General features: G+C 69.5%; 50 protein-coding genes and 1 tRNA gene (1 of these 51 cut by a window edge). 30 read left to right on the top strand and 21 right to left on the bottom strand.

The features are described 5' to 3' along the window. Positions 1-185 precede the first annotated feature (185 nt). The 7 genes from NS3_RS02760 to NS3_RS02730 all read left to right on the top strand — a co-directional run bounded on the left by NS3_RS02760 (position 186) and on the right by NS3_RS02730 (position 9,826). Positions 186-2,300, top strand: a complete 2,115-nt coding sequence (locus NS3_RS02760; protein WP_084494990.1) for an acyltransferase family protein — start codon at positions 186-188, stop codon at positions 2,298-2,300. A 248-nt stretch (positions 2,301-2,548) separates the two neighbouring features. After that, positions 2,549-2,992, top strand: coding sequence for a GyrI-like domain-containing protein (locus NS3_RS02755; protein WP_067852989.1), 444 nt, complete (start codon positions 2,549-2,551; stop codon positions 2,990-2,992). After that, positions 2,989-3,423: an effector binding domain-containing protein gene (locus tag NS3_RS02750; protein ID WP_067852986.1), complete on the top strand. Its 435-nt coding sequence runs from the start codon at positions 2,989-2,991 to the stop codon at positions 3,421-3,423. The genes NS3_RS02755 and NS3_RS02750 overlap by 4 nt, the downstream gene beginning before the upstream one ends. Before the next feature lie 248 nt (positions 3,424-3,671). After that, entirely contained in the window at positions 3,672-4,406 is a 735-nt protein-coding gene (locus tag NS3_RS02745) for a hypothetical protein (protein WP_174550428.1), read from the top strand. Continuing rightward, positions 4,403-6,724 carry an Rv1355c family protein gene (locus tag NS3_RS02740; protein ID WP_084494989.1) on the top strand — a complete coding sequence of 774 codons (2,322 nt, stop codon included), beginning with the start codon at positions 4,403-4,405 and terminating at the stop codon, positions 6,722-6,724. The genes NS3_RS02745 and NS3_RS02740 overlap by 4 nt, the downstream gene beginning before the upstream one ends. 43 nt (positions 6,725-6,767) lie before the next feature. Next, on the top strand, positions 6,768-8,609 hold the full coding sequence (locus NS3_RS02735; protein ID WP_157101153.1) for a putative bifunctional diguanylate cyclase/phosphodiesterase: 1,842 nt from the start codon (positions 6,768-6,770) through the stop codon (positions 8,607-8,609). An 89-nt stretch (positions 8,610-8,698) separates the two neighbouring features. Beyond that, the gene (locus NS3_RS02730; RefSeq protein WP_067852983.1) at positions 8,699-9,826 is read left to right on the top strand and encodes a glycosyltransferase; all 1,128 of its coding nucleotides are present in this window, start codon (positions 8,699-8,701) and stop codon (positions 9,824-9,826) included. 36 nt (positions 9,827-9,862) lie between these two features. On the opposite strand, the gene NS3_RS02725 is transcribed toward NS3_RS02730, so the two are convergent. Genes NS3_RS02725 through rsmI form a run of 3 tightly spaced genes read right to left on the bottom strand, consistent with a single transcriptional unit; the run spans position 9,863 to position 11,458 of the window. After that, positions 9,863-10,261, bottom strand: coding sequence for a type II toxin-antitoxin system VapC family toxin (locus NS3_RS02725; RefSeq protein ID WP_067852975.1), 399 nt, complete (start codon positions 10,259-10,261; stop codon positions 9,863-9,865). Then, positions 10,258-10,536, bottom strand: a complete 279-nt coding sequence (locus NS3_RS02720) for a hypothetical protein (protein ID WP_067852973.1) — start codon at positions 10,534-10,536, stop codon at positions 10,258-10,260. Before NS3_RS02720 ends, NS3_RS02725 begins: the two co-directional genes overlap by 4 nt. A gap of 55 nt (positions 10,537-10,591) precedes the next feature. After that, positions 10,592-11,458: a 16S rRNA (cytidine(1402)-2'-O)-methyltransferase gene (rsmI, locus tag NS3_RS02715; RefSeq protein ID WP_084494988.1), complete on the bottom strand. Its 867-nt coding sequence runs from the start codon at positions 11,456-11,458 to the stop codon at positions 10,592-10,594. A 223-nt stretch (positions 11,459-11,681) separates the two neighbouring features. Between rsmI and NS3_RS02710 the strand changes: the two genes are divergently transcribed. Continuing rightward, entirely contained in the window at positions 11,682-13,274 is a 1,593-nt protein-coding gene (locus NS3_RS02710; RefSeq protein ID WP_067852971.1) for a dolichyl-phosphate-mannose--protein mannosyltransferase, read from the top strand. 3 nt (positions 13,275-13,277) lie between these two features. On the opposite strand, the gene NS3_RS02705 is transcribed toward NS3_RS02710, so the two are convergent. Together NS3_RS02705 and NS3_RS02700 are read right to left on the bottom strand one after the other, a co-directional pair. Next, a complete protein-coding gene (locus NS3_RS02705; RefSeq protein WP_067852968.1) occupies positions 13,278-13,634 on the bottom strand; it encodes a GntR family transcriptional regulator in 357 nt (118 codons plus the stop codon). A gap of 8 nt (positions 13,635-13,642) precedes the next feature. Continuing rightward, positions 13,643-14,905 (bottom strand): arginine deiminase, encoded by a 1,263-nt coding sequence (locus NS3_RS02700; protein WP_067852966.1) that lies wholly within the window; start codon positions 14,903-14,905, stop codon positions 13,643-13,645. A 156-nt stretch (positions 14,906-15,061) separates the two neighbouring features. On the opposite strand from NS3_RS02700, the gene soxR reads away from it, so the two are divergent. Both soxR and NS3_RS02690 read left to right on the top strand, forming a co-directional pair. Continuing rightward, entirely contained in the window at positions 15,062-15,553 is a 492-nt protein-coding gene (gene soxR / locus NS3_RS02695) for a redox-sensitive transcriptional activator SoxR (RefSeq protein WP_067852964.1), read from the top strand. Positions 15,554-15,623: 70 nt separating this feature from the next. After that, positions 15,624-16,376 carry an isocitrate lyase/PEP mutase family protein gene (locus NS3_RS02690; protein ID WP_067853528.1) on the top strand — a complete coding sequence of 251 codons (753 nt, stop codon included), beginning with the start codon at positions 15,624-15,626 and terminating at the stop codon, positions 16,374-16,376. A 50-nt stretch (positions 16,377-16,426) separates the two neighbouring features. Here NS3_RS02690 and metG read toward each other — a convergent pair whose 3' ends face one another. Beyond that, on the bottom strand, positions 16,427-18,004 hold the full coding sequence (gene metG, locus NS3_RS02685) for a methionine--tRNA ligase (protein WP_067852962.1): 1,578 nt from the start codon (positions 18,002-18,004) through the stop codon (positions 16,427-16,429). Between the two features lie 115 nt (positions 18,005-18,119). On the opposite strand from metG, the gene NS3_RS02680 reads away from it, so the two are divergent. From NS3_RS02680 to rsmA, 3 genes are all read left to right on the top strand, one after another. Beyond that, entirely contained in the window at positions 18,120-18,947 is an 828-nt protein-coding gene (locus tag NS3_RS02680) for a TatD family hydrolase (RefSeq protein WP_067852960.1), read from the top strand. 188 nt (positions 18,948-19,135) lie between these two features. Then, positions 19,136-20,260: a resuscitation-promoting factor gene (locus NS3_RS02675; RefSeq protein WP_067853525.1), complete on the top strand. Its 1,125-nt coding sequence runs from the start codon at positions 19,136-19,138 to the stop codon at positions 20,258-20,260. 415 nt (positions 20,261-20,675) lie between these two features. Continuing rightward, positions 20,676-21,518, top strand: a complete 843-nt coding sequence (rsmA, locus tag NS3_RS02670) for a 16S rRNA (adenine(1518)-N(6)/adenine(1519)-N(6))-dimethyltransferase RsmA (protein ID WP_067853522.1) — start codon at positions 20,676-20,678, stop codon at positions 21,516-21,518. Between the two features lie 47 nt (positions 21,519-21,565). Here the strand turns inward: rsmA and NS3_RS02665 are convergent, their stop codons facing one another. Then, positions 21,566-21,772, bottom strand: coding sequence for a heavy-metal-associated domain-containing protein (locus NS3_RS02665; protein WP_067852958.1), 207 nt, complete (start codon positions 21,770-21,772; stop codon positions 21,566-21,568). Between the two features lie 147 nt (positions 21,773-21,919). On the opposite strand from NS3_RS02665, the gene NS3_RS02660 reads away from it, so the two are divergent. Next, positions 21,920-22,843, top strand: coding sequence for a 4-(cytidine 5'-diphospho)-2-C-methyl-D-erythritol kinase (locus NS3_RS02660; RefSeq protein ID WP_067852954.1), 924 nt, complete (start codon positions 21,920-21,922; stop codon positions 22,841-22,843). Between the two features lie 124 nt (positions 22,844-22,967). Continuing rightward, positions 22,968-24,770 (top strand): ABC-F family ATP-binding cassette domain-containing protein, encoded by a 1,803-nt coding sequence (locus tag NS3_RS02655; protein ID WP_067852952.1) that lies wholly within the window; start codon positions 22,968-22,970, stop codon positions 24,768-24,770. An 88-nt stretch (positions 24,771-24,858) separates the two neighbouring features. On the opposite strand, the gene NS3_RS02650 is transcribed toward NS3_RS02655, so the two are convergent. After that, positions 24,859-25,746, bottom strand: a complete 888-nt coding sequence (locus NS3_RS02650) for an Abi-alpha family protein (protein ID WP_067852950.1) — start codon at positions 25,744-25,746, stop codon at positions 24,859-24,861. Then, complete coding sequence (locus NS3_RS02645) at positions 25,743-27,017, bottom strand: DUF445 domain-containing protein (RefSeq protein WP_245649442.1); 1,275 nt, start codon at positions 27,015-27,017, stop codon at positions 25,743-25,745. The genes NS3_RS02650 and NS3_RS02645 overlap by 4 nt, the downstream gene beginning before the upstream one ends. A gap of 299 nt (positions 27,018-27,316) precedes the next feature. On the opposite strand from NS3_RS02645, the gene NS3_RS29890 reads away from it, so the two are divergent. After that, on the top strand, positions 27,317-28,192 hold the full coding sequence (locus tag NS3_RS29890) for an Abi-alpha family protein (protein WP_084494987.1): 876 nt from the start codon (positions 27,317-27,319) through the stop codon (positions 28,190-28,192). Between the two features lie 381 nt (positions 28,193-28,573). Further along, entirely contained in the window at positions 28,574-29,197 is a 624-nt protein-coding gene (locus NS3_RS02635) for a nuclear transport factor 2 family protein (RefSeq protein ID WP_507762077.1), read from the top strand. 22 nt (positions 29,198-29,219) lie between these two features. On the opposite strand, the gene NS3_RS02630 is transcribed toward NS3_RS02635, so the two are convergent. Beyond that, positions 29,220-30,863 (bottom strand): peptide chain release factor 3, encoded by a 1,644-nt coding sequence (locus NS3_RS02630; protein WP_174550427.1) that lies wholly within the window; start codon positions 30,861-30,863, stop codon positions 29,220-29,222. A 365-nt stretch (positions 30,864-31,228) separates the two neighbouring features. Here NS3_RS02630 and NS3_RS02625 point away from each other — a divergent pair, with 365 nt between their 5' ends. Beyond that, entirely contained in the window at positions 31,229-31,816 is a 588-nt protein-coding gene (locus NS3_RS02625) for a 50S ribosomal protein L25/general stress protein Ctc (RefSeq protein WP_067852944.1), read from the top strand. Positions 31,817-31,840: 24 nt separating this feature from the next. Further along, positions 31,841-32,422, top strand: coding sequence for an aminoacyl-tRNA hydrolase (gene pth / locus NS3_RS02620; RefSeq protein WP_067852943.1), 582 nt, complete (start codon positions 31,841-31,843; stop codon positions 32,420-32,422). Between the two features lie 15 nt (positions 32,423-32,437). Here pth and NS3_RS02615 read toward each other — a convergent pair whose 3' ends face one another. The 4 genes from NS3_RS02615 to NS3_RS02600 all read right to left on the bottom strand — a co-directional run bounded on the left by NS3_RS02615 (position 32,438) and on the right by NS3_RS02600 (position 36,949). Beyond that, a complete protein-coding gene (locus NS3_RS02615) occupies positions 32,438-34,081 on the bottom strand; it encodes a fatty acyl-AMP ligase (protein ID WP_067852937.1) in 1,644 nt (547 codons plus the stop codon). A gap of 198 nt (positions 34,082-34,279) precedes the next feature. Further along, positions 34,280-34,729 (bottom strand): SRPBCC family protein, encoded by a 450-nt coding sequence (locus NS3_RS02610; RefSeq protein ID WP_067852936.1) that lies wholly within the window; start codon positions 34,727-34,729, stop codon positions 34,280-34,282. A 123-nt stretch (positions 34,730-34,852) separates the two neighbouring features. Continuing rightward, a complete protein-coding gene (locus NS3_RS02605; RefSeq protein ID WP_067852935.1) occupies positions 34,853-35,770 on the bottom strand; it encodes a ribonuclease Z in 918 nt (305 codons plus the stop codon). After that, complete coding sequence (locus tag NS3_RS02600) at positions 35,771-36,949, bottom strand: aminotransferase class V-fold PLP-dependent enzyme (protein WP_067852934.1); 1,179 nt, start codon at positions 36,947-36,949, stop codon at positions 35,771-35,773. A gap of 121 nt (positions 36,950-37,070) precedes the next feature. On the opposite strand from NS3_RS02600, the gene egtA reads away from it, so the two are divergent. The 4 genes from egtA to egtD all read left to right on the top strand — a co-directional run bounded on the left by egtA (position 37,071) and on the right by egtD (position 41,932). Further along, entirely contained in the window at positions 37,071-38,384 is a 1,314-nt protein-coding gene (gene egtA, locus NS3_RS02595) for an ergothioneine biosynthesis glutamate--cysteine ligase EgtA (protein ID WP_067852932.1), read from the top strand. A 361-nt stretch (positions 38,385-38,745) separates the two neighbouring features. Continuing rightward, positions 38,746-40,044, top strand: coding sequence for an ergothioneine biosynthesis protein EgtB (gene egtB / locus NS3_RS02590; RefSeq protein ID WP_067853513.1), 1,299 nt, complete (start codon positions 38,746-38,748; stop codon positions 40,042-40,044). Continuing rightward, positions 40,044-40,964 carry an ergothioneine biosynthesis protein EgtC gene (egtC, locus tag NS3_RS02585; protein ID WP_084494986.1) on the top strand — a complete coding sequence of 307 codons (921 nt, stop codon included), beginning with the start codon at positions 40,044-40,046 and terminating at the stop codon, positions 40,962-40,964. The genes egtB and egtC overlap by 1 nt, the downstream gene beginning before the upstream one ends. After that, entirely contained in the window at positions 40,961-41,932 is a 972-nt protein-coding gene (egtD, locus tag NS3_RS02580; protein WP_067852930.1) for an L-histidine N(alpha)-methyltransferase, read from the top strand. Before egtC ends, egtD begins: the two co-directional genes overlap by 4 nt. Before the next feature lie 130 nt (positions 41,933-42,062). Here egtD and NS3_RS02575 read toward each other — a convergent pair whose 3' ends face one another. The 3 genes from NS3_RS02575 to NS3_RS29675 form a co-directional block, all read right to left on the bottom strand. Then, positions 42,063-42,707: a DUF2461 domain-containing protein gene (locus NS3_RS02575; protein WP_067852928.1), complete on the bottom strand. Its 645-nt coding sequence runs from the start codon at positions 42,705-42,707 to the stop codon at positions 42,063-42,065. 101 nt (positions 42,708-42,808) lie between these two features. Then, on the bottom strand, positions 42,809-43,363 hold the full coding sequence (locus tag NS3_RS28820; RefSeq protein WP_157101132.1) for a hypothetical protein: 555 nt from the start codon (positions 43,361-43,363) through the stop codon (positions 42,809-42,811). A 490-nt stretch (positions 43,364-43,853) separates the two neighbouring features. Next, a complete protein-coding gene (locus NS3_RS29675) occupies positions 43,854-44,597 on the bottom strand; it encodes a hypothetical protein (RefSeq protein ID WP_067852924.1) in 744 nt (247 codons plus the stop codon). A 225-nt stretch (positions 44,598-44,822) separates the two neighbouring features. On the opposite strand from NS3_RS29675, the gene NS3_RS02560 reads away from it, so the two are divergent. After that, a complete protein-coding gene (locus NS3_RS02560) occupies positions 44,823-45,131 on the top strand; it encodes a hypothetical protein (protein ID WP_157101131.1) in 309 nt (102 codons plus the stop codon). Between the two features lie 87 nt (positions 45,132-45,218). On the opposite strand, the gene NS3_RS02555 is transcribed toward NS3_RS02560, so the two are convergent. The 3 genes from NS3_RS02555 to NS3_RS02545 all read right to left on the bottom strand — a co-directional run bounded on the left by NS3_RS02555 (position 45,219) and on the right by NS3_RS02545 (position 47,847). Continuing rightward, positions 45,219-46,199 (bottom strand): ribose-phosphate diphosphokinase, encoded by a 981-nt coding sequence (locus NS3_RS02555; protein WP_067852922.1) that lies wholly within the window; start codon positions 46,197-46,199, stop codon positions 45,219-45,221. Next, positions 46,199-47,686, bottom strand: coding sequence for a bifunctional UDP-N-acetylglucosamine diphosphorylase/glucosamine-1-phosphate N-acetyltransferase GlmU (glmU, locus tag NS3_RS02550; protein ID WP_067852921.1), 1,488 nt, complete (start codon positions 47,684-47,686; stop codon positions 46,199-46,201). Before glmU ends, NS3_RS02555 begins: the two co-directional genes overlap by 1 nt. A 90-nt stretch (positions 47,687-47,776) precedes the next feature. After that, positions 47,777-47,847: transfer RNA gene (locus NS3_RS02545), tRNA-Gln, on the bottom strand. Positions 47,848-48,135: 288 nt separating this feature from the next. Here NS3_RS02545 and NS3_RS02540 point away from each other — a divergent pair. The 5 genes from NS3_RS02540 (at position 48,136) to NS3_RS02520 (ending at position 55,447) form a co-directional block, all read left to right on the top strand. Further along, a complete protein-coding gene (locus NS3_RS02540; protein ID WP_067852920.1) occupies positions 48,136-48,759 on the top strand; it encodes a TetR/AcrR family transcriptional regulator in 624 nt (207 codons plus the stop codon). A 185-nt stretch (positions 48,760-48,944) separates the two neighbouring features. Further along, entirely contained in the window at positions 48,945-49,592 is a 648-nt protein-coding gene (locus NS3_RS02535; protein ID WP_067852918.1) for a TetR family transcriptional regulator, read from the top strand. Positions 49,593-49,866: 274 nt separating this feature from the next. Then, a complete protein-coding gene (mfd, locus tag NS3_RS02530) occupies positions 49,867-53,478 on the top strand; it encodes a transcription-repair coupling factor (RefSeq protein ID WP_067852914.1) in 3,612 nt (1,203 codons plus the stop codon). Positions 53,479-53,675: 197 nt separating this feature from the next. After that, on the top strand, positions 53,676-54,308 hold the full coding sequence (locus NS3_RS02525; protein WP_084495006.1) for a nucleoside triphosphate pyrophosphohydrolase: 633 nt from the start codon (positions 53,676-53,678) through the stop codon (positions 54,306-54,308). A gap of 185 nt (positions 54,309-54,493) precedes the next feature. Continuing rightward, positions 54,494-55,447, top strand: coding sequence for a phosphodiesterase (locus NS3_RS02520; protein WP_157101130.1), 954 nt, complete (start codon positions 54,494-54,496; stop codon positions 55,445-55,447). Here the strand turns inward: NS3_RS02520 and NS3_RS02515 are convergent. Next, positions 55,395-56,846, bottom strand: a complete 1,452-nt coding sequence (locus NS3_RS02515; protein WP_084494985.1) for a stealth family protein — start codon at positions 56,844-56,846, stop codon at positions 55,395-55,397. The genes NS3_RS02520 and NS3_RS02515 overlap by 53 nt on opposite strands. A 377-nt stretch (positions 56,847-57,223) precedes the next feature. On the opposite strand from NS3_RS02515, the gene NS3_RS02510 reads away from it, so the two are divergent. Continuing rightward, on the top strand, positions 57,224-57,671 hold the 5' portion of the coding sequence (locus NS3_RS02510; protein ID WP_067852913.1) for a hypothetical protein. It continues 8 nt past the right edge of the window; only the first 448 of its 456 coding nucleotides appear in the window; its start codon is at positions 57,224-57,226; the stop codon falls past the right edge of the window.

Below are 57,671 nucleotides of genomic sequence, written 5' to 3'. Positions count from 1 at the left end.
GAATCTGATTCGGAGCTGCGGACCGGGCGGATGACACCTTCGGCGTGTCGGGCGGGATCGCGGGTTGGACCTGTCTCCGCCCGCCGTGATAAGAGGTTGGTCATGTCTCGTTCACCGTTCGTCCTCTCCGGCGACAGCGTCGCCGCGCACCCGGGCTCCACGGCCGGGTGTCGTCCGGCAGCACGATGACGGCGGCACGAGAATCGGGCGTGGCGCCCGCGACCGCCACTTCGGCTCCGGCCGTCCCCGTGGCCGCCGCGACGCGAGCGGTCGAGAAGCGGGCACGGGGATATCGCACGGACTTGGACGGATTGCGTGGCGTCGCGATCGCGCTGGTCGTCGTCTTCCATATCTGGATGGGCCGGGTCTCCGGCGGGGTCGACGTCTTCCTGGTGCTCGCGGGCTTCTTCTTCACCGCCTCGCTGTTGCGCCGCGCCGAGTCCGGCACCGGGATCTCGGTCCGGGAAACCGCCGCCCGGCTGGCCAGGCGCCTGCTGCCCGCGCTGGTGCTGGTGCTCGCGGTGGTCGCGCTGTTCACGGTGCTGACCAAGCCCTACACCCAGTGGACCGAACTGGCGTCGCAGACGCTGGCCTCGCTGCTGTACTACCAGAACTGGTACCTGGCGTTCTCCTGGGCGGACTACCTCGCCGCCGATCCGTCGGTGAGCCCGCTGCAGCACCTGTGGTCGATGTCGTTGCAGGGGCAGTTCTATCTGGCCGCGCTGCTGGGCATCGCGGCGCTGGTATGGGCCTGCCGGACGCTGGGCATACCGGCCGCGATCCGGCCGGTCGTCGCCTTCGTGCTGGCCGCGCTGACCGCGGCCTCGTTCGGCTACGCCACGCGCGGGGTCGAACTGCATCAGGGGTGGAACTACTACGACAGCTTCGCCCGGGCCTGGGAACTGCTGGCGGGCGCGCTCGTCGCGGTGGTGCTGCCCGCCCTGAATCTGCATCGGGTGCTGCGGGCGTTGCTCGCGCTGGTGGGGGCGACGCTGGTGCTCGCCTGCGGCTGGATCGTCGACGGCGGCTCGATGTTCCCCGGTCCGGCCGCGCTGCTCCCGGTCGGGGCAACCATCGCCCTCATCCTGGCCGGTCAGAACCTGTCGGCCGAACAATTGCCGCTGCCCAACCGGCTGTTGGCCTCCGCCGCGACGGTCCGGCTCGGCGAGATGGCCTATGCGCTGTATCTGTGGCACTGGCCGCTGCTGATCTTCGTGCTCGCTCATCTCGGTGACGCCCGGATCGACCTGCGTGCCGGGCTCGCCGTGCTGGCCGCGTCGCTGGTACTGGCGTATCTGACACATCGATTCGTCGAGGAGCCGTTGCGCGCACCCGCCGCCGCCCGCGCCCCTCGGGTGGAGGTCGGACATCGGATGATGCTGGCCCTCGGCGTGACGGTGCTGGCGCTGACGGTCACCTCCCAGGTGGTCAGCAACGTGTCACCACCGCGGCCGGTGTACGACCTCGACGCGATCCGCTATCCCGGGGCCGAGGCGTTGGTCGGCGGCGCGGACACCCCCCAGGCGGATATCCGGCCCAGCGTGTTTGATGCGCCCGCCGACGCGGCCTACCCCACCCGCGACGGGTGTATCTCCGACTGGGACACCCGCGAGGTGATCACCTGTTCGTACGGCGATGCCGACGCCGACCGCACCATCGCGGTGGTCGGCAATTCGCATTCCGAGCACTGGGTGCCCGCGCTGGATCTCCTCGGCCGGGAGTACGGGTTCCACATCGCCGTCTACTTGAAGATGGGCTGCCCGCTGACCGTGGCCGAGGAGACCTCGTACAAGGGGCAGTCGATCCCGGACTGCCGCGACTGGTCGCTGGAGGTGATCGACCGGCTCGGCGTGGACCGCCCGGATTGGGTCTTCACCACCGGGACCAGGCCCAGAGATCTGATCGGCGACGAGACTCCCGACGACTATGTGCAGGTCTGGTCTCGGCTGTCCGAGCACGGCCTCAACATCCTGGCGATCCGCGACACACCGTGGCTGCGGCGCGACGGGGTGCGCTATCGGGCCATCGACTGCCTGGCCGGGAACGGCGACCGGCTCAGCTGCGGCATCCGCCGGGCGGACGCCTTCGATCCGGTGAATCCGGCCGAGGAGCCCGCCGCCTCGTTCCCGAACGTGTTCACTCTCGATCTCACCGACGCGGTGTGCGGGACCGACATCTGCCCGGTGGTGGAGGGCAACGTCCTCGTCTACCACGATGAACACCATCTCACGGCCAGCTACTCGCGCTCGATGGCGCCGGAACTCGGCCGCAGACTCGGCCCGATCCTCGGTTGGTGGTGAGGCCGCGCGCCCCGTCCGCCGCATCGATAGCCGACCATTCGCCCGGAAATCGAACCGTGCTCGACGCGGGCGGTGGGTGCGCGCCGATCCGGACGCTCTCCAGGACGTTTGTCCAGTTCAGCGCCGGGTTGCCGGCCGAGCGACGTGGTCCGCCGCGCTCGGACTCTTCATGATCGAGTTGATAGCATGGATTTTCCAGCCGACCGGAATGCGGGTGCGCTCGCCGATGCACCTCGAGAGAGTTTTCCATGCAGTTTGAAATCGTCGAGCGGGACGAGACCTGGGTCGCCGGTTTGCCCGTCCGCAGTCCGAAACGCGCTCTCGGGGAACTGCGGGACCATGCTCTGGAGGCGGCCTGGGCGGCGGTGCTGCATCAGGAGCTCGGCGGCCCGCTGGCCAGCGCCTATACCGATTACACCGGCGAGCTCGGCACCTACAACACCCAGATCGTCGGCTACCGTTGCCAGTCCTTCGATCAGGTGACGCGCGGTCATCTGGTGGCCCGGCTGCCGCGCGGCTATTACGCGAAGTTCTCCTCGGTCGGTGATTTCCCGCAGGTGATGACCGACCTGTGGACGCAGATCTCCTACGCCGAAGAGCACAACCAGATCAAGCGCACCTATTCCGGCGATTTCGAGTGTTACCCGCACGCCTACAAGATCGAGCTCTACCTGGCGGTGGACCCCCGATGACGTACACGATCGCAGTCCGCAACGAGGCGGTCTACGGCGGGCTGGTGGTGCCGAGGGTGACTCCGAGTTTCAAGGTCAGCAACAGCGAGCTGATCGAGTTCCTCAAAGATCGCCTGCGTGACCGCGAGGGCGGGGATCGGCCGATGTACACGGTCTACGTGCCCGATCCCGCGGGTAATCACAACGCGATGGTGTGCTTCGAATACCTCGATCCGTCGGCGGTGCCGGTCGGTGATCTGCTCGTCCGGGTGCCCAAGGGCGTCTACGCGCGATTCGAGCCGAACGGCGATTATCACGACCCGGTAGAGGACGTCTGGGCGCAGGTCGACGACGCCACGGCGTCGGCGGAGATCACCCGCGCCTACCGCGAGGAGATCGAGGTCTGGCGCGGACCCGAGGACGTGGAACTCTACATTTCCATCCTGGTGTAAATAGCTCTTGATTAACTATTGGCGACCGATCGGTCCCTTTGTCGGCCAGTCGACCGGATAACGCGTTCTCCAACAGCATTTTTGCCAGTTTCCCGGCGAGTTTCGACAGAGTTGCCAGTTTTCTGGTCAATTCCCGTGGGATGACGGATACTTCCGTAGGCGACTCTTCTGGAGGTTTAAGTCTCTCGGGGAGCGGGTACGGCCGCCCCGCGCGGGCGCGGCCTGCGGTGACGACGGAGTAGGAACACATGACTGTCGAGATGGTCACGGTCGGCGCCGAGCGGGTGCTGCGGTTTCGTGACATGCACTCCGGTCACGCCTTCCAGGTGACCACTCCGACGGCCCATCCCGAGCTGTGGCGGCGATACCTGGCCGGCGCTCACCGTGTCTACCGCCGTTTCGGGGTCGAGTCCGCGCTCGAGTACGAGTCCGTGGCCGACGGCGGCTCCACCGCACTGTTCTTCGCCGCGGTCGATCCGGACGGTGAGGTCGTGGCCGGCCTGCGCGCCCAGGGCCCGTACGCCGGCTCGGACGAGGCCCACGGACTGTCCGCCTGGGCGGGCGAGCCCGGTGAGGACGCGTTGCGCGCGATGATCGACGAGCGCGCCCCCGAGGGCATCGTCGAGGTGAAGGCGGTCTGGGTGGATCGAGAAGCCGCGCACCGGTCGGCACTGGGAGCCGCGGTCGCGCGGTGCGTTGTGCACGCGGCCTGGCTGCTCGGCGCCCGATGGGGGTTCGCCACCTCCGCCGGGCACGGCATCGAGCGGTACACCTCCAGCGGTGCGCGGGTCGCCGACGAGGTCGACGCGGTCGCCTATCCGGACCACCGCTACCGCACCGTCCCGCTGTGGTGGGACACCCATGCCCACCTCGCGCACGCCACCCGTACCCAGGGCGCGCTCATCGTCCTCGAACGCGCGGCGCTGCGCGCCTGGGGCGCGACCTGCCCGCGACCGGCGGCGGGAAGGCCGATCGCCCGATGACAGCCTCCGACACCTTCCCGACCGCGCCCGGCACGCGCCCGGCCGCCACGGAGGAGCGCTATCGTCCGCTGATCCTCGACGAGGACGACGCCGACGACTCCGCCGTGCTCACCCGGCTGCGCACCACTCCCACGGTCGGCATCCTCGACATGCGCGATTCGATACGCGCGGAGCTGGCTCGAATCTGTGCCCCGCCGATCGAATCCGCCGACGCCGACGCCGACGCCGACCGCTGGGTGTACTACCCCTGGCGGCGGACGCTGGTCGGCCTGCCCGGCCCGCGCGCGTTCCGCGCCGTCCGGCTGGATCGCAACCGCAACAAGCTGACCGCCGCCGAGCAGGAGCGACTAGCCGGGATGGCGGTCGGCGTGGTCGGGCAGAGCGTCGGGCACGCGATCGCGCACACGATCGCGCTGGAAGGCTCCTGCGGTCTGCTGCGGCTGGCCGACTTCGACGACATCGAGCTGTCCAACCTGAACCGGGTGCCGGGCACGCTCTTCGATCTGGGGCTGAACAAGGCGGTCGTCACCGCGCGGCGCATCGCCGAACTGGACCCCTACCTGCCGGTCGAGGTGTTCACCGGTGGCGTCGACGAGGACTCCATCGACGAATTCCTGAGCGGTCTGTCACTGGTCCTCGAGGAGTGCGACTCGCTGGACGTGAAGTTCGCGGTCCGCGACGGCGCCCGCAGGCACCGGCTGCCGCTGCTGATGGACACCAGCGATCGCGGCCTGTTCGATGTCGAGCGCTTCGACCTGGAACCGGACCGCCCGCCCTTCCACGGGCTGCTCGGCGCGACCGTCGCCGCCGATCTGCGCGGCCTGTCCACCAAGGACAAGGCCCCGCATGTGCTGCGGATTCTCGGTCCGGGTCAACTGTCCGCGCGCATGGCGGCCAGCCTGGCCGAGATCGACCGCACCGTGACGACCTGGCCGCAGCTGGGCGGGGACGTGCAGTTGGGCGCGGCCATCGCCGCCACCGCCGTGCGCCGGATCGGCCTGGGCCACGATCTGCCCTCGGGCCGTACCCGGGTGGATCTCGAACGCGAGCTCGACGGCCTGGTCGAGCCGGTATCCACCGAGGACGAGCGCTGGTCCACCGCGAAACTCGACGACGACCTCGGGGCGCCCGGCCGCGACGGCGCGAGGGCAGGCGAATCCGGGGCTGCCGACAGCGGGCCGCGCGGGGAGAAGTTCGGCTCGAACGGGGCCGGGAGCCGGCAGGACGCCGAACCGGACCTGCTCCCACCCGGGCCGCCGCGGGCCACGGTGGCCGCCGCGGCCCAGCGCGCGCCCTCCGGCGGCAATGCCCAGCCCTGGACGATGCGACTGACCGAGGACGAGCTGCGCATCGACCTGGCACCCGAACGCTCCTCGACCATGGACGTCGCCTACCGTGGCAGCGCCGTGGCGATCGGCGCCGCCCTGCACAACGCCCGGGCCGCCGCGGCCGCGCACGGCATGCTCGGCGAACACCGGCTGATCACGGGGCCCGCTGCCCCGCTCACTGCTGCCCCGCTCACTGCCATCCTGCGCTTCGGCGCCTCCGGCGACCCGCTGCTGGCCCGCGACTACCCGGCGGCACTGACTCGCTGCACCAATCGCCGCAAAGGCAATCGCGCGCCCATCCGCGACGGTGTGCTCGCCGCGCTCGATGCCGCCGCCCGTGCCGAGGGTGCGTTGGTCCGCACGATCACCGATCGCTCGGCTCTGGCCGAGGCCGCCGAGCTGCTCGGCGCCTCCGACCGGGTTCGCATGCTGACCCCGCGCATGCACCGGGAGTTGTTCTCCGAACTGCGCGGCCCCGGCGAGGATCTGCGCGACGGCATCGATCTGCGCAGCATGGAACTCGACGACGCCGATCTGGCCAAGCTGCGCATCGCCTCCCGTCCGGATGTGGTGGAGCTGCTGCGCAATTGGTCCGGCGGTCGCAGTCTCGGTGATTCCACGCGCGACCACCTGCTGTCCGGTTCGGCCCTGATCGCCGTCACCATGCCGTGTCCGGCCGGACGCGCGGGCGCGTCGCTGATCGATTACGCGCGGGCCGGAATGGCCGTCGAACGGGTCTGGCTGGAGGCCGGACGGCGAGGTCTGTCGGTGCAGCCGATGTCGCCGGTGTTCGGCTATGCACATGACCAGGAGGAGCTGGTCGCGATTTCAGAGGATTTCGCGGATACACTGGCCTCACTTCAGGGCCGTTTCCTGGACCTGCTGGGAGTGCCTGGGCATGAGATCATGGCGCTGGTGCTTCGCCTGAGCTACGCGGCAGCAGCCTCGGTCCGCAGCAGGCGGCTTCCAGCGCCGGGCCAGGGCAGCTAGCACGATCGGAGACAGTGTGCCTCGGCGAACGCTCGACTCATTGGTGACGGAAGTCGCCTCCGAGTTGATGGGCGTCGACGCCATCAGCATGGTGGCGGCGAGCGAACGCGTGCTGGCCGCGCTGGTCGAGCATTTCGACATCGACTTCGGTTATCTGCGCCATACCAACCGTGAGGACCGCACCACCGTCCTGATCGCCGAATGGCCGCATCGCACCGACATCCCCGATCCCGACCCGCTGGCCGTGGTGCATTTCGCCGAGGCCGATTCGGTGTTCCGTGAGCTGGAATTCGCGACCGAGCCGGTGATCGTGCGCCCCGGCGCCGAATCCGAGGACTATCAGGAGACCATCCGCAAGTCGTCCGGAATTCCGCAGGTCACGATGGCCTGCGTCCCGCTGGTCTCGCGCGGGGAATCCACCGGTCTGCTCGGTTTCGTCAAATCGGGCGACCGTGCGTGGGACACCGGCGAACTCAACGCGCTCACCGCTATCGCCACCCTGTTCGCCCAGGTCCAGGCCAGGGTGGCCGCCGAGGAGCGACTGCGCTACATCGCCCTGCACGACGATCTCACCGGCCTGGCGAACCGGCGCGCGCTGCTCGAGTACATGGAGGACCGGTTGCGGCCCGGCGCGCCGGGGCCGGTCGCCGCCTTCTTCCTCGACCTCGATCGGCTCAAGGCGCTCAACGATTTCCTCGGTCACACCGCGGGCGACAATTTCATCCGCACGCTGTCCTCGCGGCTGCGGGAAAATCTCGGCCCCGATGCCATGATCGCCCGGCTCGGCGGCGACGAGTTCGTCATCGTCCCGGACAAACCGATGGATGCGGTGGCCGCGGAGCTGGAGGCGACCCGCTTGCAGCAGTTGATCGGCCGGCGGGTGACCGTCGGCGGGGAATCGGTCAGCCGTGGCGCGAGTGTCGGTGTGGCGGTCGGCATTCCGGGACAGACCACGGTCGCCGATGTGTTGCGCCGCGCCGATCACGCGCTGTTGTCGGCGAAGTCCGGCGGCGGCAACGGCGTCGCGGTGTTCACCGACGCCATGCGCGCACAGTTCGAACTCCAGGACGACGTGGAGCTGAATCTCCGCGGCGCGGTGTCCGACGGCTCGCTGCTGCTGCATTACCAGCCCGAGGTGGATCTGCGCACCGGCAGGCTGGTCGCGCTGGAAGCGCTGGTGCGCTGGATGCATCCGACCAGGGGGCTGCTGCCGCCCGCCGCCTTCGTCACCGTCGCCGAGGCCACCAATCTGGCCGGGGAGCTGGGCCGCTGGGTGATCCGCACGGCGTGCAAGCAGTTCGCCGACTGGCGCGCGCGGGGGCTGGCCGCCGATATCGTGATGCGCATCAATGTCTCGCCGGTGCAGCTGGTGAGCCTGGATTTCGTCGAACGCATCGAGGACATCCTGCGCGAGTTCGCCATCGACGGCAGCTCGGTGTGCCTGGAGATCACCGAGCACGTGGTCGTGCAGGATCTGGCCCGGACCCAGGTGACTTTGCGCGGGCTCAAGCGGATGGGGGTGCAGATCGCCATCGACGATTTCGGCACCGGCTACAGCTCGCTGTCGCATCTCAAGGCGCTGCCGGTGGACGCGGTGAAAATCGACCGGGGCTTCGTGCAGCGGCTCGGCGCGAGCACCGACGACCTGGCCATCGTGAAATCCATCATCGGCCTCGCCGGGTCGTTCGGCCTCGGCGTGGTCGGCGAGGGCGTGGAGACCGCAGTCGCGGCGCGCACCTTGGTGGGGCTCGGCTGCTACCGGGCGCAGGGGTTCCTCATCGCCCGCCCGATGCCCGCCGCCGAGGTGGAAAAACATCTCGCGGTCGGCCACATTCCGCTGGACCTGGATCTGCCACGCGCGGTCCGTGGAGTCGCGGGACGCTGACGCCGTCGTCGTCCGATTGTCCGACGCCGTTCACCGTCCGTTGTGTTCCCGGAGGCTCGGTGTAACCCCGCCCGACCACGATCGGCGGAATGCGCATCGTGCAGTTGGCCAACTTCTACGGCCCCCGCTCGGGTGGGTTGCGCACCGCGCTGCACCATCTCGGCGCGGGCTACGCGGCGGCAGGGCACGAAGTGGTGCTGATCGTTCCCGGCCCGCGCCGCGGTGAGGAGGTCCTGCCGGGCGGCGCTCTGCGGATCACGCTGCCCGCCATGGCGATTCCCGGTACCGGCGGCTACCGCGCGGCCGACCCGCGTCGTGTCGCCGATGTGCTGCACGGCCTGAATCCGGACGTGCTCGAAGTCTCCGACCGCCTGACCCTGCGCGGCTTCGGCCGCTGGGCCCGCCGCCGCGACGTGTCGAGCGTGATGATCTCCCACGAACGCCTCGACCGTCTGCTCGGCCAGGTGCTGCCCGGCCCCGCCGCCCGCCGCCTCGCCGACATCGCCAATCGCCGCACCGCCGACGACTACGACATGGTTGTCTGCACCACCGATTTCGCCCGCGCCGAATTCCGCCGTATCGGCGCGACCAATGTCGAACTGGTCCCGCTCGGCGTCGACCTCGACGTGTTCAGCCCACAGCGCCGCGACGGCGATCTCCGCGCCCATCTCGGGGTCCCCGGTCACCCGCTGCTCGTGCACTGCGGCAGGCTCTCGGTGGAGAAGCGCGTCGACCGCAGTATCGAAGCCGCCGCCGAACTCTCCCGCGCGGGCCGCCCCGTCCGCCTCGTCGTCGCGGGCGACGGCCCCCGCCGGGAATCCCTCGAGAAACGCGCCCGCACAGTCCCTTCGCTGTCCGACGGCCGGCCCGCTGTCCACTTCACCGGTTTCGTCGACGATCGCCACCGCGTCGCGGCCCTGCTGGCCACCGCCGATGTCTCCCTGGCCCCCGGACCGCACGAAACCTTCGGCCTGGCCGCCCTCGAAGCCCTCGCCGCGGGCACCCCCGTCGTCGCCAGCCGCTCCTCTGCCCTGGCCGACATCGTCACTCCCGATTGCGGCGCCGTCGCCGCCGACGACCCGTCCGCCTTCGCCACCGCAGTCACCGATATCCTCGCCCGTCCTGCCGCTACCCGCAGAATGGCTGCCCGTCACCGAGCCGAACAGTTCACCTGGCCACGGGCGGTCGAAGGAATGCTCGCCGTTCTCGGGCGCTGACATCGGCCGGCGCGGATGAACCGCGGCAGGATTCGATCAGACCTTCTCGACGGATATCCGAGCGTGTTCGGCAGTCAGCAGGCCGATGTCCTCGGTATCCGAGGTGAGGATGGTGACATCTCCGCGGCACTGGATCGCGGTCGCGCACAGCATCGCATCGATCGCGTACTTGTGGCCGTGTCTGCCTGCCCGGAACAGGAGGTCTGCCGCGGTCTGGGCCACGGACTGCGTCATGGATTCGACTCGCAGCCGGGAAAGAGTCCATCGCAGTGCGGCTTCGTCGATTTTCGGGTGGATCACCTCGACCAGTACAGCGGCTGATGTGATCACAGGTATGTCACCTCGGTGGGCGGCTTCGAGCCACTCCTGGACCTCGCGTCGGCGCATGACGGCTTGGGCCAGACCTTCGCTGTCGAGCACCAGCGTGCTGGTCACGCGGCGCTGCCCGTGCCGGACTTGCCGCGGGTGAGTTCGGCCAGCTTGGCGCTCACTGCCGAAGGATCGGCAGGACCATTCACTTTCTCGAAGTCGGCGAGCAACTCTTGGAGATTGTCACGCTCGATCTGTCGTTGGGCGGCCTTCTCCAGATATGCCGATACTCCGCGTTTGCCGACTCGGTCCCGAATCGCCTGCAAGGTACCCGATGAGAGGGTGACCGAAATCCCGCTCGTAGGTCCCTCGCCGGGCACGAATTCGTCATCTGCGGGCATGGAGCCAGTATGCCATAAGAAATGGCATATTTCCTCGTGTCGGCTGCTCCGATGCTCAGCGACTCGCGCGGGCGGCGAGGACCGCGTCGTAGAGTTCGCGGCGGGAGGCGCCGGTGGCGCCGGCGACCTGGGCGCAGGCGTCCTTCAAGCGCATGCCGTCGTCGACGAGGGCTTGGACTTCGTCGACGAGGGAAGCCGGGTCGGCTTCGGTGGGGGCGGCGCCCTCGAGGACGACGGTGATCTCGCCGCGGGCGCCCTCGACGGCCCAGGCGGCGAGTTCGGCGAGGGTGCCGCGGACGACCTGTTCGTAGGTCTTGGTGAGTTCGCGGCAGACGGCGGCGCGGCGGTCGGGGCCGAGGACCTCGACGGCGTCGGCGAGGCAGTCGGCGAGGCGGTGCGGGGCCTCGAAGAAGACGCAGGCGCGGGGTTCGGTGCGCAGGGTGCGCAGCCACTGCCGGCGAGCGCCGGATTTGCGTGGCGGGAAGCCGTCGAAGCAGAAGCGTTCCACCGGGAGGGCGGACAGGGCCAGGGCGGTGGTGACCGCGGACGGGCCGGGCAGACAGGTGACCGGGAGGTCGCGTTCGACGCAGGCGGCGACCATGCGGTAGCCGGGATCGGAGACCGAGGGCATTCCCGCGTCGGTGACGAGCAGGACGGTCCGGCCCGCGGTGATGTCGTCGAGCAGGGCCGGAATGCGGGCGGTCTCGACGTGGTCGTAGAAGCTGACGACGCGACCGGAGATCTCCAGGCCGAGTGCCTTGGCCAGCGCGCGGGTGCGGCGGGTGTCCTCGGCGGCCACCACGTCGGCGGTGGACAGGGCGTCGCGCAGGCGTTGCGAGGCGTCGCCGATGTCACCCATCGGGGTGGCGGCGAGTACCAGCCTGCCGCCCGCCGAACCGGCCGTGGTCTCCTCGGCTGTCACCGTGCTCCGTCCGGTCGTCTTCGTCGGTGTCGTCGGGTGTGGTTGCGGGTGAACTCACCCGTCCTCGCACCCGACGCGTCCGCGGGGGGCGTGACGTCCCAGCCTAATCGGCGGGTCACCGGCTCGGCCGGGCCGTCCCGATGCCGAGACCCCGGTCGCCGCCGAGAGCCCGCGGCCTCGCCGATTCCCCCTCCGGTCGGGGTGACCGAATACGATCGGGTCCGTGACCCAGGTGACCGACCGCGCGACCGCACCCGGGGCCGTGGCCACCACCTGGTCGAGCCCCGCCCCGCTTCGCCCTTCCCCGGATTTCGGGCCGGTCGACACCCTGCGTGGCTGGCTGGTGACCGCGGTGCTCACCGCCCTGGCCGCCGTCACCCGGTTCAGCGCCCTGAACTACCCGACCGACGGCGGCACCCCGGTCTTCGACGAGAAGCACTACGCCCCGCAGGCCTGGCAGATGCTGACCGGCGGCGGGGTCGAGGACAATCCCGGCTACGGCCTGGTCGTGCACCCGCCGGTCGGCAAACAGATGATCGCGATCGGCGAACTGCTGTTCGGCTACAACGGCTGGGGCTGGCGCTTCACCGCCGCGCTGGCGGGCACGATCCTGGTGCTGCTGGTGATCCGCATCGTGCGGCGGATGGCGCGTTCCACGCTGGTCGGCGCGATCGCCGGCATCCTGATGCTCGCCGACGGCGTGCTCTATGTGTCCTCGCGCATCGGCATGCTCGACATCTTCATGGCCCTGTTCGTCACCGCCGCGTTCGGCTGCTTGATCGTCGATCGAGACGACGTGCGACAACGCCTGGCGCGCGCCGACGCCGAAGGCCGGATCGCGATGACCCGATGGGGTCCGCGACTGGGCGTGCGCTGGTGGCGGTTCGGCGCGGGCGTGCTGCTCGGGCTGGCGTGTGGCACCAAGTGGTCGGGCCTGTACTTCATCGCCGCGTTCGGCCTGCTCAGCGTCTTCTTCGATCTGACCGCGCGCCGCGCCTACGGTGTGCCGAGCCCGTGGCGTGGCACCGTCCTGCGCGATGTCGGCCCGGCGTTGTACGCGCTGGTGCTGGTGTCGCTCGGGGTGTACCTGTCGTCCTACTGGGCGTGGTTCACCAGCGAGACCGCTGTCTATCGGCACGCGGTCGGCAACCAGCTCGGCACCGAGGGGACCTGGTCGTTCCTGCCCGAGGCGCTGCGCTCGTTGTGGTTCTACAGCGGCGAATCCCTGCACTTCCACGAGGGCCTGACGAATTCGGCGGGCAATATCCATCCGTGGGAGTCCAAGCCGTGGACCTGGCCGATGGGTCTGCGGCCGATGCTGTACTACTACGCCGACAATGTCGCCAGCTGTGAGCCCGGTCAGTGCGTCAAGGCGGTCATGCTGATCGGCACGCCCGCCATCTGGTGGATCTCGCTGCCGGTGCTGGCCTGGGGGCTGTGGCGCTGGGCGGTGCGCAGGGATTGGCGCTACGGCGCGGTGCTCGTCGGTTACGGCGCGGCGCTGCTGCCGTGGTTCCTGACGCTGGATCGGCAGATGTACTTCTTCTACGCGGTACCGCTGGCCCCGTTCCTGATGATGGCGGTCGCGCTGGTGCTCGGTGACATCATCGGCCCGGCGCGCGCGGCCCCGCATCGCACCGCCGACCCGAACGCCTTCCTCGTCCCCGACGAGCGGCGCGGCCTCGGCCTGCTGGCGGTGTGCCTGTACCTGGGCCTGGTGGTGGCCAACTTCATCTGGTTCTGGCCGATCATGTCGGCGATGGCGATCAGCCCGCAGGAGTGGCAGATCCGGCTCTGGCTGCCCAGCTGGCGCTAGCGGTCAGCCCAGCGCGGCGCGCACGAAGTGCAGTGCGGCCTCGTCGTCGAGTCCGAGGCGCCGGATCGCGGTGACATAGGCGACGGCGGCCCGGCCCGCGGCGTCCTGGGTGGGATCGCCGGAGGAGGCGACGAAGGTGCCCAGCCTGCCGCGGGTCTCGAGGACGCCGTCCTCCTCGAGCTCCTTGTAGGCACGGGCGACGGTGTTGGGCGCCAGCCCGAGCCGGGCGGCCAGCGCGCGCACGGTCGGCATCTTCGTGCCTGCGGCCAGTTCGCCGGTGCGGACCCGGGCGAAGACGCCTATCCGCAGCTGCTCGAACGGCGGTTCGGGGGAGTCGTGGTCGATGGTGAGGTTCAGCACGCGGGCTCTCAGACGGTCTCGCGGGACAGCGGACAGGACAGGCAGCGCGGGCCGCCGCGGCCGGAACCCAGCTCCGACCCGGGGATGGTGAGCACCTCGATCCCGGCGTCGGTGAGCCGGGCGTTGGTCACTTCGTTGCGTTCGTAGGCGACGACCACGCCGGGGGCGAGTGCCAGGGTGTTGTTGCCGTCGTCCCATTGCTCGCGTTCGGCGGTCACCACGTCCGAGCCGGTGTCGATGACCCGCAACTTGCCGATGCCCATGGCTTCGGCGGCGGCGGGCAGGAACGGGTCGGGTCCGGCCATGGTGACCCCGGAGGGATCCGCGCGCCCGCCGTGGTCCCGCCCCTCGTAGGCATCGCCGCGCCGGATGGTGAACGCGCGCAGTTCGTCGCGCAGCGCCGGGTACATCACCACCGCGTCGGTGTCGACCATGGTGCACACGGTGTCCAGGTGCATGGTGGCGCGGCTCTGCGCGATCGGCACCACCAGCACGGTGTGCGCGAGATCGTCGTCGAAGAGGCTGCGCGCCAATGCTTCCGCACCCGCCGGGCTGGTCCGCTCGCCGACGCCGACCGCGATCACCCCCGGGGCGAGCAGCAGCACGTCGCCGCCCTCGATGGGGGCGGTGTGGGATTCGTAGGCTCTGCGCACGCCGAGGAAGCGCGGGTGGAACGCGTAGACCAGGTCGGTCAGCGAGGTTTCCCGCATCCGGGCGGGCAGTGCCAGCGACGTGATGGCCACCCGCGGGCCGACCCAGAACGAGGAATCCCTGGTGAACAGCAGATTGGGCAATGGGTCGATGACGAAGTCGCTACCGTGGTGCATCCGGCGCACCAGGGAGGTGCCGTCGGGCGCGAACGGCAGTTCGTCGAAGGTCATGCCCGCCATCAGGATCTCGGCCAGTTCCGGGGCCGCCACGCCGCGCAGGTGGCCGGCCAGCTCGTCGGCCAGGGTGTGCCCGAGCCTGCGCGCGTCGACGGCCGCGCTGATGCCCTGGACACGGGCCGCGCCGCTGACCTCCAGGGTCTCGGCCAGCAGGTCGGCCAGCAGCAGCACTTCCACCCCGCGCTCGCGCAGCACACCGGTGAAGATGTCGTGTTCCTGCTGGGCGCGCTCCACCCACGGGATGCCGTCGAAGAGCAGCTGATCGCTGTTGCGCGGAGTGAGCCTGCGCAGTTCGGCGCCTGGCCGGTGCAGCATCACCGTGCGCAGCACGCCCACCTCCGAGGTGACGCCGTAACCGTGGTGGGTGCTCCAGCCGTGGCTCATGCTCCGACCGTAATGCGCCCGGCCCCGGTGAGCACGCTGATCGCGCCGTGCCGTGCCGGGAATTCGACGCCGGAAAGAAACATTTATGCTCATGTGTCCGAAATGGTCCGGGCCCGGTGAACCTGAAGTATGGTTCACCTCGAGCGAAGGAGCGTGATGTCGACAGCCGATTGGCGATCCAAGGAATTGACCCCCGGTCAACTGTCGCAGCGCAGCGGCGTCGCGGTGTCGGCACTGCACTTCTACGAACGCGAGGGTCTGATCTCGAGCCGTCGCACCAGCGGCAACCAGCGTCGCTACCCGCGCGACATGCTGCGCCGGGTGGCGTTCATCCGCATCTCGCAGCGGGTGGGCATCCCGCTGAGCGAGATCAAGGCCGAACTCGACCGGCTGCCCGAGGGCCGGACCCCCACCAAACGGGACTGGGAGACGGTGTCGACCACCTGGCGCGCCGACCTCGACGATCGCATCGAGCAGTTGACCCGCTTGCGCGACAGCCTGACCGGCTGCATCGGCTGCGGTTGCCTGTCGCTCGGTGTGTGCAAGATCGTCAACGAACGTGACCGCCTCGGCGACGAGGGGCCGGGCGCGCGTGTGCTCGACACGCACGCGTGCCGCACCGAAACCGCCGACCGGAGCTGCGACTGACGGCGGGCGGGGTCGTGCGATCGTGCGTGTCGGCCTGCGGGCGGGGCGCGCGGCGACCATGATCGAGGGCATGACGACTCTGGAGAGCAAAGCCAAGACCCTGCTGGCGCTGCACCGCCCCGGCGACCCCGTCGTGCTGCCGACCGTGTGGGACGCCTGGTCGGCGAATCTCGCGGTGGCGGCGGGATTCCCGGCGCTGACCCTCGGCAGTCACCCGGTCGCCGATTCGGTGGGCCGCGCCGACAACGAGGGCATGACCTACACCGAACTGCTCACCAGAGTGCGGCAGGTGACCGCCGCCGTCGACGTGCCGGTCTCGGTCGACATCGAATCCGGCTACGCGCTCAGCCCGGCCCAGCTCGTCGACGGACTGCTCGAGGCAGGTGCGGTCGGTCTCAATATCGAGGACACCGTGCACAGCGAGGGCGGTCGCCTGCGCGGCGCGGAGGAGCACGCCGAACTCGTGCGCGGGCTACGCGAATTCGCCGACGCCGCGGGCGTGCACGTGGTGGTCAACGCACGCACCGATCTGTTCCTGCGCAAGGACGGCGACGAGGCCGATCGCCTCGATCGCGCCGTGGACCGGCTGACGCTGGCGGCGAAGGCGGGCGCGGATGTGCTGTACCCGGTGGGCAGGCACTCCGCCGAGGACATGCGCGCGCTCACCTCCCGGCTGCCGTTGCCGGTGAACGCCATCGCCGTCCCCGATAACCCGGCCAAAGCCGAGTTGGCCGAGCAGGGCGTGGCCAGGATCAGCTTCGGCCCGTTCCTGCAGGCCGCCCTCGCCGAGGAGGCCGAGCGCCTGCTGGCCCGCTGGCAGTGAGCCGAGAGCGGCGAGAACCGTTGTCGTAGTCCGGTTCTCGCCGTCGGCGGCTACTTCGTCTTGTCGTCCTCGTCGTTCTTGGGCTCGACGTAGCGCGGGAACACCGGCGCGGGGGTGGGCAGCGCGGTGCCCGGCGTCAGCGGCGTCGCGATATCGGCGAACGTGCGCCCCTGCTGCCCCAGCAGATCCAGAATCCGGGCCGCCGCCCCCGGCATGACCGGCTGCACCAGGATGGCGACGATGCGCACCACCTCGAGGGTCACGTAGAGCACCGTCGCCATCCTGGCGAGGTCTTCCTCGGTGCCGGACTTGCGCAGCGCCCACGGGGCCTGCGCGGAGAAGTACCGGTTGGTCTCGCCGAGTGTCAGCCAGATCGCCTCGAGCGCGAGATGCATTTGCTGGTTGTCGAATTCGGCGCGGCAGCGATCGAGCAGACCGCCGGCGCGGTCGAGCAGCGCGCGGTCCTCGTCGGTGAACTCGCCGGGCGTTGGCACCGCCGCGTCGCAATTCTTGTTCACCATGGTCAGGCTGCGCTGCACCAGATTGCCGAATTCGTTGGCCAGATCGGCATTGATGCGAGAGACGATCGCCTCGTGGCTGTAGCTGCCGTCCTGACCGTAGGAGATCTCGCGCAGCAGGAAGAAGCGCACGGCGTCGAGGCCGTATTCGTCGACGAGATCGAGCGGGTCGACGACATTGCCGACCGATTTCGACATCTTCTCGCCCTTATTGTACAGGAAGCCGTGCACGAAAACGCGTTTCGGCAACGCCACGCCCGCCGACATCAGGAAGGCGGGCCAGTACACCGTGTGGAAACGGGTGATGTCCTTGCCGATGATGTGCAGATCGGCCGGCCAGTACTTCTGGAACTCGGGGGAATCCGGGTCGGGGAAACCGATGCCGGTGAGGTAGTTGGTGAGCGCGTCCACCCACACGTACATCACGTGATCGGGGTGATCCGGAACCGGCACACCCCAGTCGAACGTGGTGCGCGAGATGGACAGATCCTTCAGCCCCGCCTTCACATAGCTGACGATCTCGTTGCGCCGCGTCGAGGGCGCGATGAATTCCGGACGCTCCTCGTAGAGCGCGAGCAGTGCGTCCTGGTATTTCGAGAGCCGGAAGAAGAAATTCGACTCCTCGGTCCAGGTGACCGGGGTCTTCGACTCGGTGGAGACGCGGCTGCCGTCGTCGAGCAGCGTGGTCTCCTCCTCGGTGTAGAAGGCCTCGTCGCGCACCGAGTACCAGCCGGAGTAGTTGTCGAGGTAGATGTCGCCGTTGGCCAGCATCCGCTGCCAGATCACCTCGCTGGCGCGCAGGTGGTCGGCGTCGGTGGTGCGGATGAACCGGTCGTAGGAGATGTCGAGGGCCTTGTCGAGCCGTTCGAAGACATCGGAGTTGCGCGCGGCCAGATCCTGGACCGGGATGCCCTCGGCGGCGGCGGTCTGCTGCATCTTCTGGCCGTGCTCGTCGGTGCCGGTCATGAAGAACACGTCGAAGCCGTCGAGGCGCTTGAACCGGGCGATGGCGTCGGAGGAGATGTACTCGTAGGCATGCCCGATGTGCGGTGCGCCGTTCGGGTAGGCGATGGCCGTGGTGACGTAGAAGGCTGGTGCGTCCGCGTTCATGGTGCTGACTACTGTAGTTGGACAGCGACTGCACGCGAGTATCGCATCGACACTACGACCGGTGCGATGGTCGCCGTGCCCGCTCGCCACGCGACGCCGCCAGTGGAGGAGATCGATGAGCGCCAAGCGTTCTGCCCCCGACCTGCCCGAACCTCTTGCTCCATTGGTCGATGCGCACACCCATCTCGATGCCTGCGGCGCCACCGACGCCGAGTCGACAGCGGTGATCGTCGACCGGGCGGAGAAGGTCGGCGTGGGCCGGGTGGTGACCGTCGCCGACGACCTCGACGCGGCGCGCTGGGCGGTCGACGCGGCGCACTGGGATCCACGGGTGTTCGCGGCGGTCGCTCTGCATCCCACCCGTGCGAACGCACTCGACGACGAGGCCGCGGCGGAACTCGAACGCCTCGCCGCCGATCCCCGCACCGTGGCGGTGGGCGAGACCGGCCTGGACTACTACTGGCCCGGCAAGCTCGAGGGCTGTGCCGACATCGAGACCCAGATCGAGGTCTTCCGCTGGCATATCGACCTGGCCAAGCGGGTGCGCAAGCCGCTGATGATCCACAACCGCGAAGCCGATCACGATCTGCTGACCGTGCTGCTGGACGAGGGCGCGCCCGCCACGGTGATCTTCCACTGCTTCTCCTCGGACCCGAACATGGCGATGGCCTGTGTCGACGAGGGATATGTGCTCAGTTTCTCCGGCAATGTCAGCTTCAAGAACGCCCACGAGGTGCGCGAGGCGGCGAAAGTGGTTCCCGACGGGCAGATTCTGGTGGAGACCGACGCGCCGTATCTCACCCCGCATCCGTTCCGTGGCGCGCCGAACGAGTCCTATTGCCTGCCCTACACGGTGCGCGCGCTGGCCGAATTGCGCGGACAGGACCCGGTGGAATTGGCCGAGATCACCACGGCGAACGCCCGCCGGTTCTACCGCATCTGAATTCGGGAGAACCGGCGAAGGCATTTCCCGGGCCGGGAAGATCGAAAACGTATCTGTGAGTCAGATCACAGATGATGGCGAGGGGTAGCGGCTAGCTGCGGCGTCGATATCGAATCGTGATCGCGGATCCGGCGGTTCACCCCGCTGCGGTTGTTGGGTCGAATTCCGCTCGTTATTGTCCTGTGATCATGTCTCCGCTCGCGAAGATCAACCAGTCGCGTTCACCGCTGCTCTACGCGGCCGTGGCGGCATTGTTGCTGACCCTCGTCGTCGGCGCCGCCATGGCGATCGTGAATCGCAAGACCGTCACCGTCGTGGTGGACGGCAACCAGTCGGTGCGCACCACCATGTCGCGCGACGTGGCCGGGGTGCTGCGAGCGGCCGGCTTCGACGTGACCGACCGCGACCTGGTGGAGCCCGGACTCGGCTCGTCCGTGGTCGACGGCGCGACCATCGTGCTGAACCGTGCGCGCCAGGTGGCCCTCTCGGTGGACGGCAGGCTGCGCCAGGTCTGGACCACCGGCTTGACCGCGGGAGAAGCGCTCGAACAGCTGGATCTGCCGGACGACGTCTACGTCCGGCCCGGGCGCGACAACCCGCTGCCACTCACCGGCGCGGTATTGAACGTGGCCAGCCCGCGCACCGTCTCGTTGCTGGACGGCATCGGCGCACCCGTCGACGTCCGCATGGCGGCGCCCACCGTCGGGGAGTTCCTGTCGGTGGCCGGTGTCCCGCTCGTCCAGCAGGACACCGTCGAACCGTCCCCGGACACACCCCTGTCCGAGGGCATGCGGGTGGTGGTGACCCGCAAACGGGTGGAGAACATCACCGAGACGCTTCCGCTGGACCCGCCGGAGAACATCATCGAAGACGAGACCCTGAACATGAGCCGGACCATCGTGGAGGAGCCGGGCACTCCCGGCGTGCACGATGTGACCTTCGCCGTCACCAAGGTCAACGGCCAGGAGGTGGAGCGCACCGCGATCGAGTCCGTGGTGCAGATCCCCGCCCAGCCGACGACCGTCCGCAAGGGCGCCAAGCCGGGCACCGAGGTGCCGCCGGTCCAGGACGGCGACCTCTGGGACGCGCTGGCCGATTGCGAGTCCAACGGCAACTGGGCCATCAACACAGGCAACGGCTACTACGGCGGCATCCAGTTCGACCAGAGCACCTGGGAACGCCAAGGCGGGCTGCGTTACGCGCCGCGCGCCGACATGGCCACGCGCGAGGAGCAGATCGCCATCGCCGAGGTCACCCGCGCCCGTCAGGGGTGGGGCGCCTGGCCCGCCTGCACCGGCCGGATGGGCCTGTGAACGTCCCGGCCTGATCGACTGCGTGGTGCTTCGCCGGTGAAATCGGCTCGGGAAAGTCGCGTGCACGACCGCGGCGCGGGTGCGCATGGGCCCGGTGCGACGCGGAAACGACGTCCGCGCAGCCCGGGAGCGGTGCCGGGCGGCGGGGGGCGAGCGTGGCGGTTGGTAGGTTCGTGCGGTGCCGTCCGCCGATAACCCTGCTCGAGGTGACAACTCTGCCCGCGCCGAGGCCGCAGCAGGCAGTGCGGCCGCTGGTCGTGCCGAGACCACCGGAGACGGCCTGACCGCTGCCGACAGCGAGACCACCGGCGGCGCCGAGACCTCAGCTCAGGACGAGGCCTCGGCTCGAGACGAGACCTCAGCTCGAGACGAGACCTCGGCTCGAGACGAGACCGCGGCGCGCGGCGAGGCCGCGTTGCTCGGGCCCGCCGAAGTGCGGACGCTGGCCGAGCGGTTCGGCGTGCGCCCGACCAAGCAGCTCGGGCAGAACTTCGTGCACGACGGCAATACCGTGCGCCGGATCGTCACCGCTGCCGGGGTGGGCCGCGCCGACACCGTGCTCGAGGTCGGCCCCGGCCTCGGCTCGCTGACGCTGGCGCTGCTCGACGTCGTCGACACGGTGGTGGCGGTCGAGATCGATCCGGTGCTCGCCGAGCATCTGCCCGCCACCGTCGCCGACCGCGCGCCCACGCTGGCCGATCGGCTGCATGTGGTGCGGGCCGACGCGCTGCGGGTCGGTGCCGAGCAGCTTCCCTTCGCGCCGACCGCGCTGGTCGCGAATCTGCCCTACAACGTGGCGGTGCCGGTCCTGCTGCATCTGCTGGCCGAACTGCCGAGCCTGACGACGGCGCTGGTGATGGTGCAGGCCGAGGTGGCCGATCGGCTGGCCGCCGAACCGGGCAGCCGGGTGTACGGCGTGCCGAGCGTGAAGGCCGGCTTCTTCGGGTCGGTGCGCCGGGCGGGCGCGATCGGCACCCAGGTGTTCTGGCCGGTCCCACGGGTCGATTCCGGCCTGGTGCGGGTGCAGCGCTATGCCGAGCCGCCGTGGCCTACCGACGCCGAGCATCGACGCCGTGTCTTCGAGGTCGTCGACGCGGCATTCGCCCAGCGCCGCAAGACCTTGCGCGCCGCGCTGGCGGGCTGGGCCGGTGGCACGGCCGAGTCCGAACGTCGCTTGATCGCCGCGGGCATCGACCCGACCGCGCGCGGTGAGACCTTGGATACGGCCGCCTACGTGCGGCTGGCCGCCCAGCGCTGAGGTCGGGGCCCGGCATCCCCGGCTCGGGACGCCGGGCCGAGGCGGGGTCAGAGTGCTACTTCGTAACCCGCTTCGTCCACGGCCGCGACGACATCGGCGTCGGCCAACGGAGCGGTGCTCTCCACGCGCACGGCTCCGGACGCCACGTCCACCGCGACGCCGGTCACCGAGTCGATCTTGCCGATCTCGGTCTCGACCGCGCTCGCGCAGTGGCCACAGGTCATGCCCTTGACGGTGTAGGTGGTGGTGGTCATGGTCGTGACTCCTCCGATGTCGTTGCTTCGGGCGGCCGGTCTGCCCACCCCGCCTCGAACATACCCCTAGGGGGTATTGGAGGCAAGTGCTTCCGGCGCGCGCCTGCGCTCGGCGGGTGTCGGGGACAGCGGTTAGGCTGTGCTCTCGTGCTGTCAGTTGTGCCAAGTCCGGTTCTCGTGCGCGCGCCGTCGAAGGTGAACCTGCACCTCGGTGTCGGTGACCTGCGCCCCGACGGCTACCACGATCTGACGACGGTCTTCCAGGCGCTGTCGCTCGGTGACGACCTGCGGATCTCCCCGGCCTCGGCGCTCACCGTCCGGGTCAGCGGCGAAGGTGCCGCCGAAGTGCCCACCGACCGCGGCAATCTGGTGTGGAAGGCGGCGGTTCGCCTGGCGCACATGGTCGGTCGCGCCCCGCTGGTGGAGATCGTCATCGACAAGGGCATCCCGGTCGCGGGCGGAATGGCAGGTGGCAGCGCCGATGCGGCCGCCACCCTGGTCGGCCTGAACGAACTGTGGGACATGGGCCTGGACCGCGACGAATTGTCCGCGGTGGCCGCCGAACTCGGCAGCGACGTGCCCTTCGCACTGCACGGCGGCACCGCGCTGGGCACCGGTCGCGGCGAGCGGCTGCTTCCTGTGCTGTCGCGCAACACCTTCCACTGGGTGCTGGCCATCGCCAAGACCGGATTGTCCACCCCAACGGTGTTCGCGGAACTGGACCGCCTGCGCGAGCACGGCGACCCCCCGCGCCTCGGTGACCCGCAGGCCCTCATGCAGGCACTGGCCGCGGGCGACCCCAGGCAGCTGGCCCCGCTGCTCGGCAACGACCTGCAGGCCGCCGCCGTCTCCCTGGCCCCCGACCTGCGCCGCACTCTGCGCGCCGGGGTGGACGCGGGCGCTCTGGCCGGACTGGTCTCCGGCTCCGGCCCCACCTGCGCCTTCCTCTGCGAGAGCGCCGAGGCCGCGGTGTCCGTCGCCGCCGAGCTGGCGGGTGCGGGAGTGGCGCGCGGGATCCGCACCGCGAGCGGTCCGGTGCCCGGCGCGCGGGTGATCGAACGGGAGGACTGAGCCCGCGCCGGTCTCCCGGAGGGCGCCCTCGGTAGGCTTGTCCGGTTCGCGCGAGTCGCGCCAACACTTCGGGCGAGCCGCGCGATCACAGCGCAGCCGCGTTACCGGTGAGTCGGAAGGTTTCATGTCCAACCTGATCAATCTCGAGCAGGTCTCCAAGAGCTTCGGGATCACCCCGCTGCTCGACGGCGTCTCCCTCGGCGTGCACGCCGGCGAACGCATCGGCGTCGTCGGCCTCAACGGCGGCGGCAAGACCACGCTGCTCGAGGTGCTCACCGGCCTGGAAGCCCCCGACTCCGGCCGGGTCAGCAGGCTCGGCGGGCTGCGGATGGCCGTGGTCACCCAGCGCGGCGTCCTGCCCGACGGTGCCACCATCGGTGAGGTGGTGCTCGCCGGGCTCACCGACGACGCCGTGAGCGATTCGCTCGCCGAGCACGAGTGGGCCGCCGACTCCCGGGTGCGCACGGTGCTCGAGGGCATCGGCATCCAGGATCTCGGCCTGGACACCCTGGTCACCAATCTCTCCGGTGGTGAACGCCGCCGGGTGGCGCTGGCCGCCGCCCTGGTTCGCGATCTGGACCTGCTGGTCCTCGACGAGCCCACCAACCACCTCGACGTCGAAGGTGTGCAGTGGTTGGCGAGGCATCTGCTCGACCGGCGCAGCGCCCTCGTCGTGGTGACCCACGATCGCTGGTTCCTCGACACCGTCGCCACCCGCACCTGGGAAGTCGTCGGCGGCAAGGTCGAGAGCTACGAGGGCGGCTACGGCGACTGGATCTTCGCCCGCGCCGAGCGCGCCCGCCAAGCCGACGCCACCGAGGCGCGCAGGCGCAATCTGGCCCGCAAGGAACTGGCCTGGTTGCGCCGCGGCCCGCAGGCGCGCACCTCCAAGCCGCGCTACCGGGTGGAGGCGGCCGAGGCGCTGATCGCCGACGTGCCGGAGCCGCGCGACAGTGTCAGCCTGGCCTCCTTCGCCCGCAAACGCCTGGGCCGGGTGGTGATCGAGCTGGAGGACACCACGCTCACCACCCCGGACGGCCGCGAACTGGTCCGTGATCTGACCTGGCGGCTCGCGCCGGGGGAGCGGGTCGGTCTGGTCGGGGTCAACGGCTCGGGCAAGACCACGCTGCTGCGCGCGCTGGCCGGCGACATGGAACCGGCCGCGGGCAAGCGCATCCAGGGCCAGACGGTCCGGATCGGCTGGTTACGCCAGGAACTCGACGATCTGCCCACCGACATGCGGGTGCTCGAGGCGGTGCAGGAGGTCGCGCAGCGGCTCATGCTGGGCGACAAGGAGATCTCGGCCGGGCAGTTGGCCGAGCGGCTCGGCTTCACCCCGGCCCGTCAGCGCACTCCGGTCGGCGACCTGTCCGGCGGCGAGCGCCGCAGACTGCAGCTGACCCGCATCCTCATGTCGGAACCGAACGTCCTGCTGCTCGACGAGCCCACCAACGATCTCGACATCGACACCCTGCAGCAGCTCGAGGATCTGCTCGACAACTGGGCGGGCACGCTGGTGGTCATCAGTCACGATCGGTACCTGATCGAGCGCATCTGTGACTCCACCTGGGCGCTGTTCGGCGACGGCAAGCTGACCAACCTGCCCGGCGGCATCGAGGAGTACCTGCGTCGTCGCTCGGCCGCCACCGCGTCGCGGCAGGCGGGCCAGGGCTCCTCGGGGCAGGCCCCCGCCGCGAGTGCTCCGGCCACCGACTCGGCCACCTATCGTGCCGCGCGCAAGGAACTGGCCAAGCTGGAACGCGCCATCGACAAGCTGTCCGAACGCGAACAGCGCCTGCACGTCGCGCTGGTCGACGCGGCGACCGACCCGGACAAGCTGGTCACCCTCGGTGCCGAACTCCAGCAGGTGCTCGCGGAGAAGGAAGCCGCCGAATCCCGCTGGCTCGAACTGGCCGAAGACGCCTGAGCCGCCCGAGCCGCCGCGCGCTGTCCGTTCAGCCGGATCCGATTCTGCCGGATCCGATTCTGCCGGATTCGATTCGGCTGGATTCGCCTCAGCTGGATTCCGCGCGCCCGCCGTGCACGATCTCCGGCAGGCACGTGCGCACGAAGTCCTCGCCGAACGGCGTGATCACGATGCTGCGGTAGTGGACCTTGGTGCCGAAACCGGAGCGCTTCAACAGCTCCCGCACCGGCGCCTGCACTTCGATCAGCTGATAGCGGTTCGGATTGTCGACCGGTTCCTTGGCCATCTCGATCAGGACCAGCCTGCGCAGATTGGTCAGATACTGCGGCACCCGGTTCGGGAAGCGCAGTCCGGCGTGATCGCCGATCACGCACAGTCCGTCGACCCGCCGCTCGGCGCCGAGCCCGCGCGGGCGCCCGATGCGGATGTCGATGGCGGGCTGCGGACCGTCGCGGTAGAGCAGGCGCAGGATTCGCGCTTCGTCCGGGGTGAGTTCGGCCAGCATGCCCGCGTAGGCCGGATGGATGTCGGCCTGGTCCGGATCGGCGCTGGCCGACAGGCGCAGCAGTGCCGCGCCCTGTTCCCGCAGGGTCGGCAAGCCCGGCGCGTCGGTGTCGGGGCTCGGTGGCAGACGCAGTGCCCGGCGCACCGCGTCACGGACCTCGGCTTCGGCCTCGGCGAGCACTTCTCGGGCCGGCATTCCGGACATCGAGCCCTTGACCACGGTCCCGGTGACACCGATCGCGGTGTCCACCGACCAGGCGGCGACCTCACCCGCGGCGGTCAGCGCCACTTTGGCGACGCCGCCCGCGGTGCGCGCGGTCTGCAGCGGGGAGATGATCTTGACTCGGGGGATCTTGACCAGGGACACCCGGCGCGATCGCGGTACGGGCGCGGCCTGCGGCCGGGGAGACAGCTCCCCGCCGGGATGACCGGGATCGCCCGGCGCATGGTTGCCGTCGGAGGAATCCGTCATATCCATGTCGTCGCCACTCCCGTTCCGAAGATCAGGATATGAGCGTATCCGGCGAGCAAGCCCAGCACACCGCCATGAACGAAAAGAAGCCACTCGTCTTGTTTGATGGCCGCTCGCAACATGTCGACGAAGTCGGGCGGGGCGAGGGCGGCCATCTGCTTGGCGATGTAGTCGCCGATCTGTTTGCCCTGGCGCAGATTGAAGTCGGGGTCGGCGAAGGCCATCGGCGCGATCGACATGGCCTCGTTGGTCAGCGTCCGCTGCAGCGTGTCGTACTCCCGGCTGCCCAGCACGAACTTCACCGCGGGCCGCGCCGCACCGAGGGCGCGGTCGGCGGCCGGGCGCAGGATCTCCTCCAGCATCTGCAGCGTGCGGTCCGAGCGCGGGCCGTTGAGCAGTTCGTCGCCGATATTGGCCACCGTCATCACCTGCGAGGAGACCAGTTCGGCGTAGCCGTCGGTGATCTCGTGCTGACGCTTGATCAGCAGGCCCTGGCGCCACGGGCACCACCACTTCGGGTAGGCCGGGGCGAAGATCATGTTCAGGCCGATCCAGTTGACCACCCAGCCGATGATCACGCCGCCGACCGGCAGCACCACCCACGACGACAGTCCGGTCAGGTGCAGCACCGCCACCAGCACCACGCCCATCGGGGCGCCGAAATAGAAGCCGAAGTTCTGCATGAAACGCAGTTCCTTCGCGCCGAGAACTTGGAACAACGTGTTCAACAGGTGGGGGCGCGCCTGGAAATAGCGAATCACCATCTGTTTGACATCGAGCAGCTGATCGATGTTCCTACCGAGTTCGTCGGTGAGTTCGCGCAGGATGTCGGGCAGTTGCTGGCGAACCCGCGCGTGCACGCGTTCGCGGACCTGGCTGGGCAGGTTGTACCAGAGTTGCGGATGCTCGCGGCGCAATATCTCTTCGACGATGTCGGTGATCTGCGCGTCGGCCGTGGCGGCCAGATGTTCGGCGAGCTTGTCCGGATCGAGTTCGCGATAGAAGTCCGAGACGCTGCCGAGTTTGGACAGACCTTTGTCGACGGCGATGCTGGCCATCTTGTCCGCCCGCGAGGGCACGATGCCCTGCCAGCCGAGCCTGCCGTCGTAGCTGAGCAGCGGCAGCACCTGGATGCGCTTGGGCAGGAACGGGTACAGCGAACGCAGACCGGGCACCCGGATGCCGTGAAAGTTGATGGGCTGGAACAGCATCAAGATGCCGGTCCAGTTGGTGATGTAACCGATGACGCCAGTGAAAAGGGGAATTGTCACAAGTTCGAGCAGGATCGTCGGGTGTACACCGAAAACGCTCTCCAACACGATGACACCCTCCTGCGGAATCCGGTGACCACCTCCTCACCGGGCACTCAAAGTAGCACCACCATGCGGGCCGGGTCGCATTGTGATCGGCCCTACGGTGTCGGAACGTGGGTGGTCCGCGGCACAGGGTAATGTCCGGTTCCGATGCGGACGGTCGGGGTTCGCGGTGCCGCGCGTGCCGGGCAATAATCTGTGAGCAGAATCAACCTGTGGGCGGAATCCGTTCACCTTGGCGATACTTCGGAGTTGACGTGGCAGACGACAGGACCGGACAGGGGGTGGCCCGGGCCGGCTCCCGCTCGGTCGAACGCGGTTCGGACGTCGAACAGCGACAGATCAGCAATGAGGCCAGGCTGATTCGCGGTGTGTTCCGCGCCGCCGGGCTCGCCGCGGGCACCGCTGTGCGCGGCAGCCAGTGGGCGGTGAACACCTCGCTCGAGGTGACCAAGGAGATCACCAAGGCGGCGCTGGACGGGGAGTCCTCCGCCGATATCGCCGAGCGCACCGGCAACGCCCTGCGTTCGATCGCCCGCAGCGCCCTCGGCGTCACCGAGGGATCGGTGCGCGAGATCGTCAGCTACGTGCCCACCCCCTCCGGCCCGAACCAGCAGGCCATCCCGGTGGGGTCCTACCTGCGCTCGGCCACTACCGACGAACTGCGCCGTCGCGGTGACGCGCTGCTGGCCAGGTCGGCGGACGTGTACTTCACCGAGGACGTGCACCCGGCCTACGACCGGATCCTCGACGAACTGGCTCCCGACGAAGCGCGGATGCTGCGCTTCATGGCCCTCAACGGCCCGCAGCCCTCGGTGGACGTGCGCACCAACCGCCCGCTGGGCATCGGCTCGGAACTGGTCAGCGGCGATCTGACCTCGGTGCCGGAGCAGGCGGGCGTGCGCTACCCGGACCGGGCCCGCTCGTATCTGATCAACCTCAACCGGCTCGGCCTCACCCGCACCTCCGATGATCCGGTCGTGCTCAGCCGGTACATGGTGCTCGAGGTGCAGCCGATCGTCGAGGAGGCGCTGAAGAAGGCGGGCCGTGCGCCGAAGATCGTGCGCAAGAGCATCCGGCTCACCGAGTTCGGCGAGGATTTCTGCCGCACCTGCTTCTCGCTCGGTCTGTGACCATCCTGTCGTGACTCGCCGATCGGGGCTGCGGTCAGCGCAGCGGCCGGGTCCGGTGCGGGTCGCGATCTGATACAGATCTGGACAACCCTCTCGGTACCGCGCGCCCACGATGGGATGGTGAATGGTATGGAGCGGAACGGCGAGCAGGACCGGGACCAGGGCGAGGTCGCGGACATATTCGCCCGTGGCGAGCGCTCCGTCCGATCGACCGGTCCACCGGATGCGGCGGACCCGGCCGCATCCGTCCCCGAGACCGCCTCTGCCGAGACCGACGCTCCCGAGGCCGACGCTCCCGAGACCGACGCTCCCGAGACCGACGCTCCCGAGGCCGACGCTGCCTGGACGGACTTCGGCCGCTCGGACGACGACCAGACCGACGTGTCCACCGAGGACGGCGTATCGCCCGAGGACGCCGCCTTCTCCGAGACCGCCGCACCCCGCGAGTCCACCCCCGAGACCGATCTCGCCACCTTCGCCCAGGTCGCGGCCATCACCCGGCTCAAGTACCGCTATCTGCGCAGCCTCGACACCAAGGCGTGGGAGGACTTGGCGGACACGATGATCCCCGAGGCCACCGCCACCTACAGCGAATACCTGCAGTTCGAGTCGCGCGAGGCGTTCGTGGCCTTCCTGCGCAACACCCTCGGACCACGCGTCATCACCGAGCACCGCTGCGATCACCCCGAGATCGATATCACCGCCGACGACGCCGCGACCGGCACCTGGCTGCTCGCCGACACCGTGCTCATCCCGGAACACAATCTGCTGATGCGCGGCGCGGCCTATTACACCGACCGCTACGTCCGTTGTGACGACGGGAAGTGGCGCATCAGCCACACCGGTTACGAGCGCACCTACGAAGTGGTGCTCTCGCTCAGCGATCTGCCGAGCCTGCGCGTGACCTCGGTGCGCTGGGGCATCATCGCCCATGAGGACGGGGTCACCTCGATCCAGCGCAACCCGCGCACCACCTCGGGCTTCCGCGAATCCGACAGCGCCTGAGCCCGGCGCCGCTATCCGGCGATCAGTTGTCGGCGGCGGCGACCAACGGCTCGAGGGTGAGCTTCGGGTGCTCCTTCTCGATGTACTGCAACCGCCACTTGTCGCTGAACAGCGCCAGGATCGCGCCGTCGGTGCGGGTGAACACCTCCACCCCGCGCTGGCGGCCCAGCTCATCGGCGGACTCGGCGTCGGTGCGCCGCGCCAGCGAGTAGCCCAGATGCTCCATCGTGGTCTCGACATTGAACTCCGCGAGCATGCGCGCGGTCACGACCTCGAACTGCATCGGGCCCACCGCCGCCAGCACCGGCGAGGCGTCGCCGCGCACATCGTTGCGCAGCACCTGCACGACACCCTCGGAATCGAGCTGGTCGACGGCCTTGCGGAACTGCTTGTACTTGCCCGCGCTCTGCGCCCGCAGCACCGCGAAGTGTTCCGGGGCGAACGAGGGGATGGGCGGGAACTCCACCTTCTTGTCCACGAACAGCGTGTGGCCCGGGGCCAGCGCGGTCGCGTTCACCAGGCCGACCACATCGCCGGGATAGGCGGTGTCGACCGTCGAGCGTTCCCGGCCGAACACCGTCAGCGCGTACTTGGTGGCGAACGGCCGCCCGGTCTGCGCGTGCGTGACGACCATGCCGCGCTCGAACTCGCCGGAGACGATGCGCATGAACGCCAGGCGGTCGCGGTGCGCGGTGTCCATACCCGCCTGCACCTTGAACACGACCGCGCTGAACGGATCGGTGGTCTGGCGCGGCACGCCGGCGATGTCGGCGCGCGGACCCGGCGCGGGCGCCAGCGCCACCAGCGTCTCCAGCAGTTGCCGCACGCCGAAGTTGAGCATGGCCGAGGCGTAGATGACCGGGGAGGTCTGTCCGGCCAGGAACATCTCCTGGTCGTGGTCCTGCCCGGTGGCCGCGAGCAGTTCGCTCTCCTCGGCCGCGGTGGTCCAGGCCTCGCCTTCGCGGGCCAGCGCCTCCTCGGCGGTCAGCGACTCCTCCGGGGCGATGGTCGCGCCGCCCGCGGTCCGGGTGAAGTGGATGTACTCGGTCGCCGCGCCCTCGGGTCCGCGCCGCAGCAGACCGCGGAAGTCGCCCGCGATGCCGACCGGCAGGAACAGCGGGGTCGGGGTGAGGCCGATGCGCTCCTCGATCTCGTCGAGCAGTTCCAGCGGCGCGCGGCCGGGGCGGTCCCACTTGTTGATGACGGTGATGACCGGGATGCCGCGATGACGGCAGACCTGGAAGAGCTTGAGGGTCTGCGGCTCCAGGCCCTTGGCCGCGTCGATGAGCATGACCGCCGCGTCGACGGCGGTCAGTACCCGGTAGGTGTCCTCGGAGAAGTCGGAGTGACCGGGGGTGTCGACCAGGTTGATGACACTGTCGACATCGCTGCCCGCGGCGCGGTAGTTGAACTGCAGCGCGGTGGAGCTGACCGAGATGCCGCGTGCCTTCTCCATCTCCATCCAGTCCGAGACGGTCGACTTGCGGCCCGCCTTGCCGTGGATGGCGCCTGCCTCGGAGATCATCTTGGCGTGCAGGGCCAGTGCCTCGGTGAGCGTCGATTTACCCGCGTCGGGGTGCGAGATGACCGCGAAGGTGCGGCGCCGGGCGACTTCGGCGGTCAGCCCGCGGGGGGTGGGCGCGGCGGCGGCTTCGGGGGCGGTCACGATGGGGAGCCTTTCGCACGACGAGAGGGCGGACAACCGAGTCAGCCTAATCGCGCGCCGCGCCCGCTCGGCCGCCGGGGCGTTGCCATCCGCTCCCGCTCGGCGCCCGTAACGCCTTGACCTCCCGATTCAAAGCGAATGCCGTGCCTGAGGTATGGTGTTCGGGTTGTCTCGGCGAGGGTGTCCTCCAGACGTGTGACGCAACAGGCGTGTGGTGCGACACCGTGATCGACGCGGCGCGGCTTCCGGCCGTCCTCGTTCGGTCTTCGCCCCGACGAGTAGACCAAACCCCACCACGCAGGGCGCCACCCTCCCTGTCGGGAACTGTTGACCAGCCCGGAAGAGCCGTAGGAGTAGATCCAGTCATGTCCGACGCCAACCTTCTCGAAGCGTCCGTCCGTACCGAGTTCGGCAAGGGCGCCGCACGTCGCACCCGCCGTGCGGGCAATGTGCCCGCCGTTCTCTACGGCCACCAGGCCGAGCCGAAGCACCTGTCGCTGAACGCCCAGGCGTTCGCCGCGATCCTGCGTGAGCACGGCACGAACGCGGTGCTCAACCTCGAGATCGAGGGCACCAAGCAGCTGGCGCTCACCAAGTCCGTTGTGGTGCACCCGATCCGCCGCTACATCGAGCACGCCGACCTGCTGATCGTCCAGCGTGGCGAGAAGGTCGTCGCCGACGTCGTCGTCACCGTCACCGGCGACGCCGCCCCCGGCACCCTGGTCACCCAGGAAGCCACCACCCTGTCCATCGAGGCCGAGGCGCTGAACCTGCCCGAAACCATCGAGGTCTCCGTCGAGGGCGCCGAGGCGGGCACCCAGTTCACCGCGGGCTCGCTCGAGCTGCCCGCCGGTGTGACCCTGTCCGGCGACGCCGACCTGCTGATCGTCAACGTGGTCGCCGCCCGCGCCGCCGCCGAGGAAGAGACCGCCGAGGGCGAGAGCGCCGAGTGATCGAGATCGCCGAGTAACTCAGCGATGACCGGTCCTTCGACCGGGCCCGCGCTCGTGGTCGGCCTGGGTAATCCGGGCCCGGACTACGAGCGCACCCGGCACAATGTCGGCTTCATGGTCGCCGACGCGCTCGCCGAGCGCGTCGGCGGCCGTTTTGCCGTGCACAAGAAATCCGGCGCCGACCTGATCCAGGCGCGCCTGGACGGGCGTCAGGTGCTGATCGCCAAGCCGCGTACGTTCATGAACGTGTCCGGCCGTCCGGTCGCCGCGCTGGCCAAGTTCTTCTCGGTGCCGCCGACCGAGGTGATCGTCGTTCACGACGAACTCGATCTGCCCTTCGGCGCGGTGCGCCTCAAGCGCGGCGGTGGCGAGGGCGGTCACAACGGGCTGCGTTCGGTCTCCGCCGCGCTGACCACCAAGGACTACCTGCGGGTCCGGTTCGGCATCGGCCGCCCGCCCGGCCGTCAGGACCCCGCCGACTTCGTGCTCAAGCCGTTCGCGGCCGCCGAGCGCACAGAGGTGCCGGTGATCGTCGAGCAGGCCGCCGACGCGGTCGAAATGTTGCTTCGCGTCGGCCTGGAGACCGCGCAGAACCAGCTGCACTGATTCCGTCCGGCCGGCTCACCGCAGATGTGCGGCGGTGGCCGCCCGGCGCAGTTTGCCCGAGGAGGTCTTCGGCAGCGCCCCGGGGCCCAGCACCGCGACCGTGCGCGGACGCGCCCCGACCTCGGCGAACACCGCGTGCACGATCTCGCGCTCGATGCGCCGGACGGCGTCGTCGTCCTCGTGATCGTTGGACTCGACGACCACCGCGAAGCTCTCCCGCTTCTGGCCCGCGTCCAGCCGCACCGCGACCGCGTTGCCCGGTCGCACCCCGGGCACCCGCATCGCCGCGCGCTCCACATCGGTGGGAAAGATATTGCGCCCGCCCATGATGATGACGTCCTTGACCCGCCCGCACACCACCACCAGCCCGTCCTCGGTGAAGTAGCCGATGTCGCCGGTGTCGAGCCAGCCGTCGGCGTCCTGGGCGGGCAGGAACCCCTCCACGGTGATGTAGCCGGTGGTGACGGCGGGTCCGCGCAGTTCGATCACCCCGACCGAACGGGTGGGCAGCGGATTGCGGTCCGAGTCGACCACCCGGCCTTCGAGGTGGTCGACCAGGTAGCCGAGGGTGGGCAGACGCCGCACCGCACCGTGGTGACCGTGCTCGGTGACCGGCACGGCCTTGCCGAGCGCTTCGAGCAGATCGGCGTCGACCACGTCGAGCACCTGACCTTTGCCCGGGTCCGGGATGGAGACCGCCAGCGTGGTCTCGGCCATCCCGTAGACCGGAGTCAGCGCCATCGGGTCGAGGCCGAACGGCGCACCCGCCCGCGCCAGCGCGTTCATGGTGTCGGCGTCCACGGGCTCGGCGCCGTTCCACATGTAGCGCACACTGCTCAGATCGATCGAGCCCGGTTCGGCCTGCGCCAACCGCCGGGCCAGCAGGGAGTACGCGAAATTGGGTGCGGCGGTCACGGTTCCGCGGTAGCGGTCGATCAGCTCGGCCCACAGCAGCGGTCTGCGCAGGAAGTCCAGTGGCGTCACGCACACCACCTCGGCGCCGATCTGCATGGGCACGCTGAGGAACCCGACCATGCCCATGTCGTGGAAGAGCGGCAGCCAGCTGATCATCACATCGCTGTCGGGGCGGAACTTCACCCGGTCGAACATGGCGTAGGCGTTGACGTAGAAATTGCCGTGCGTGATGCGCACCGCCTTCGGCGAGCCGGTCGAACCGGAGGTCAGCTGCAACAGCGCGACGTCGTCCTCGGCGGTGTCCACCGGCTCGATCTCGGAGCCCGCGCCCAACTGCTCCAGCGTCACCACGGCGATGCCGCGCTCGCGCAACAGCGGTTCGGCCACCTCGAACGGCGCGCCGAGCACCACTGCCCGCGCCTCGATCATCCGCAGCACCGTCTCGGTGTCGCGCGCCCACAAGGCCAGATCGGTTCGCGGGGTCGGTTGATGCAGCATGGTGATCGACCCGCCGCGCATCCACACCGCCTGACACGCGGGCGCGATGTCCACCGGCATACCCGCGAGCACCCCGACCGCATCGCCCGGCCCGATCCCCGCATCGGCCAGCGCGCCCGCCATCCGCCGGGCGACCGTATGGATCTGGCCCCAGGAATGCCGCACCGGCGCATCCGGCTCCCCGGTCACCAGCCCGTAGTCGGACCTCAGTGCGGTCGCGTACATCTCTTCGGTGAACTTGCTCAAGGTCGGACTCCTTCTGTCGGCCCCGCGCCCACCGCCGTGAACCGGCCTCGTCCAACTATCTCGCGTGACACCCGCCCGTGTTAACCCCCTGCTGCCTGCGGATATCGGTTCCGGCCTCACCCGCCCCAAGAGCCGCAGGACGAGCAGTGCACCTCTGTCCGGCTCGGCTTCCCCCGGATCCTCGTCGGCGTGGGGACCTCAATTCTGCGTGCGGTCCAAGACGGCGCGCAGTTTCCCCAGCGCGCTGCGCCATCCGCGCTCCATGGCGTTGCGCGCCATCTTCTGCCGGGGGTGCTCGATGTCGAAGCCACCGTGGGTGAGCAGCAGCCGGGTGCCGCGACCGTGCGGGACCAGGCTCCAGTCCAGCACCCAGCGCGCGGGCCGTTCGGCGCGCAGGTCGACCCAGGTGAGGGTGAGTTGTTCGCCGGGCCGGGCGAGCAGCACCTCGCTGGCGACCTCGCCGGGCGGGTCGGTGGGGATCTCGAAGATGAAATGGGTGCCGACGAGGGTGGCGAAGCCGATGGGTCGCATGAGCCACTCGGCGAGCAGGTTCGGTTCGGTCAGCGCCCGCCACACGGTGTCCGGCGGTTGCGCGAGGAAATACCCGATCTGCACTTCCGCGGGATTGAGTTCGGCATCGAAGTTCAACAGCCCACCCCCTGGCAACGGCGCGATTCGGCGAAAACGGCCATAACACCCAGCATTTCACGAGATTTCGGCGTCGAGGAGACACTCGCGGTTTTTTTCTCGCTGCGCGGGGTGCTCCCTCGCTCACTGTCGGGCGGGGAAAGGGATGCGTTGCAGGTCCTCGGCGACGAACAGTTCCCCCGGGAAGTGCTCCTCGGCTTCGCGACGGTGGTCGTCCAGCGTGCGGTAGCGCTGGGAGAAGTGGGTGAGCACGAGGGTGCGGACACCTGCCTCGGCGGCGGCGCGGGCGGCCTGACCCGCGGTGAGGTGACCGTGTTCTTCGGCGAGGTGGGCTTCGGCGTCGAGGAAGGTGGCCTCGATGACGAGCATGTCCACCCCGGCGGCTGCCTCCAGCACGCCCGGGCACAGTCGGGTGTCCATGACGAAGGCGAAACTCTGGCCGGGCCGGGGCTCGCTCACCTCGTCGAGGGTGACGGTGCGATCACCGGCGACGATGCTGCCCGCGCGTTGCAATTCCGCGACGCGTGGTCCGCGAATGCCGAAGGCGCGTAACCGATCGGGCAACATCCGCCTGCTCGCGGGTTCGGTGAGCCGGTAGCCGAACGCCTCCACCGGATGCGAGAGCGGCACCGCGCGCAGCTGGAAGGTCGCGTCGGGGGTGTCGAGCACCCCCGGTCCGGTGACGGGGTGCGGTCGCAGGTCGATGCGGTGATAGAAGGCGCTGGCCTGGCACAGCCGGTCGAAGAAGACCTGGCCGGAGGCGGGATAGTAGGCGTCGATGGGGTGCGCGACCTCGTCGAGGTTGACGCGCTGCACGATGCCGGGCAGCCCGAGGCAGTGATCGCCGTGGAAGTGGGTCAGCGCGATATGGGTGAGGTCGGAGACCGAGACCCCGGCGAAGGCCATCTGCCGTTGCGTGCCCTCACCCGGATCGAACAGCAGGCCTTCCCGACCCCAGCGCACCACATATCCGTTGTGGTTGCGCAGCTTGGTCGGCACCTGGCTGCCGGTGCCGAGCACGATCAGTTCCCGCTGTGACATCTACAGTGCCGCCAGGGCGCGCACGAATCGGTCCAGCTCCGGGTAGCTCACGAAGCAGTGCGGCGAGGCCCGGACCACCGCGGGCAGGCCGCGCGCGGTCATGTCCAGCAGCGTGGAGGAGGCGAAACTGACGGTGAGGGTGATGTTCTCGGCCGCGAGCCGGTCGCGCACCTCGGTGGCCTCTAACCCGTCGACGGTGAACGACACGATGCCGCCGCGCAGGACGCCGTTGTCGCGTACGGTGACTCCGCGCAGGTCAGCGAGTGCGGCGCGCAGGTAGGCGGCGCGGTCGGCGATGGCGGTGTAGACCTCGTCGGGGCCGAGGTCGAGCAGATAGCGCACGGCCGCGCCGAGTCCCAGCCTGGCCGCCACGTCGCACTCCCAGAATTCCCATCGCCGGGCGTCGGGGGCGAGTTCGTAGGCATCCGGTGCGCTCCACTGCGCGCTGTGCAGGTCGAGGCGTTGCGGGACGAGCCCGGCGGTGGAACCCGGCCGCACATAGAGGAATCCGGTGCCACGGGGACCGCGCAGCCATTTTCGACCGGTCACCGAGAGCGCGTCCACACCGAGTCCGGCGACGTCGAGGGGGAGCTGTCCGGCCGACTGACAGGCGTCGAGCAGCACCAGCGCGCCCACCGAGTGCGCGATCGTGGTCGCCTCCGCGGCCGGGTTCACCAGTCCGCCGTTCGTCGGGACGTGCAGCAGCGAGACCAGGGCGACTCGCTCGTCGACCATGGCCGCGAGGGCGTCCAGATCCAGCTGCCCGGTGTCGTCGTCAGGGATCTGTTCGACCGTCGCGCCGGTCTCGGCGGCTCGGTGCATGGCGGCGATCGCATTGCTGGCGTAATCCGAGCCGCTGATGAGAACGCGGTCGCCGGGGCGAAGCGGCACCGAGTGGAAGAAGTCCGACCAGGAGCGGGTGGCGCTGTCGCTGAGCGCGATATCGGCCGGGTCGGCGCCGATGAGCTCGCCGATGGCCGCTTTGACCGCGGCCAGGTCGTCGAGTCGTTCGGCGGCCGCCCGGTAGCCGCCGACCTCGGCTTCCCGGCGCAGATGCCCGAGCTGGGTGTCGAGCACCACGCGCGGCGGCAGCGAGGAGCCCGCGCTGTCGAGAAAGACCAGGTCGGGGTCGGCCACCAGGCCCGGGGTGTCGGCGCGCACGCGGTTGTCGTCCAGCATGCCGACGACACTAGCCCGACCGTCTGTCCCTTTTCAGGGTCGTTTCTTGTCGGTGATGATCGCTACGCTGGTTCTGGTCGGTGAATGCTCTGTCCGCAACCACACTCGGTGGGAGGCTCGCATGGCGGTCACGCTCGAACATCAGGGTACGGCCGGCTTGGCCGATTCCTCCGGCGCATTGTCCTCGCGCGCCGCGGCGGAAGCCTTCCTCGGGGGAGTGTGCTTCAAACTCGGGCCACCCGCGCTGATCGGCGCCGAACTGGAGTGGCTCACCGTGCAGGGTGAGTGTCCGGCGTCCGGCCCCATTCCGCGCCCGCGGTTGTCCGCACTCGCCGCCGCTCTCGGCCCGCACGCTCCCCTCTCGCTCGACCCAGGCTCCCCGGCCCTTCCGCTACCGGGTGGCAGCCGGGTCACCGTCGAACCCGGCGGTCAGATCGAATTGTCCAGCGACCCGTTCACCACTGCCGCCGACCTGTGCGACAACCTGCGCGCCGACGCGCGCCTGCTGACCGAACTCCTCGCCGCCGCGGACATCAAGCCCGTCGCCCGCGCCGCCGACGCCGACCGCTGTGCCGATCGCGTGCTGCGCTCGCCCCGCTACCGGGCCATGGAGCGGTTCTTCGCGGGCATCGGCCCGTTCGGCAAGCTCATGATGTGCAATACCGCCGCCACGCAGGTCAGCGTGGACGCGGGCGCCGACGCCGCGGAAGTGGCCGCGCGTTGGACCATGCTGTACGCGGCCGGTCCGGCCCTGGTGGCCGCCTTCGCCTGCTCGCCGGATCTGCGCGGCGCCCCGCCCGGCGACTGGGCCTCCCAGCGAATGCGCACCTGGCTGCGCCTGGACAACACCCGCACCCGCCCGCCCGTGCAGGACTGGCCCGACCCGATCACCGGCTACGCTCGCTGGGCCCTGGACGTGCCGCTGCTGTGCCTGCGCAGACCGGACGAGCCCGTGAACCGGTCCGTGCCCGGCTGCCCCGACTGGTCACCCCCGCCCGGGGCCACCTTCGCCGACTGGATGTCCGGCGCACTCGACGACGAGGTCGGCCGCCGCCCCGGCACCGACGATCTCCGTTACCACCTGACCACGCTGTTCCCCCCGGTCCGCGCCTCGGGCTACTTCGAGATCCGCTACCTCGACGCCCAGCCCGGCGAGGACTGGACCGTCCCCGTCCACCTCTTCGACGCGCTGCTGTCGACCCGCCAGGTCGTCGCCGAGGCCACCCGCCTCGCCGCGTCGACCGCCGGACAGTGGTCGCAGGCAGCGCGTTGCGGTCTGACCGATCCGGAGATCCGCGGGTCCGCCGCCGATCTTCTCGAGCTGGCAGCCGCTCACGCCCGCACTCCCGCGGCCGCGACCGACCTCGCCGCCGCGGCGCGTCGCTGCCGAGCCGGGCGAACCCCGGCCGACGAGCCCATCCGGGTGCTGCCGTGAGACTCGTTCGCTCGAACGGGTCCGCCGCCTCGTCCTCGGACGCCCGGCGGGCCGTCATCGGCTCCTGCTCGAGCTCGGCGCCCGCTGTCCCACTCCCGGTGTCCCGCGTCGGAACGCGCACCTGTCCGGCTCCCTCCGGAGACCTCGGCAGACATCCGCCGGGGAATCTCCGCGGAGGTCAGGCTGTGGGTCTGCGCCGACCGTCCCTCCGCGAGCCTGTTCCAGAGTTCGCCTCCCTGCTCATCGGAAGAGATCGATCGTGACCGACTCCTTCACCTCCACCGACCCGACGCCTGCCGAAAGCTCACCGCCCGCCCCCGCCACCGATGGGTTCGGCGCGACCGACCACGCCGACACCGACCTGCTTCGCGCACGCATCGCCGACGTGCTGACCACGGCCCGCGCTCGCACCGCGGCACTCACCGACGCCGTGGACGAGAGCGACCTGGTCGCCCAGCATTCCCCGCTGATGAGCCCGCTGGTCTGGGACCTGGCGCATATCGGCAACCAGGAGGAGCTGTGGCTCGTCCGCGACGTGGGCGGCCGGGAGGCCGTACGCGCCGACATCGACGAGCTCTACGACGCCTTCAAGCACGCCAGGGCGAACCGTCCGGCGCTGCCGCTGCTCGATCCCGCCCAGGCCCGCGGCTATGCCGGCACGGTGCGGGAAAAGGTGTGGGATGTGCTGGAGCGCAACCCCCTTCGCGGCGGACCGCTGATCGAGGGCGGATTCGCCTTCGGCATGATCGCCCAGCACGAGCAGCAACACGACGAGACCATGCTCGCCACCCACCAGTTGCGAGCGGGCGAACCGGTGCTCGCCGCGCCGCCCGCCCCGGCGGCGCGGATCGGCATCGCCGGCGAGGTGATCGTGCCCGGCGGCGAATTCCTCATGGGCACCTCGGCGGACCCGTGGGCCCTGGACAACGAGCGGCCCGCGCATCCGGTGCACGTGCCCGCCTTCGCCATCGACGCCGCGCCGGTCACCAACGAGCAATACCTCGCCTTCGTCGACGACGGCGGCTACCGACGGCCGGAGCTGTGGTCCGAGCGGGGCTGGGAGCATCGGACGAGCGCCGGCCTGACCGCGCCGCAGTTCTGGGAGCGCGACAGCGACGGCCGCTGGTGGCGACGGGTCTTCGGCGCGATCACGCCTCTGCGGCCCCGTCAGCCGGTGGTGCACGTGTGCTGGTTCGAGGCGGAGGCGTTCGCGCGCTGGGCGGGCAAACGTCTGCCCACCGAGGCCGAATGGGAGAAGGCGGCCCGCTTCGACCCGGCCACCGGAACCTCCCGCCGGTACCCGTGGGGCGAAGCCGACCCCGATGAGTCGAAAGCCAATCTGGGACAACGACATCTGGAACCCGCCGAGGTCGGCGCCTACCCGGCGGGGGCGTCGCCGACCGGCGCGCACCAGATGATCGGCGACGTCTGGGAATGGACGTCCTCGGGCTTCGACCCCTATCCGGGCTTCCGCGCGTTTCCCTACCGCGAGTACTCCGAGGTCTTCTTCGGCGGCGACTACCGGGTGCTGCGCGGCGGTTCGTTCGGTACCGACCAGGTCGCCTGCCGCGGCACCTTCCGCAACTGGGACCATCCGATCCGCAGGCAGATCTTCGCCGGCTTCCGGCCGGCGCGCGACTTGGGAGCGGACGAGCGCTGATGTGCAGGCATCTCGGCTACGTCGGCCCGCCGGTCGCGGTCGGCGAACTACTCACCCGCGGCCCGCATTCGCTGTACCGGCAGTCGTGGGCGCCGCGCGACATGCGGGAGGGCGGCACCATCAACGCCGACGGCTTCGGCGTGGCCTGGTGGCGTCCCGGCCCGGACGGCCCGCGGGTCAGCCGGTACCGCAATCGGGAACCGATCTGGAGCGACCCCGCGGTCACCGAAGTCCTCGGGCAACTGGAGTCCACCGCCGTGCTCGGCTCGGTCCGCTCCGCCACCGTCGGCATGCCGATCGAGCGCAGCGCCTGCGCTCCGTTCGTCACCGGTCGCTGGGCGGCCGGCCACAACGGCGTCGTGCCGGACTGGCGGCACACCCTCACCGCCGTCGTCGCCGATCTCGACGCCGCCGCCACCCGCGCCGGCCAGACCAGGCTGTTCCAGACCGCCCGGATACTGGACGCCGAGTCTTGCACCGATGCCGCGGCGCTGTGGGTACTGCTCGGCGATCTTGTCGTCGCCGCGGAAGCCGGCGGCTACGGCGACAACCCGGCGTCGGCGCTGCGGCTGTTCGCCGCCGCTGTGCTGGACCACGCCCCGTCCGCCCGGCTCAATCTCCTGCTCTGCGACGGTTCCCACCTGCTGGCCACGACCGTCCACCACTCACTCGCCGCCCTGGTCACCGACGATTTCGCGATCCTGTCCTCGGAGCCCTACGACGACGACCCCCGCTGGCAGCAGATTCCGGACCGCTGCCTCGTCCGGGCCGAACCCGGCCACCTCGCCGTCGACCCGCTCATCGTCACCGGCGCCCCCGCCGCCCCACCCCCGCCGGTATCCGATCCGGCCCTTTCCTCTTTCCATACGGCCCCGTCCGAGTCGGCAGACGCCGCGCACACCGAAAGGCCGAACGCATGACAGCACCGACCATGGAAGTGCACCTCACCGACGCCGACCTCACCTCGGCCTTGCGTGCGGATGCCGAGCGCGGACTCACCGCCGATCCGAAATCGTTGCCCCCGAAGTGGTTCTACGACGCGCGAGGTAGCGAGTTGTTCGAGCAGATCACCGCGTTGCCGGAGTACTACCCGACCCGGACCGAACGCGCGCTGCTGCAGCGGGTCGTCGGCGAGATCGCCCGGCTCGCGCAGGCGGAGGTGCTCGTCGAACTCGGGGCGGGTTCGGCCGCCAAGACCAGGCTGCTGCTCAGCGCGCTGACGGCGCAGGGACCGCTGCACACCTATGTGCCACAGGACGTCTCGTCGGCGGCGCTGCGCGCGGCCGTGGCCGAGGTGGCCGCGGAGTTCCCGGCCCTGGCCGTGCACGGCGTCGTCAGCGACTTCACCGACACCCTGCAGACGTTGCCGCGCGGCGGCCGCCGGATGATCGCCTTCCTGGGCGGCACCATCGGCAACCTCGTCCCCGAGGAACGCCGGAACTTCCTCACCGGTATCCACGATGTTCTCGAACCCGGTGAGCGTCTGCTGCTCGGCGCGGGCCTGGTGATCGATCCTGCCGTGCTCGTCCCCGCCTATGACGATGCCCAGGGCGTGACCGCCGCCTTCAACCGCAATGTGCTGCACGTGCTCAACCACCGCCTGCGCGCCGACTTCGCCCCGGAGAAGTTCGAGCACGTCGCGGTGTGGGACGCCGACAACGAGTGGATCGAGATGCGCTTGGCCGCGACCGAGGACATGACCGTCACCGTCGCCGACCTCGACCTGACCGTCGATTTCGCGCGCGGCGAGCAGATGCGTACCGAGATCTCCGCCAAGTTCCGCATCGACGGGCTCGGCACGGAACTGGCCGAGTCGGGCTTCACCGTCGAACAGGTGTGGACCGACCCCGACGATCGCTTCGCCTTGGTCCTCGCCACGAGGCAGTGAGCGGGCTGCCAGGGCCGACTGTCCGCAGGCCGGTCCTGGCAGGACGAGATCTGCTCTCGGGCGAGGTGACTGTCCGATCTGGGTGGGCTCGACTCAGCTCGGGCGGCCGCTCCAATTCGGTGAGACGGCGTCAGGCGTTGGCGGGGCCGACCACGGCGGTCAACCACTCCACCAGCGGACGCAGGGTCGTCCACGCCGTGCGCACCTGGTCGGCGGTCTGCGGGGTGGACAGCCACTCCGGTGCGCCGAAGGCGTGGGAGCAGGTGAGCGATTTGTGCCTGAGCAGGGCGATGCGCGGATGGTCGGCGTCGTATCCCTTGGGTTTCGTCTTCAACGTCTCGCCGCCGAGGTCGAAGCCTGCGCTCACGATGGGCTGGAGGATCGACTCCAGTTCCCGGCCGCGCACGTCGTCGTCGACGGCTCGGCGGAACTGCGCGACCTGCTCGGCGGATCCGCGGTAGAAACCACCGCTGACGAACAAGCCCGCAGCGCCGATCTGCACGTACCAGCCCACACCGGGCGCGGTCCCGGCCACCGCGCCCTGGTGGGTCTTGTACGGCGCCTTGTCCTTGGCGAAGCGCACGTCGCGGTAGGGGCGGAAGATCTTGGCCGTGCCGAACTCGGCTTCCAGCTCGGCGGTCAGCGCCAGCATCGGGTCGCGCACGGCCTGCTCGTAGACGTGCTTGTGGGCGGTCCAGAACGTCTTCGAATTGTCGACCTCGAGGTCTTCGTAGAGGTCCAGGCCCGCGAGCGGGAAGCCACCGAATCCAGCCATGCACCGACCCTACGACCGACGCCGCCGCGCGGGCGACCGGGACCGCCCAGGGGGCAGTTCCGGCCGGATCGGTCCTGGCCGGAAATCGGCTCCGGCCGGGATCAGCTCTGGTTGGGCACGATGTCGGAGTTGTAGAACGCCAGACCGAGCAGCAGGCCGACGATCAGCGCTACCGCGGAGACGATCGCGGCCCACTTACCCAGCGATTCGCCTCTGGTGTGCCCGACCACGCCCAGCACGATGCCGACCGGCCCGAACAGAATCGGGCAGAAGAACAGCGCGACAGCCGCGCAGACGAACCCGATGATCGACATGACCTGCGGACCCTGCCGCTGCGGCTGTTCGGCGCCGAACGGTTCGTATCGGGGCTGGTATCCCTGGTAGCCGCCCTGCCCGGGTACCTGCGGTTGCCCACCGGCCGGCGGATATCCCGGATACCCGCCCTGGCCTGCGCCCGGATAGGGCTCATGGCCCGCGCCCGGATACGACGTCTGCCCGGCGCCCGGATACGGGGGTTGCCCCTGACCGGGATAGGGCGGCTGCCCCTGCCCCTGCCCCTGCCCCTGCCCCTGCCCCGGGTACGGCGGCGGCTGGCTCGGGAAGCCGGGCTCGCCCGGATAGGCGCTGGTCTCGTTCGGCTCACCCCACCTGGGCATGCCTGTGGACGACCCCGCTCCGGCGGGCGGCGGTGTTGTGCCGGAGGGCGGTGTTGTGCCGGAGGGCGGTGTCGTGCCGGAGGGCGGTGTCGTGCCGGAGGGCGGTGTCGTGCCGGAAGGCGGTGTCGTGCCTGACGACGGCGAACCTCCGGATCCCTTCGACAACGACGGCGGCGTCGCCTCGCGCTCCGGTGGTGTGGCGCCGGCGTGCGGGTCGCTCTGGTCCTCGGGGTTCTTCGGATCGGTCATGGACGCTCTCCTGGTCGTGTCGGCATCACCAACGCTTGGAGTACCACCTGGCCCGCGTCTTTATCGCCGATCGGCCGGATCGACCGCGAGACCGGCCCGTCGACGGCACGCGAAGTCCGAACCAGTATCGACCCGGGATATCTCCGCGGCCGGTAGGCGACATCGGGGATTCGCTGTTCGGACGATCTCGATTCAGGACCCCGAGTGCGAGTCCGGCGGACCGATCCGAGGGGCGGGATGCTCAGACCGACCAGATCGCGCCCGCCACGAACAGGATCACCAACAGCACCAGCGCCAGAATCACCCCGTTGGTGATCGCCGCGCCGAGCCCTAACGACTCCTTCTTGTTGTGTCCGACGATCCCGAGCACGATGCCCGCGGGCGCGGTGAGCAACGCAGGAAAGCCGCACAGCATCAAGATCGCGGCCACGCTCGCGGCCGCGAGGGCGAAACTCATGATCGAGAAGATCGGCGTCGGCGACTCCAGATAGCCGTGCGGGGTCGGCACACCGGGCGGACTGTAGACCGGTGGCGGAACGTAGGCACCGGGGTACGGGGCGCCGTACGGTCCGGCCGGAGGAGCGGGCGCGAACCCGCCCTGCGCCGGATACGGATTCCCGGGCGGCGGGGGCGGCGCGGCATACGGCGACTGCCCCGAGTATCCCGGCTGCCCCGAGTATCCCGGGGCGGAGGACGGCGGCGAGGGATACCCGGTGTGCGGGCCGTACTCCGAGGGCGAGCCGTACGACGCCTGTTGTCCGGGCGGCGCCGGCTGGGCGGGGTACGAGGGGTAGGAGGGATATGAGGGGTAGGCCGACGGCGGCGTCCCCGGCACCTGATCTCCGGCCCCGCCGAAACCGGGCGCGGGCGCCTGCGGAACCGGCGAACCGGTCGGCTGTGCGAGCAGCGTCGGGTCCGCCTGGGCCGGATCCGGTCCAGGCTTTTCGAGATCGATCCCCGGTCGGGGATCCTCCGGCGTCGTCATGACGTTCCCCCCTTCTCGGCCTGCGGCAGCGCGATCGGCCGTCGACAGCATTCCATGCGTACCACGGACCTCGGACATCGCGCACGCCGCACGGGCCCGAGTCATCGGCTCATCTCTTGCGTACTCGGCTGTTCGCCAAGACGCTGCGAAGTCGAAAGTGGTTGTCCTACAGCGGATTACCATGTTTTCTTTGCCCCAAGAAATAGGGACGACAGGAGGAAGACTGTGCGGCGAACCTTGACGAGCGGCCTCGCGGCGGCGGCGATCACCCTTGCGGCGGCAACGGGCGCGGGCCAGGCCGCCGCGGCTCCCGGCCTGCCCCTCGAACCGATGACCGGCACCGCGGTCCAAGAACTCGGCGACACGGCGGGCGGCTCCGGCTCGGGCTTCATGCCCATCGAGATCCCCCAGGTCGGCCCGGAAGCGGGCTCGGCCGCATACGGCGCCTACTCCGTCCTGTTCCTCATCATGGCCACGCTGTCCACCCTGTCCGCCGGGCCGCAGAACGGCTGTGACGTATTGCTCTGCGGATAGCGCTGGAAGGCCGATAAGCGACGAAGGCCGATAAGCGACGAAGGGCGGTCCCGGATCATCCGGGACCGCCCTTCGCGCGTCGAAATACTAAGCGTTGCCGTTGAAGAGCCCGGTGACCGAACCGTTCTCGAAGACCTCGCGGATGGTGCGGGCCAGCAGCGGGGCGATGGACAGCACCGTCAGCTGCGGGAACTTCTTGTCCTCGGTGATCGGCACGGTGTTGGTGACCACGACCTCGCGGGCGCCGCAGGCGGCGAGACGCTCGGCGGCGGGCGCCGACAGCACGCCGTGGGTGGCGGCGATGACGACATCGCCCGCACCCGCCTCGCGCAGCACGCGCACGGCCTCGGCGATGGTGCCACCGGTGTCGATCATGTCGTCGATCAGGATGCAGGTGCGGCCGTCGACGTCACCGACCGGACGGTGCGACTTCACCTGGTTGGGCACCAGCGGGTCGCGGGTCTTGTGGATGAACGCCACCGGCGCGCCCTCGAGGGCATTGGCCCACTTCTCGGCGACCTTCACGCGACCGGCGTCGGGGGAGACGACGGTGATGTTCTCCAGGCTGTAGTTCGCCCGCACGTGCTCGGAGAGCTGGAACAGCGCGTGCATGTGGTCGACCGGGCCGTCGAAGAAGCCCTGGATCTGATCGGTGTGCAGGTCGACGGTGATGATGCGGTCCGCGCCCGCGGTCTTGAGCAGGTCGGCGACCAGGCGGGCGGAGATGGGCTCGCGGCCGCGGTGCTTCTTGTCCTGACGGCCGTAGGGGTAGAAGGGCAGCACCGCGGTGATCCGCTTGGCCGAACCGCGCTTGAGCGCGTCGATCATGATGAGCTGTTCCATCAGGTGCTGGTTCACCGGAGCCGGGAAGCTCTGCAGTACGAAGGCGTCCGAGCCGCGCACCGACTCCTCGAAGCGCACGAAGGTCTCACCGTTGGCGAAATCGCGCGCGGTCTGCGGGGTGACCTGGACGTCCAGTTCCTTGGCGACCTGCTCGGCGAGCTCGGGATGAGCGCGTCCGGAGAAGAGCATCAGGTTCTTCTGATTATCGATCCATGATGCGGTCACTACTGTTCGCCATCCTTTTGCTCTGTTGCCTGACTTGATTTCTCATCGGCCGCGAGGGCTCGAGCCGCCGCGATCGCCGCCGCGGTTCCCGGCCGATTCCGCGGCACCCAGTTCTCGAGGTTCTTCTGCGGCCCACCGGACACCGCCAGAGCTCCTGGCGGAACGTTCCTGCGCAGTACAGTACCCGCCGCCGTATAGGCGCCGTCACCCACGGTCACCGGCGCGACGAACATGGTGTCGCTGCCCGTGCGCACGTGGGAACCGACCACGGTGTGATGTTTGGTCACCCCGTCGTAGTTGACGAACACGCTGGACGCGCCGATGTTGCTGTGCTCACCGATGGTCGCGTCGCCGACATAGGTCAGGTGCGGAACCTTGGAGTGCGCGCCGATCGAGGCGTTCTTGGTTTCGACGAATGCCCCGAGCTTGCCTGCCTCGCCGACGGTGGTGCCCGGCCGCAGATACGCGAACGGTCCGATGCTCGCGCCGGGGCCGATGGCCGCGCCGGAACCGTGCGTGCGCACCACCGACGCGCCGTCGCCGACCACCACATCGGTCAGCGTGCTGTCCGGACCGACCTCGGCGTCCTCGCCGACGACGGTGTTGCCGAGCAACTGCACGCCCGGCCGCAGCACGGCGTCGCGACCGATCCGCACGCCCGCGTCCACCCAGGTGGTGGCCGGGTCGATGATCGTCACCCCGGAGCGCATGTGCCGTTCCAGGATGTAGCGGTTCATGGTGCGGGTGGCTTCGGCGAGTTGCACCCGGTCGTTGACGCCGGTGACCTTGGCCGCGTCGACCAGTCGGGCGCCGTGCACGGGATGGCCTGCCTCGTGGGCCAGCTTCAGCACGTCGGTGAGATAGAGCTCGTGCTGGGCGTTGGCGGTGGACAACCGGCCGATCATGGTGCGCAGCACGGTCACGTCGAAGGCGTAGACGCCGGAGTTGACCTCGCAGATCGCGGCCTGCTCAGGGGTGGCGTCGGCGTGTTCGACGATCGCCACGACCTGGCCGTCGGCGTCGCGCACGATACGGCCGTAGCCGTTCGCGTCGTCGGGGACGAAGGTCAGCACGGTCACCGCGGAACGTTCCTGGTAGCTGCGGTGCTCGTCGAGCAGCGCACCCAGCGTGTGGCCGTCGAGCAGCGGCACGTCCGCGGAGGTGACCAGCAGGTCGCCGGTGAAGTCCTCGGGCAGCGAACGCAGCGCGCACCGCACGGCGTGGCCGGTGCCGAGCTGCTGTTCCTGCAGGGCGGGGGTGATCTCGCGGCCCAGTTCGGCCGCGACGTCGGCGACGGCCGCGCCGACCTGTTCGCGGTCGTGGCCGACGACGGTGATCAGATGGGTCGGGTCGATCTCGTTCGCGGCATGCAGCGCGTGGGCGAGCATGCTCCGGCCGGCGAGCGAATGCAGCACCTTGGGGGTCTTCGACCGCATTCGCGTCCCGGCTCCGGCGGCGAGAACGACGACGGCGGTCTGCTGTGGCATGGATCTCCCTCGGGCGCCTGTCCTCGTGCTTGCGTGTGACGTGCGTGGTCGGCGATGTGCGGGGCCGACGATAGTCACGGTGCCGGTGTGCTCCGCCGCCAGGACTCGAACCTGAACTATCTGAACCAAAATCAGAGGTGCTGCCATTACACCACGGCGGACCGTCGCACCGGCGGATGCTGGCGAGCCCGCCGCTGTGCCTCGGCACGAGTGAAATACTCGCACGAGACCCCGTCTCGAGTCGAACCGCCGCACGGCGCGATGCGGTGTCGCGGCGGGGCGACGGCGTACCGGACGGTAGGGTCGACGCCGAGGCGCCGGGGGCATGTGCCACATCGTTCCCGGTGCGCGGCGAGTGAATCGGGACCGGTGACCTCGCCGTCCGTTCATGAGACGCGAGAGGCGGACCAGTGTCGTCGGGTGAGCCGAACCGGGTGCCGCGCCCGCGAATGACGGGAACCCAGCGGCGTCAGCAACTGATCGAGATCGGTCGTTCGCTGTTCGCCGAGCGCGGGTACGACGCCACCTCGGTGGAGGAGATCGCCCAGCGCGCCCAGGTGTCCAAACCCGTGGTGTACGAACACTTCGGCGGTAAAGAGGGCTTATACGCGGTCGTGGTCGATCGCGAGATGTCGATGCTGCTGGACATGATCACCTCCTCGCTCACCCGCAACCGTTCGCGAGTGCGCCTGGAACAGGTCGCGCTGGCGCTGCTCACCTACATCGAGGAGCGCACCGACGGCTTCCGCATCCTGGTCCGCGACCAGGCGGGCACCGGGACCGGCGAGGAGAGCCGGTACTCGAGCCTGCTCAACGAAGCGGTCAACGAGGTCGCCCACATCCTGGCGGGTGATTTCGGCCGCCGCGAGCTCGATCCCGGTCTCGCGACGCTCTACGCCCAAGCACTGGTCGGCATGGTCTCCACCGCCGCGACCTGGTGGCTCGACGTGCGTGAACCCTCCAAGGAAGTGGTCGCCGCGCACCTGGTGAATCTGTGCTGGAACGGTCTGAGCGGCCTCGAGTCCGATCCCCAGCTGGATTCGGAATGGCCCACCGGAGCCGCGGCGGACTGAGAACGTCGGTGGTAACCAGCGGATTGCAGCGCATCTCCGGATGGATGCTCGAATTGGTCGCCCGTCGGCCACCTGGTGGTACGGTTCTCCCAACCTCTGGGTGCTGTTCGGGCGGTATGTCGGTCGTAGTTCAGGATGTCGGTCTACTTCAGGATGGCTGGATTCAGTGATGACAGGCGGATCTGATGGCTAGGCAAGCGCGTGCGGAGATCACCCGTGATTCCGTCCTCGCGGGTGCTGCCGATGTCTTCTTACGGTTGGGCTACGCCAACGCGAGCCTCAGCGAGATCATCGCGCAGTCCAATGTGACCAAGGGCGCCTTGTACTTTCACTTCGGTTCGAAGGAAGAGCTGGCGCGCGCCGTGGTCGATCAGGGCAATGAGCGACTGATCAGCTCGTGCCAGGGTTTCTTCGATACCAGGGTGCCCGCGCTGGAGGCGTGCATCGGCATCACCTACGTCGTGGCCGACCTGTCGATGAACGACCCGATGGTCGGCGCGATGCTCAAGCTGACCCACCAGATCGGTGACTACAAGGGCGCCCAGGGCGACAATGTCGCCAAGACCTGGGGCGAGACCTACCGGTTGCTCGCCGAGCGGGCCATCGCCCAGGGCGACCTGGAATCCGACCTCGATCCGGAGACGGTCGGGATGCTGCTGCACGAGGTGGCCTCGGGCGTCCACATCGTCGCCGTGGGCACCGAGTCGATCGAGCAGATGGCCGCGCGGATGGAGCGGGCCTGGTACTTCCTGCTGCCCGCCATCGTTCCGCCCGAAAAGCTCTCCTACTTCAGGGAATTCGCCGCCCGAAGGTTGCGCCGCTACGTGCCGTAGGGTCGTCGGTCGATTCCGGGACGGTCCTGTCGGCCGGATCGCCGACGACCGCGTCGTGGAGCTGACGGTCCGGGTGGCGATCAGTGAGCAGCCCACCTCTTCCACGGAGAATGTCCGGCATGGCCTCGGTGGGGCGAGCCAGTTGCGCACGCGCCTCGCGGATGCTGAGCTGATCGTCCAGTGCGCACTGCGGGGCGGAGGAGCCGCTGAACAGAGGCGGTGATTAGACTCGACGGGCTGTGCTGAGCGCTCGACCCGGATTCAGGAGTCGTTGATGTCCTCTCGTCCACCACTCGCCGGACTGGCCGCGGTGGCCGGTGCCGACGCCGCGTTGCGCACCGTGTCCGACCTGGTCGGCACATCGACGGTCGAACTGGTGGCGCCCGCGGCGGCCAGGTCGTTCGTCGCGGCGACGCTGGCCAGGAAACGGCCCGTCGTCGTGGTCACCGCCAGCGGACGCGAGGCCGACGATCTCACCGTTGAGCTGACCGAGATGCTCGGCGTCACGGTGGCGCAGTTCCCGTCCTGGGAGACCTTGCCGCACGAGCGGCTCTCGCCCGGCGCGGACACCGTCGGCAGGCGGTTGGCGGTGATGCGCAGGCTGGCCCATCCCGAGGACTCGGAGTTCCCGCCACTGCGGGTGGTGGTGACCACGGTCCGCTCGCTCATGCAGCCGATGGCGGCGGGGCTGGGCGATATCGAGCCGATCGTGCTGCGCGAGGGCGCCGAACTCGACTTCGACGATCTACTGGTGCGGCTCGTCGAGTTCGCCTACACCCGGGTGGACATGGTCGGCAAGCGCGGCGAGTTCGCGGTGCGCGGCGGCATCCTGGATCTCTTCCCGCCGACCGCCGATCACCCTGTGCGCGTGGAGTTCTGGGGCGACGAGGTGACGCAGGTGCGCGCCTTCTCGGTCGCCGACCAGCGCTCGCTGACCGATGTCGAGACCGGCGTGGTGGTCGCCACCCCCTGTCGTGAGCTGCTGCTGACCGAGCAGGTGCGCGAACGCGCCGCCGAGGTCGCCGCGGAGAACGCGGCCGACGCGGCCTTGGTGGAGATGCTCGACAAGCTTGCCCAGGGCATCCCGGTGGAGGGCATGGAGGCGTTGCTTCCGGTGCTGCAGCCCGGTGAACTGCGGTTGCTCACCGAGCTGCTGCCCGAGGGCGCCCACGTGCTGCTGTGCGATCCGGAGAAGATCCGCACCCGCGCGGCCGACCTGGTGCGCACCGGCGCGGAATTCCTGGAGGCGTCCTGGACGGCGGCCTCCTTCGGCGCGGACGCGCCGCTGGGCGCGGGCGGTCTCGACCTCGCCGCGTCGTCGTATCGTCCGCTGTCGCAGATCGCGGACGACGCGCACAGGCGTGACCTGCCCTGGTGGTCGCTGAGCCCGCTGGCCTCCGGCGATCCGGCCGAGGTGGTGCTGCCCGTGCAGCAGGCCCCGACCGCGCGTGGTTCCGAGGAGCTCGTCGCCACCATCTTCGCCTCGCTGCGCGCGCACGTGACCACCGGCGGCCGCGCGGTGGTGGTGGTGGCCGGGCACGGCACCGCCCAGCGCATCTCCGAGCGTCTCGCCGAGGCCGACGTGCCCGCCGCCGCGCTGGAGGCGGGCGCGCAGCCCGAGCCAGGCGTGGTCGGCGTGCTGTGCGGCTCGCTGCACGACGGCGTGATCTTCGACGACGCGAATCTGGTCGTCGTCGCCGAATCCGACTTGACCGGCAACCGCGTCACCGCGCCCGGCGAGGGCAAGCGTCTGCCGGCCAAGCGCCGCAATCAGGTCGATCCGCTCGCCCTCAACGCGGGCGACATGGTGGTGCACGACCAGCACGGCATCGGCAAGTTCGTGGAGATGATCGAGCGCACCGTCGGGGGCGCGCGCCGGGAGTACCTGGTCATCGAGTACGCGCCGAGCAAGCGCGGTCAGCCCGGCGACCGGCTGTTCGTGCCGATGGAATCGCTCGACCAGCTCTCCCGCTACGTCGGCGGCGAGATGCCGAGCCTGTCGAAGTTGGGCGGCTCGGACTGGGCGAACACCAAACGCAAGGCGCGCAAGGCTGTTCGCGAGATCGCGGGTGAACTCGTGCAGCTCTACGCCGCCCGCCAGGCCGCGCCCGGTCACGCCTTCGGCCAGGACACCCCGTGGCAGAAGGAGATGGAGGACGCCTTCGCCTTCACCGAGACCGTCGACCAGATGACCGCCATCGCCGACGTCAAGGCGGACATGGAGAAGCCGGTGCCGATGGACCGCGTGGTCTGCGGCGACGTCGGCTACGGCAAGACCGAGATCGCGGTGCGCGCGGCGTTCAAGGCGGTACAGGACGGCAAGCAGGTCGTCGTGCTCGTGCCGACCACCCTGCTCGCCCAGCAGCATCTGCAAACGTTCACCGAGCGCGTCGCGGGCTTCCCGGTCACCGTGAAGGGCCTGTCGCGCTTCACCGATCCGGGTGAGTCCCGTGAAGTGCTGCGCGGCATGGCCGACGGCGAGGTCGACATCGTGGTCGGCACCCACCGGCTGTTGCAGACCGGCGTGCGGTGGAAGAACCTCGGCCTGGTCATCGTCGACGAGGAGCAGCGCTTCGGCGTCGAGCACAAGGAACACATCAAGGCGCTGCGCACCCACGTCGACGTGCTCACCATGTCGGCCACCCCGATCCCACGCACCCTGGAGATGAGTCTGGCGGGCATCCGTGAGATGTCGACCATCCTGACCCCGCCGGAGGAACGCCATCCGGTGCTCACCTACGTCGGCGCCTACAACGACAAGCAGGTCACCGCCGCCATCCGCCGCGAGCTGCTGCGTGACGGCCAGGTGTTCTACGTGCACAACCGGGTGTCCTCGATCGACAAGGCCGCCAAGAAGATTCGCGACATGGTGCCCGAGGCGCGGGTGGTGGTCGCGCACGGCCAGATGAACGAGGACACTCTCGAACGCACCGTGCAGGGGTTCTGGGAGCGCGAGTACGACGTGCTGGTGTGCACGACGATCATCGAGACCGGCCTGGACATCTCCAACGCCAACACCCTGATCGTGGAGCGCGCCGACAGCCTGGGCCTGTCCCAGCTGCACCAGCTGCGCGGGCGCGTCGGGCGCTCGCGCGAACGCGGCTACGCCTACTTCCTCTACCCGCCGGAGAAGCCGCTCACCGAGACCGCCTACGACCGGCTGGCCACCATCGCGCAGAACTCCGATCTGGGCGCGGGTATGGCTGTGGCGATGAAGGACCTGGAGATCCGGGGCGCGGGCAACGTGCTCGGCGCCGAGCAGTCCGGCCATGTCGCGGGCGTCGGCTTCGACCTGTATGTGCGGCTGGTCGGCGAGGCCGTGGAGGCCTACCGCGCCGCCGCCGACGGCAAGCCGATCACCACCGAGGAGGTCAAGGAGGTGCGCATCGATCTGCCTGTCGACGCGCACATCCCGCCCGATTACATCGCCAGCGACCGCCTGCGTCTGGAGGCCTACCGCAAACTCGCGGCGGCGCAGGACGATTCGGGTCTGGCCGCGGTGGTCGAGGAACTCGTCGACCGCTACGGCCCGCTGCCGGTGGAGGTCGGGCGCCTGGTGTCGGTGGCCAAGCTGCGCCTGCTGGCCAGGGAGTACAGCGTCACCGAGATCGCCGTCACCGGCACCACGGTCAAGATCTCCCCGCTGCTGAACCTGCCCGACTCGAAACAGTTGCGGCTCAAGCGCATCTATCCGACGGCCACCTACAAGGCCGCCAGCGGCGTCGTGCAGTTGCCGTTGCCGCGCGTGGAGGACAGCGTCGGCGCCGACCGGGTGCGTGATGTGACCCTGCTGCAGTTCATCGCCGATCTGTTGCTGGCGTTGGACGGAAAGGCCAAGGGGGCGGTCGATGTGAGCGTGGCGACCGAGGTCGCGGCCGCCCGATGAGCGCTGCTCAGCCGTACGGTTCCGCCGCAGACCCGGGCACCGCTGCACCCCGGAGCTCCACCGAACCCGACAGCTCCACCGAACCCGGCGGCCCCACCGAACCCGGCGGCCCCACCGAACCCGGCGGCCCCACCGAACCCGACAATGCCGCCGATGTGGACCTGGTGTCGGCCGGGCTGTCCGGCGCGGTCGAGGTCATGGATCGCCTGTGGCGTTTCGGCGGCTGGGAGATCACCCAGACCCACGACTCGCTGCGTCCCTACCTGCTCGAGGAGACCTACGAACTGCTCGACGCCATCGGCGAGAACGACGCCGAGACCATCAAGGAGGAACTCGGCGACCTGCTGCTCCAGGTTCTCTTCCACTCCCGGATCGCCGAAGCCGCGGGCGAGTTCACCGTCCACGATGTCGCCGCCGCCCTGGTCGCGAAACTGGTCAACCGCAGCCCGCATCTGCTCGACACGGTCATCGCCCCGGACGCCTCGATCGAGGAGAAGATCGAGGCCCAGGAACGCGCCTGGCAGGAACGCAAGTCCGCGGAGAAGACCCGCCGCTCCTGCCTGGACGGTATCGCCCTCGCCCAACCCGCCCTCGCGCTGGCCGAGAAGGTGATCTCCCGCAGCCGCGCGGCCGGTCTGCCCGCCGACCTGGTCCCCGACGAGCTGCGCGTGGTCCACCTCGGCGGTCCCGACAGCGCCGAGGAACGCCTCCGCAAAGCCGTCCTCGCCTTCGCCGCGAGCATTCGCGCCGCCGAGGACGCCGCCGAAGCCGAACGCGGCGAACGCGCACCCCTCGCCGCCGACGATTGGCGCCGCAACCTGCGGGCGTAGGCGGTGTCCCGCCCGAGCCGCACAGGCGACCACCCACAGGTGTGCGGGCCCGGTTCATCGGTGATCATCCGCCGAGTCACCGACTGGTCACGTGCTGACGGCCGACGAGCCATTCGACTTCGATATTCTTGCGTCGAATACCCGAAACCGACGGTGGTGGTTCCACCGGGAGGGGTGCCAGTCCGGTGCCGATCGACAGAGTCGCGGAGTATCCGCGACCGGATCACGTTCTGTTCCACTTCAGTGACACGCATCTGATCGCCGGTGACGGCGACCTGTACGGGGCGGTGGATGCCGACGAGCGGCTGCGCAGGCTGCTCGCCCAGGCCGAGGCCAGCCGGATCAGGCCGACGGCGATCGTGTTCACCGGTGACCTGGTCGACCAGGGCGAGCCGGACGCCTACGACAAGCTGCGGGCCCTGGTCGAGCCGTTCGCGCGGCGGGTGGGCGCGCCGGTGGTGTGGGTGATGGGCAATCACGACGACCGGCGCACGCTGCGCAGGCGCCTGCTCGACGCGCAGCCCACCGGAGTTCCGTTCGACCAGGTGCACATGTTCGACGGACTGCGTGTGATCGCGCTGGACACCACGGTGCCCGGCCACCACCACGGTGAGATCACCGACGCGCAGCTGGGCTGGTTGCGCGACGTGCTCGCCGAGCCCGCACCGTTCGGCACCATCCTGGCCATGCACCATCCGCCGGTGCCGTGCCTGCTCGACCTGGCCGTCACCGTGGAACTGCGCGAGCAGCGCAGGCTGGCCGAGGTGCTGCGCGGCACCGACGTGCGCGCCATCCTGGCCGGGCACGTGCACTTCTCGACCTTCGCCACCTTCGCGGGCATCCCGGTCTCGGTGGCCTCGGCCAGCTGCTACACCCAGGACCTGTCGGTCGCCGAGGGCGGCCTGCGCGGTCGTGACGGCGCGCAGGCGTTCAACTTCGTGCACGTCTACCCGGACACGGTCATGCATTCGGTGGTGGCGATCGACGCGGGCGCGACGGTCGGCGAGCCCGCCACGCCGGAGCAGGCGGCGTCGCGGCTGGCCGCCGAGGGCATCGTGATCGCTCCGGCGGCTCGCATCCCGCAGGTCATGCGGCGCCGGCAGTCGGCTCCACACGGTGGTGACGAGACGGTTCGCTGATCCGTTCCCACGGCGCCGGATCCGGGAAGTACTCCGCCAGGAAGCGCGAAACCTCCCGCACCCGTTCGGATTCGGCGATCTCCGGAAAGCTGCTGTCGTTGAGGCAGAAGAAGTCCAGGTCACGGCGTTCGGCGATATCGTCGAGCAGGGTCAGCCCGCTGCGCAGCGTGGTGTCGACATAGCGGAAGCGCGCGGTCTCCTGCGGCACCGCGCGACCGGTGAACAGCGCGTAGTAGTGGTAGAGCGAATTGGTCACCGAGATGTCGGTGGCGGAGCGGAACCGGCTGTGACCGGTACGGGCGAAGTCCTCGGGGAACTGCGCTCGCATCTCGTGCAACACGCTGCGTCGCAACGGGACCGGCGTGTGCTCGAGATGGCGGGTGATCAGATGGCCGAACCGCTTCGCCAGCAGCGCCCGGTTCACCCTGGCCGCGTTCTCGTAACCGCTGCGTCGCTCGTTGCTCGCACCGGGCCCGATGCGCAGATCGGCCTCGACGAAACGGCTGATGCCGCCGGGGGTGAAGAACATCGACGGCCGCACCGGTCGGGCGAAGAACATGTCGTCGTTGGAGTAGAGGAAATGCTCGCTGAGCCCGTCGATGTGCTGCAGCTGGCTCTCGACGGCGTGGGAATTGAAGGTGGGCAGGCCGGAGGTGTCGGCGAAGTGGTCGACCGCGCGCACGATCGTCACCTTCGGATGCTCGGCCAGCCAGGCCGGCGGGCGGGAATCGGTGGCGATGAAGATGCGCCGGATCCACGGCGCGTTCTTGTGCACCGATCGCAGCGCGTAACGGAGTTCGTCGATCTGACGGATTCTGGCGTCGGCGTCGTCGCCCTCGCCGACGACCACCTGCGCCAACATGCCGGCCCGGCGGGCGCGCAGTTCGGGGTCGGAGCCGTCCACCCAGGAGAACACGATGTCGATGTCGAAATCGACATCGGTGGCGTGCGGTGCGAACATGCCCGCGAGGGTGGGCCACTCGTGGTCGAACAGGGCGACGTCGGTGAGTTCCCCATCGGCCAGGTCGAACACGGCACGGGTCAAGGCGTTCGGGCGCGGGCAGGACACGGTGTCGCCGTGGTATTCCCACAGTTCCAGCTCGACGTGGTGGGCCGGATCGAGATCGCGGCCCAGGCGCAGTACCCCGGACGAGGCGGTGTCGCAGAAGAATCCGGCGGCCGGCGCGGCGGCGGTCACCCGGTCGGCGATCTCCCGGTGGGCCGCGTCGGCGGCCAGGATCAGCCGGTGGTCCCGGTCGCGTACCAGCAGGAACGGCACGCCCGCAGCGTCGAGTTGCTCGCGCAGCCAGATCAGATCCGCCACCGCCGCCTGCGAATACACGAGATTGCCAGCTACGGGGCCGGTCGAACCCCGTGCTCCCGACGGTCGGTACACCATGTCGTTCTCACCTCACTCACGGCAGGACGCTGCGCCTCTCGGACACAGCGCGTCGTCGACGGGAAGTGCGGTCTTTCCGGCCGGCGCGGAACGAGGTCGGCGGCCCGAGCGCGGCAGGAAAAACAGCACGCAAAAGCCGGACAGCCATCGGCCAGCAATCGAATAACGCCCGGTGAACAGGGCGTCGACTACGAATGATGCCCCGGTGAGCAGAGTCCGTCAATCGCAGCGATCAGCCGTGCGACCACCGTCGGGTGTGATAAGGCTGGTCGCTCGAGCGTGCTGTGTGCGCTCCGATGCACCCGCACGCAGCGGGGGCATCGACCTAGACTGGCAGGGGGGCGGCGACAGCCCGCCGCGCACGACGATCCCACGAGGTGACGCAGTTGACATCCGATCATCCCGAATTGGACGTGCTACCGCAGTGGCCGCAGGAGACCATCGCCGTGCTCGTCACGACCGATCCTGCCCCGCACGCGATTCCGGTGTCCTGGCCGGTGCGCGCGGGTGACCGCCGCATCCTGATCTCGCTGAAGTCCGATCGGGGTTCGCTGGCGCGGTTGCGGGAACGGCCGGAGGTCGCGTTGCTGATCCTCGGTGGCGGGGATGTGGCGTTGTGCGCGCGGGGCGAGGCGAAGGTGATCGCCGAGGAGATGCCCGGCGCACAGGACTACGTCGCCGTTGCGCTGGATGTGGCCGTGATCGACGATCATCGGCAGTCCGCGTTCTCGGTGGCGCAGGGTATCCAGCGCACCGTGCTCGACGAGTTCGAGCTGAACGCGCTGAAGGGCCGCGTCGCGACGCTTCGTGACTGGGCCGCGAACT

Source organism: Nocardia shimofusensis NBRC 100134, assembly GCF_001613125.1.
Classification (GTDB): domain Bacteria; phylum Actinomycetota; class Actinomycetes; order Mycobacteriales; family Mycobacteriaceae; genus Nocardia; species Nocardia shimofusensis.
The sequence above is the reverse complement of the archived record's forward strand: the minus strand, read 5'-3'. Positions and strand labels throughout refer to the sequence as shown.

Excerpts from the sequence above, each read along its gene's own strand:
- NS3_RS02650 (WP_067852950.1), bottom strand. The coding sequence starts at position 25,746 with ATGACGGATTCCTCCGACGGCAACCATGCGCCGGGCGATCCCGGTCAT.
- NS3_RS29675 (WP_067852924.1), bottom strand. The coding sequence starts at position 44,597 with ATGACGACGCCGGAGGATCCCCGACCGGGGATCGATCTCGAAAAGCCT.
- egtD (WP_067852930.1), top strand. The coding sequence starts at position 40,961 with ATGACAGCACCGACCATGGAAGTGCACCTCACCGACGCCGACCTCACC.
- NS3_RS02515 (WP_084494985.1), bottom strand. The coding sequence starts at position 56,846 with ATGGTGTACCGACCGTCGGGAGCACGGGGTTCGACCGGCCCCGTAGCT.
- NS3_RS02690 (WP_067853528.1), top strand. The coding sequence starts at position 15,624 with ATGACGACTCTGGAGAGCAAAGCCAAGACCCTGCTGGCGCTGCACCGC.
- metG (WP_067852962.1), bottom strand. The coding sequence starts at position 18,004 with ATGAACGCGGACGCACCAGCCTTCTACGTCACCACGGCCATCGCCTAC.
- NS3_RS02665 (WP_067852958.1), bottom strand. The coding sequence starts at position 21,772 with ATGACCACCACCACCTACACCGTCAAGGGCATGACCTGTGGCCACTGC.
- NS3_RS02625 (WP_067852944.1), top strand. The coding sequence starts at position 31,229 with ATGTCCGACGCCAACCTTCTCGAAGCGTCCGTCCGTACCGAGTTCGGC.
- NS3_RS02540 (WP_067852920.1), top strand. The coding sequence starts at position 48,136 with ATGACGGGAACCCAGCGGCGTCAGCAACTGATCGAGATCGGTCGTTCG.
- NS3_RS02525 (WP_084495006.1), top strand. The coding sequence starts at position 53,676 with ATGGATCGCCTGTGGCGTTTCGGCGGCTGGGAGATCACCCAGACCCAC.
- egtA (WP_067852932.1), top strand. The coding sequence starts at position 37,071 with ATGGCGGTCACGCTCGAACATCAGGGTACGGCCGGCTTGGCCGATTCC.
- mfd (WP_067852914.1), top strand. The coding sequence starts at position 49,867 with ATGTCCTCTCGTCCACCACTCGCCGGACTGGCCGCGGTGGCCGGTGCC.
- NS3_RS02600 (WP_067852934.1), bottom strand. The coding sequence starts at position 36,949 with ATGCTGGACGACAACCGCGTGCGCGCCGACACCCCGGGCCTGGTGGCC.
- NS3_RS02655 (WP_067852952.1), top strand. The coding sequence starts at position 22,968 with ATGTCCAACCTGATCAATCTCGAGCAGGTCTCCAAGAGCTTCGGGATC.
- NS3_RS02755 (WP_067852989.1), top strand. The coding sequence starts at position 2,549 with ATGCAGTTTGAAATCGTCGAGCGGGACGAGACCTGGGTCGCCGGTTTG.
- NS3_RS02740 (WP_084494989.1), top strand. The coding sequence starts at position 4,403 with ATGACAGCCTCCGACACCTTCCCGACCGCGCCCGGCACGCGCCCGGCC.
- NS3_RS28820 (WP_157101132.1), bottom strand. The coding sequence starts at position 43,363 with ATGCCCAGGTGGGGTGAGCCGAACGAGACCAGCGCCTATCCGGGCGAG.
- NS3_RS02745 (WP_174550428.1), top strand. The coding sequence starts at position 3,672 with ATGACTGTCGAGATGGTCACGGTCGGCGCCGAGCGGGTGCTGCGGTTT.
- NS3_RS02605 (WP_067852935.1), bottom strand. The coding sequence starts at position 35,770 with ATGTCACAGCGGGAACTGATCGTGCTCGGCACCGGCAGCCAGGTGCCG.
- NS3_RS02675 (WP_067853525.1), top strand. The coding sequence starts at position 19,136 with ATGTCTCCGCTCGCGAAGATCAACCAGTCGCGTTCACCGCTGCTCTAC.
- egtC (WP_084494986.1), top strand. The coding sequence starts at position 40,044 with ATGTGCAGGCATCTCGGCTACGTCGGCCCGCCGGTCGCGGTCGGCGAA.
- NS3_RS02760 (WP_084494990.1), top strand. The coding sequence starts at position 186 with ATGACGGCGGCACGAGAATCGGGCGTGGCGCCCGCGACCGCCACTTCG.
- NS3_RS02730 (WP_067852983.1), top strand. The coding sequence starts at position 8,699 with ATGCGCATCGTGCAGTTGGCCAACTTCTACGGCCCCCGCTCGGGTGGG.
- soxR (WP_067852964.1), top strand. The coding sequence starts at position 15,062 with ATGTCGACAGCCGATTGGCGATCCAAGGAATTGACCCCCGGTCAACTG.
- NS3_RS02535 (WP_067852918.1), top strand. The coding sequence starts at position 48,945 with ATGGCTAGGCAAGCGCGTGCGGAGATCACCCGTGATTCCGTCCTCGCG.
- pth (WP_067852943.1), top strand. The coding sequence starts at position 31,841 with ATGACCGGTCCTTCGACCGGGCCCGCGCTCGTGGTCGGCCTGGGTAAT.
- NS3_RS02575 (WP_067852928.1), bottom strand. The coding sequence starts at position 42,707 with ATGGCTGGATTCGGTGGCTTCCCGCTCGCGGGCCTGGACCTCTACGAA.
- NS3_RS02720 (WP_067852973.1), bottom strand. The coding sequence starts at position 10,536 with ATGCCCGCAGATGACGAATTCGTGCCCGGCGAGGGACCTACGAGCGGG.
- NS3_RS02680 (WP_067852960.1), top strand. The coding sequence starts at position 18,120 with ATGAGCGCCAAGCGTTCTGCCCCCGACCTGCCCGAACCTCTTGCTCCA.
- NS3_RS02750 (WP_067852986.1), top strand. The coding sequence starts at position 2,989 with ATGACGTACACGATCGCAGTCCGCAACGAGGCGGTCTACGGCGGGCTG.
- NS3_RS02700 (WP_067852966.1), bottom strand. The coding sequence starts at position 14,905 with ATGAGCCACGGCTGGAGCACCCACCACGGTTACGGCGTCACCTCGGAG.
- glmU (WP_067852921.1), bottom strand. The coding sequence starts at position 47,686 with ATGCCACAGCAGACCGCCGTCGTCGTTCTCGCCGCCGGAGCCGGGACG.